Source organism: Rathayibacter sp. VKM Ac-2835, assembly GCF_013266705.1.
In the GTDB taxonomy this organism is placed as follows: Bacteria; Actinomycetota; Actinomycetes; order Actinomycetales; family Microbacteriaceae; genus Rathayibacter.
The window spans coordinates 337,415-393,837 of record NZ_JABSNQ010000004.1; the positions used below are offsets into that span (position 1 = coordinate 337,415).

Consider the following 56,423-nt stretch of genomic DNA (forward strand, 5'->3'; position numbering starts at 1 on the left):
GCTGGTTGAAGTCGAGCTGGATCGTCGACATCTGCCAGGTGCGGCCGATGGCGTCGCGGGCCTGGACCGAGATCTTCGGACCGTAGAACGCCGCTCCGCCCGGGTCGGGGACCAGCTCGAGGCCGGACTCGACGGCGACGGCGCGCAGCGACTCGATCGCCGACTCCCACTGCTCGGGGTCGCCGACGAACTTCGGGTTGCCCTCCTCGTTGGTGGAGAGCTCGAGGTAGAAGTCGTCGAGGCCGTAGTCGCGCAGCACCTGGAGCACGAACTCGAGGTTGCGGGTCAGCTCCGCCGACACGTCCTCCTGCGTCACGTAGATGTGCGCGTCGTCCTGGGTCAGTCCGCGGACGCGGGTGAGGCCCTGCAGGGTGCCGCTCTTCTCGTAGCGGTAGACCGTGCCGAACTCGGCCAGGCGCAGCGGCAGCTCGCGGTAGCTGCGCCCGCGCGAGCGGAAGATCAGGTTGTGGAAGGGGCAGTTCATGGGCTTGAGGTAGTAGTCCTGGCCCTGGCGGGTGACGGTGCCGTCCTCGTCCTGCAGCTCGTCGAGGTGCATCGGCGGGAACATGCCCTCCGCGTACCACTGCAGGTGGCCGCTGGTCATGAAGAGGTCGCCCTTGGTGATGTGCGGCGTGTAGACGAGCTCGTAGTCGTGCGCGAGCAGCTGCTCGCGCATGTACTGCTCGATCTCGTAGCGGATGATGCCGCCCTTGGGGTGGAAGACCGCGAGGCCGGAGCCGATCTCGTCCGGGAACGAGAAGAGGTCGAGCTCGTGGCCGAGCTTGCGGTGGTCGCGGCGGGCGGCCTCCTCGAGGCGGGCCTGGTGGGCGCGCAGCTCGTCCTTGGTCGGCCAGGCGGTGCCGTAGACGCGCTGCAGCTGCGGGTTCTTCTCCGAGCCGCGCCAGTAGGCCGCGGCGTTGCGGGTCAGCGCGTAGCCGTTGCCGATCATCCGGGTGTTGGGGAGGTGCGGACCGCGGCAGAGGTCCTTCCAGACCGTCTCGCCGGTGCGCGGGTCGACGTTGTCGTAGATGGTCAGCTCCGGGCCGCCGACCTCGACCGACTCGCCGTCGGCGCCCGCGCCCTTGAGGCCGATCAGCTCGAGCTTGTACGGCTCGGCCGCGAGCTCGGCGCGCGCCTCGTCCTCGGTGACGACGCGGCGGACGAAGCGCTGGCCCTGGCGGACGATGCGGTCCATCGCCTTCTCGAGCGCCTTCATCGCCTCCGGGGTGAAGGGCTCGGTCACGTCGAAGTCGTAGTAGAAGCCGTCGGTGACGGGCGGGCCGATGCCGAGCTTCGCGTCGGGGTTGCTCTGCTGGACGGCCTGCGCGAGCACGTGCGCCGCCGAGTGGCGGAGGATGCTCAGGCCGTCGGGCGAGGAGATCAGGACCGGCTCGATGCTGTCGCCGGGGACGACGTCGGCGGCCAGGTCCTTGAGCTCGCCGTTGACGCGGATCGCCACGACCGCTCGATCGCTGAAGTGCGTGAAGCCCGTGCCGGCCTCGGCGACGACGGTGGCGCCGGCGGCGGGACCGGACGATTCGGGGACGTTCGACGATTCGTTCGACACGCGCGGGTGCTCCTCTGGGGCTGGGACGACCCCTCGACTTTAGCCGTCGGCGCGACCGTCTCGGCGCGGCGACGCGGCCCGGGAGGTGACCTCCCGGACCGCGCGGGGACCCCGGCGCTCCGTCTCGATTCCTGGCGATCGGGGGCGCCGGTGCTCCCGTGACGCCGAGGCGCGACCCGATCGCGCACTCGACACCGCAACGATTCTAGGAGGGCCTTCGAGGGAGCTGAGCAGCGGGTCGAGGATCTCACCGGTGCAGCGACACCCTTACTGGGGCCACGCACCGGGTTGCTTCTCCCGCTATGTTCGGCTGAGAACCACCCGACCACCGGGACCGGCGACCGCACGAACCCTGTCGTGCACCGCCGCCCCGACGCGAAGCGCAGCCTCGATCGCCCTGCTCATCCTGGGAGCACGACGATCACAGCGGTGCCGACGTGGCGACGATGCAGTGCGGCCCCGAAACCGCGCTCGCCTCCGAGCCCGCCCTGCAGTACCCCCTTCCCCTGTAAACCCGAAATGCAGGTTGATCCCTTTGTATGCACCACTGGTGCGCGCTCTTTCCGGCGCGCCCTCACGGCTCCATCCCTCCTCGATCCGCTGTCGCCGCCCCCCGGCGACCCGGCATACGAGCGGTGGTGAGAGCAGGAGACGCTGGTGACCGCCGTCTCCGCCGCGGCCCGGTCCCTCCAGCGTGATCCGCGCGCCCTCGTCCTCGTCCCGGCCCCGCCGGCCGAGGCCTCGAGCTGGCGACGCCGCTTCTCGCGCAGGGTCCTGGCCGCGGACGTCCTCGTCGTGCTCGGTGCCGTCGCGCTCGCCGCAGGCCTGCGCTCGGCCACCGAGTCGCGACCCGCCGACCTCGTCGTCGCCGCCGTGCTGGCCGCGCTCTGGGTCTGCTCCGTCCTGCTCGCCCAGCGGCGCCTCGCGCACCGCATCGGAGCGGGAGCGGACGAGTTCCGCCGCCTGCTGTCGGCGACGGTCGCGACCTTCGGGCTCGCCTCGGTCGCCTCCGTCCTCACCCACGTCGATCTGCCCAGGGTGCTGGTGCTGATCGCCCTCCCCGTCGGACTCGGCGGGATGCTGGCGGCGCACGCCCTCAGCCGCGGGCACCTCGCCCGGGAGCGCCGCGCCGGTCGCGCCCTCTCGCGGGTGATCGTCGTCGGCGGCGTCCCCGACGTGACGCACATCGTCACGCAGATCGACCGCCGGCGCGGACGCGTCGAGTACGACGTCGTGGGCGTCGCGCTCTCGACCGACGGCTCCGAGCGGGGCAGCGCCGATCCGCGGCGCTCGATCACCGTCCGCGGACGCTCGATCCCGGTCGTCGGGGCGATCGACGCGATCGCCCAGGCGGTCGTCGAGCAGCGCGCCGACGCGGTCGTCGTCGCCGGGCAAGTGGACGGCGGCGACGCCTACCTCCGCCGGCTCTGCTGGGCACTCGAGCCCTTCGCGGTCGAGCTGGTGCTCGCACCGGGGCTCAGCAGCGTCGCCGGCCCGCGGATCCACTGGCGACCGGTGGACGGGCTCCCGCTGATGCGGGTCGAGCCGCCGCGCTACTCCGGACCGCGCCACGCGCTCAAGCGGGTGCTCGACGTGACGGTCTCCGCTCTCGCGCTCGTGGCGCTCTCGCCGCTCCTCGCCGTGCTCGCGGTGATGATCCGGCGCGACAGCACCGGGCCCGCGCTGTTCCGGCAGCAGCGGGTCGGCCGCGCCGGGCAGCTGTTCACCATGCTGAAGTTCCGCTCGATGAGCATCGATGCGGAATCGCGGCTGGCGGAGCTCAGCGCGGCGAACGAGGGCTCCGGACTGCTGTTCAAGCTGCGCGACGACCCGCGGGTGACACCGCTCGGCCGCGTGCTGCGGCGGTACTCGCTGGACGAGCTGCCGCAGTTCTGGAACGTGCTGCGCGGCAGCATGAGCCTGGTCGGGCCGCGCCCGCCGCTGCTGAGCGAGGTGGAGCGCTACGACGACGTCGTGAACCGCCGCCTCTACATCAAGCCCGGCATCACCGGGCTCTGGCAGACCGGCGGCCGCTCCGAGCTCGACTGGGAGGACGGGATCCGCCTCGACCTCTACTACGTCGAGAACTGGTCGCTGGCCGGCGACCTGCTCATCCTCTGGCGGACGCTGCGCGTGATGCTGCGCCCGGTCGGCGCGTACTGACGCACCGCCGCTCCCCTCCTCCCTCTCTCCCCCCTTCCGGCGCTCTCCACGCCGTCCCCTCCCCCGGCGCGCGCTGACGTGCCGTCCCCCTCCCTCGGCGCGCTCCGCTGCGCCGTCCCCCACCGTCCGTGCGCTCCTCCTCCCTGGTCGGAGAGCCCGGTCCCCCCGGCGTGCCCGCATGCCGCCCTCCTCACCCGAAGGAACCCGCCATGACCACCACCATCCCCTCCCGGAGGCTCCGCGTCGCGCTCGTCGGCGCCGGCTACTGGGGCCCGAACCTCGCCCGGAACTTCTCCGCCAGCGCCGACTGGGACCTGGTCGCGATCTGCGACCTCGACCCGGTCCGCGCGGAGGCCGTCGCCCGCGCCAACGGCTCCGTCCCGGTGCTGCGCTCGCTCTCGGACGTCCTCGACCTGCCCGGGCTCGACGCGATCGCCATCGCGACGCCGGCGCGGACCCACCACGCCATCGCCATGGCGGCGATCGCCGCGGGGCTGCACGTGCTCGTCGAGAAGCCGCTCGCCGACTCGAGCGTGCTCGGGATCGACATGGTGAACGCCGCCGAGCGCGCGGGCGTCGTGCTGATGGCCGACCACACCTACTGCTACACGCCGGCCGTGCTGAAGATGAAGGAGCTGATCGCCGCCGGCTCGCTCGGCGACGTGCTCTTCGTCGACGCGGTGCGGATCAACCTCGGGCTGATCCAGCCCGACGTCGACGTGTTCTGGGACCTCGCCCCGCACGACCTGTCGATCCTCGACTTCATCATCCCCGGGGGCCTGCGCCCCGGGAACGTCGCCGCCCAGGGCTCCGACCCGCTCGGCTCCGGCCGCGCCTGCGTCGGCTACCTGACCGTCCCGCTCGGCCAGGGCGCGATCGCCAACGTGCACGTGAACTGGCTCAGCCCGACCAAGATCCGCCGGATGGTGATCGGCGGCTCGCGGCGCACGCTGGTCTGGGACGACGTGAACCCGCAGCAGCGCCTCAGCGTCTTCGACCGCGGCGTCGACCTCGGCACCTCGCTCCGCGGCGGGACCTCCCGCCACGACGCGGCGATCTCCTACCGCCTCGGCGACACCTGGTCGCCCGCTCTGCCCGAGCGCGAGCCGCTCGCCGACATGGTCACGGAGTTCGCGACCTCGATCTCGGAGCGCCGCGCGCCCCGCACCGACGGCCGCGCCGCCCTGCGCGTCCTCAGCGTCCTGGAGCAGGTCAGCGACCGGCTGCTCGACGCCGGCCAGGTCAGCCGCACCACCGCTCCCGCGGTCCGCCTGGAGGAGGCGTCGTGGCTGAGCTGACCCCCTCCCCCGTCTCGCTCGAGGGCGCCGAGGTCCTGGTGACCGGCGGTGCCGGCACCATCGGCTCGACGATCGTCGACCGCCTCCTCGACACCGGCGTCGGCCGGGTCGACGTCCTCGACAACCTCGTCCGAGGGCGCCGGCAGAACCTCGAGCACGCGCTCCAGGACAGCCGTGTCCGGCTGATCGAGGGCGACATCCGCGACCGCTTGACGGTCGACTCGGTCGTCCGCGGCAAGGACGTCGTCTTCCACCAGGCGGCGATCCGCATCACGCAGTGCGCGGAGGACCCGCGCCTCGCTTTCGACGTCCTCGCGCAGGGCTCCTTTACCGTCTTCGAGGCGGCGGCGGCGCACGGCGTGGGCCGGGTGGTGGCCGCGTCCAGCGCCTCCGTCTATGGGCTCGCGACGCAGTTCCCCACCCCCGAGAGCAACAACCCCTACGCCAACGACACGATCTACGGCGCGGCCAAGGCCTTCTCGGAGGGCATGCTCACCAGCTTCGGCGCGATGAACGGGCTGCGCTCGACCGCGCTGCGCTACTTCAACGTCTACGGACCGCGGATGGACGTGCACGGCCTCTACACCGAGGTGCTCGTGCGCTGGATGGAGCGGATCGAGGCGGGCGTCCCGCCGCTGATCATGGGTGACGGTGCGCAGACGATGGACTTCGTGCACGTGGACGACGTCGCGCGCGCCAACGTGGTCGCGGCGACGGCGGGCCGCGACGGCGCGTTCAACATCGGCACCGGGGTCGAGACCAGCCTGCTGGAGCTCGCCAGGACGCTGCTGCACGTCATGGAGTCCGACCTCGACGTCGTCTTCGCGCCGGCGCGCTCGGTGAACGGCGTCACCCGGCGCCTGGCCGACACCCGGGCGGCACGCGACGAGCTGGGCTTCGTCACCGCGTACGACCTGGAGAGCGGTCTGCGCTCGCTGGTCGAGTGGTGGCGCGCCGAGCGGATGGACGCCCCCGTCCTGAGCGGAGCGACCCGATGAGCGCGGCGAGCACCGCGCCCGCGAGCACCGGCCGCATCGACGTGATGCGCCCCTGGCTGGGCACCGAGGAGAGCGACGCGCTCGCCGAGGTGATCGCCTCCGGCTGGATCGCGCAGGGCCCGCGGGTCGCGCGCTTCGAGGCCGCCTTCGCCGAGGCGATGGGCGTCGGCCACGCGGTCGCGCTGTCCAGCTGCACCACGGCCCTGCACCTCGGGCTCGTGGTCGGCGGCGTCGCGGCCGGGGACGACGTCGTGGTCCCCTCCTTCTCCTTCATCGCGACCGCCAACGCGGTCGTGCACGCCGGCGGCCGGCCCGTCTTCGCCGACGTCGACCCGGTCACGGGCAACGTCACCGCGGAGACGATCGCCGCGGCGCTGACCCCGGCCACCCGCGCGGTGATCGCGGTCGATCAGGGCGGCGTGCCCGTCGACCTCGAGCCGATCCGCGCGCTCTGCGACCCGCTCGGCGTCCTCGTGCTCGAGGACGCGGCCTGCGGCGCCGGCTCGCGGTACCACGGTCGCTCCGTCGGGGCCGGCGCGGCGCTGACGGCCTGGTCGTTCCACCCGCGGAAGCTCCTCACGACCGGTGAGGGCGGGATGCTCACGACGGACGACGCGGACCTCGCGGCCCGCGCCCGCCGCCTGCGCGAGCACTCGATGTCCGTCTCCGCGGCGGACCGGCACGGCAGCGTGCTCGCGGCGCCGGAGCACTACGACGAGGTCGGCTTCAACTTCCGGATGACCGATCTGCAGGCGGCCCTCGGCCTCGTGCAGCTCGGCCGGCTGCCGGCCCTGATCGAGCGCCGCCGGGCGCTCGCGGCCCGCTACGCGGCGGCTTTCGCCGACGTCCCGGGCCTGCGCACGGTGACGGACCCGGAGCACGGCACGAGCAACTTCCAGTCTTTCTGGATCGAGGTCGGCGACGACTACCCGCTCGAGCGCGACGGCCTGATGGCCGAGCTCGCCTCGCGCGACGTCTCGGCCCGCCGCGGCATCATGGCGGCCCACCGCCAGCCGCCGTACCGCGACCACCCGAACGCGGACCGACTGCCCGTCACCGAGCGCCTGACCGACCGGACGCTGATCCTGCCGCTCTTCCACGCCCTCACCGAGCAGGACCAGGACCGGGTGATCGAGGCCGTTCTGGCCCCGTCGCGCCTGGCCCGCGAGCACGAGACGGCGGTCCTCCGTGCGTGAGCTGATCCTGGTGGGCGCGAGCGGACTGGCGCGGGAGACCCTCGCCCTCCTCTCCGTGAGCGGCAGCCATCGCGTCATCGGCGTCGTCGACGACGGCGCCGCGCGCTGGGGCACCGAGATCTCGGGAGTCCCCGTGATCGGCGGCCTCGACGCGATCGCCGAGCACCCCCGCGCCGAGATCGCCGTCTGCGTCGGCCACGGCAGCGGCCGGGCGCGGATCGTCGACCGCCTCCGCGCGCTCGGCGTGCACGACCACCGCTACGCGCGGCTCGTGCACCCCGCCATCCACGTGCCCGACGACTGCCGGATCGGCGCGGGGAGCATCCTGCTCGCCGGCGTCGTGCTGACCGCCGATGTCGCGATCGGCCGGCACGTGGTGGCGATGCCCAACGTCACCCTCACCCACGGCGACCGCATCGGCTCGTTCGCCACCCTCTGCGCCGGGGTCACCCTCGGCGGCGGAGTGCGGGTGGGCGAGGAGGCGTACCTGGGCATGGGCGCCTCCGTCCGCGAGCGCTCGCGGATCGGCCGCCGGGCGACGCTCGGCATGGGCGCGGTGCTGCTGCGCGATCAGCCGGCCGGCGAGACCTGGCTCGGCGTCCCCGCCGGTCCGCGGATCGAGCCGGTCGCCGTCCGCCGCGCGGACAGCACCCTCGAGGGGGCGTCCGCATGAGCGCCGTCCGCGGGCACCGCTCGCCGGCGCTCCCTCTCGCGGGGCCCGCGCCCCTCGTCTCCGTCGTGATCGCCGCCGTCGACGGCGCCTCGCCGACGGCGGCGCTGGCGAGCGTGCTGGCGCAGCGCGGCGTCCGGCTGGACGTGGTCGTCGTGACGGACGCGGCGGTCGGCATCGCGGACGAGCGGGTGCGCGTGCTCGTCCCTCGTCCCGGGACCGGGACCCTCGCCGCGCGGAACGCGGGCCTCGCCGTCGTGCGCGGCGAGTCCGTGCTGGTGCTGCCGAGCACCGACGCGCTCACCGCCGGGGCCCTCGAGCGGGCAGCGGCGCTGCTGGCCGCGCACCCGTGGGTGGGCGCCGTGCACGGCGACGCCGAGATCTCGGTGCGGCCCGCCGCCGCGCCGTCCGGACGCCTCGACTGGACGCTCTGGAGCGGCGCCGACTGGATCGAGCGCATCAGCCGGAACGGCTCCGACCAGCTGGTCGACCACGCCGCCCTGGTCCGCCGCTCGATCGCCGACGCGCTGGGCGGCTACGCGGAGGACCTCCCCCGCACCGCCGACCTCGACTACGGGCTGCGGCTCGCGGCGCTCGGCGGGATCGGGCGCGTCAACGGGGCCGTCCAGACGCGCTGCCACCCGCAGCCGAGCACCGATCCGCTGGCGGAGCTGCGCGAGCGCCGCGGGACGATCGAGCACTTCTTCACCAGTGCCGGGCACGACTCCTCCGGCCGGCGGGCGCAGGGCGGCGATCGCCGCGCGAACGCCGGGCGCGCTCTCGCCCAGGAGGCGATGGGCTGGGCGCTGCGCAGTCGCGCCTCCGCCCGCCCGGAGGACCAGGCGGAGGGTGCCCGCTTCGCCTCGATCGCCGCCGAGTGCTGGCCGGCGGTCGTCGACACGGCCGAGTGGCGGCGCTTCGTCCGCGCCGGCGAGCGCGCGCGGAGGCCGCTCTCGTGACCGCCGTGCAGACCCCGCCCGTCGCGGCGGGCTCGAGTCGGATCGCCTCGGCGCTGGGCTGGAGCGCGCTCAGCACGATCGCGCTCCGGCTCGGCAGCCTGGCCCTGGGCGTCGTGCTGGCCCGGCTGCTCGCTCCCGAGGCGTTCGGCGTCTACGCGCTCGCGCTCACCGTGCAGTCGGTGCTGATGGCGCTGTCCGACTTCGGTCTCAGCACCGATCTGATCCGCTCGAGCGAGCCCGAGCGGCGCGCGCCGACCGTGGCCGTGCTCGGCCTGGTGCTCGGCGGGACTCTCGGCGCGGCGATGGCGGCCTCGGCGCCGATGATCGCCGCGGCGACGGGCTCGCCCGAGACGGCCGGCGTGCTCGCGGTCCTCGCGATCACCCTGCCGCTGGCCGGGGCCGGAGTGGTCCCCTACGCCGCGCTGCAGCGCCGCTTCGCCCAGCGGCCGCTCTTCGTGATCGCCGCCGTCGACTTCGTCGTCTCGACCGCGATCACCCTCGCGCTGCTCGCCGCCGGGACCGGGGTGCTGGCGCTCGCCGTCGGCCGCGTCGTCGCGCAGACCTGCACGATGGTGCTGCTCTTCGTCGCGGCCCGCGAGCGGCCCCGCCTCGGCTGGGACCGCTCGATCGCCCCCTCCGCGCTGCGCTTCGGCCTGCCGGTGGCGATCGCGAACCTGATCTCGTGGGGCGTGCTCGGCACCGACAAGGTGGTGATCGCCGGGCTGATCGACCCGGTCGCGCTGGGCTACTACGTCCTCGCCTTCAACATCTCGACCTGGCCGATGACCGCGGTGGGACAGGTCGTCCGCTCGGTCGCGCTGCCCGCGTTCTCCCGAGCGCACGAGGACGGCCGCCCGCTGCCCGTCGCCGCGGCGACCGGGCTGACCTGGGCGCTCGCCGCTCCGCTCGGCGCACTGCTCGCCGCCCTGGCCGCGCCGCTGGTGCACGTCGTCTACGGCGAGCGCTGGGCTCCCGCCGCGGCGGCACTGGGGCTGCTCGGCGTCGTCGGCGCGCTGCGGGTGGTGGCCGATCTCTTCAGCTCGGCGGCGCTCGCGAAGGGCGGCTCCGGTCGCGTCGCGATCGTGCAGGGCGTCTGGTTCGCGGCGCTGACGCTCGCGCTCGTGCCCGCGGTGCTCGGCGGCGGCTTCGTCGGCGCGGCCTGGGCGCAGATCGGGGTGGCCGCGCTCGTGGTCGGTCCCGTCTTCGCCTGGCTGCTGCGCTCGATCGACGTCGACCTGCGCGCCGTCGGCCGCTCCCTGCTGCCGCCGGCGCTCGCCGCGGCGGCCGCCGCCGGTGCCGCGCTGCTCGTCCCGCTCGGCCTCGCGGCCGTCGGCCTGGATGCCGACTGGCTCGCCCTGCTCCTGGGCGGCGCGACCGGCGGCCTGCTCTACCTCCTCCTCCTGCGGACCTGGCTGCTGCGCCGGGTCCGCGAGCTCACCTCCGACCGAAGGAACGCCTCATGACCACCGAGCCGATCGTCCCGCTCGCCGATCTGCACCTCCAGCACCTCGTCGTCGCCGACGTGATCCGGGAGGGCTTCGACCGCGTGCTCGCGGACTCGTCGTTCGTCCGCGGGCCGGACGTGTCCCGCTTCGAGGAGGAGTTCGCGGCCTACTGCGACGTGCGCCACACGATCGGCGTGGGCAACGGGACGGACGCGCTCGAGCTCGCCCTCCTGGCTCTCGACCTCGCGCCCGGCGACGAGGTGCTCGTGCCCGCGAACACCTTCGTGGCGACCGCCGAGGCCGTCGTCCGCGCCGGTGCGCGGCCGGTGTTCGTCGACTGCGACGACGACTACCTGATCGACGTCGACTCCGCGGCCCAGGCGCTCACCCCGCGCACCCGCGCCGTGATGGCCGTGCACCTCTACGGGCAGTGCGCTCCCGTCGAGCAGCTCGCGGCGGCGCTCGGAGACGGCGTGCGGATCGTCGAGGACGCCGCCCAGGCGCAGGGCGCCCGGCGCTTCGGCGCCCGCGCGGGCTCGCTCGGCGCCATCGCCGGCACCAGCTTCTACCCGGGCAAGAACCTCGGCGCCTACGGCGACGCGGGCGGAGTGATGACCGACGACGACGAGCTCGCCGCGGCCGTCCGCCGGCTGGGCAACCACGGCGGTCTCAGCGCCTACCGGCACGACGTCGTCGGCACCAACTCGCGGCTCGACTCGCTGCAGGCGGTCGTGCTGAGCGCGAAGCTCGCGCACCTGGACGAGTGGAACCAGCAGCGCCGCGACGCCGCCGCGCGCTACGGCGAGCTGCTCGACGGCGTGGACGGGCTCGTCCTCCCCCGCACCGCACCGGGCAACGAGCACGTGCACCACCTCTACGTCGTGCGCACGCCGGAGCGGGAGCGGCTGCGCATCGCGCTCGCTGAGGCGGGCGTCGCGACGGGCGTGCACTACCCGACGCCGGTGCACCTGCTGGCTCCGTTCCTCCCCGCCTCCGGCCGCCCGCGCTCGCTGCCGCGCGCCGAGGCGTTCGCCGGTCAGCTGCTGACCCTGCCGCTGTTCCCGGGGATCACCGCGGCTCAGCAGGAGTACGTGGCGGAGTCGCTGATCGCCGTGCTGCGGAGCACGACCTCCGCCGCCCCGAGCCCGGCGGGGGTGCTGTCGTGACGACCGCCGTCGCCGCGGAGACTCGACGCGGTCGCACGGTGCCGGTCGAGGACGTCGACACCTCCGACGCCACCGTCTCGGTCCTCATTCCGCTGCACGACTACGCGCAGTTCCTGCCCGCGGCCGCGGCGAGCGCCCTCGGCCAGACGGGCGTCCGCGTGCAGCTGGTGATCGTCGACGACCGCTCCACCGACGACTCGCTCGCGGTCGCGCGCGCCATCGCCGCCGGCGACGACCGCGTGCTGGTGCTGGCGAACCCGCGGAACCTCGGGCCCGTCGGCAGCGTGCTCGCCGCGCTCGCCGTCGCGACCGGCGAGTTCTCCTGGTACCTCGACGCCGACGACGTGATCGCGCCGGGCGCTCTGGCTCGCGCGGTCGCCGTCGCGCGCGCGCACCCCTCGGTGGGACTGGTCTACGGCCACCCCGTGCACTTCCCCGACGGCAGCGTGCTGCCCGTGGCCCGGACCACGCCGACCTCCTGGCTGCTCTGGTCCGGCGGTGACTGGCTGCACGAGCGCTGCCGCACCGGGCTCAACGTGATCACCTCGCCCGAGGTGCTCGTGCGCCGCTCCGTCCTCGACCGGGTCGGCTGGCCCCGGCCGCTGCCGCACACCTACGACATGGAGCTCTGGCTGCGCCTCTCCGCCGCGTCCGACGTCGCCTACATCCAGGGCGTCGACCAGGCGTGGCACCGCGAGCACGCCGGCAGCCGCTCGGACACCGTGACCCCGCTGCACGACCTCCGCGAGCGCCTGCTCGCCTTCGAGACCTTCTTCGCCGATCCCGGCGGACCGCTCGAGCGGCGCGCCGAGCTCGAGCACCTCGCCCGCCGCGCTCTCGCCCGCGACGCCCTCGTGAAGGGTGCCCAGCGCTTCGACAGCGGCGGCTCCGAGACGACCGAGCTCGAGGCGCACCTCGGCTTCGCGCACGCGGTCTACCGCGACGCGGCCCGGCTGCCCGAGTGGGAGCGCCTGCAGTCCCGCCTGCTGAGCGCGCCGAGCGACCGGTTCGCCCCGCGCTTCCTCGCGGAGCGCGTGCTGCGGCGCCTGCGCACCGACCGGTCCTGGCGCCGCTGGCACCGCGAGGGGAGCTTCTGATGCGCCCCTCCCGCGTCCCCGGCGAACTCGTCCGGCGCCTGCGCACCACCGGCGGCCGCGATCTGCTGCAGCGCGCCGTCCGCTCGCTCGGCGACCGCGTCGGCGTCCGCGAGCTCGACATGCCGCTGCTCCCCGGCGACATCGCCGACTCCGGCCTGCTCCACCTGCCCGCCGCCCCTGCCCGCGCCGAGGGCCCCGCAGCGATCGGCTGGATCTGCACGCCGCCGGACCGCGGCTCCGGCGGCCACACCACCCTGTTCCGGATGGTGCAGGGCCTGGTCGAGCGCGGCCACCGCTGCACCCTGTTCCTCTACGACCGGCACGGCGCCGACTTCGAGACGCGCGCCGCGATCATCCGCGCCGGCTGGCCATGGCTCGACGTCGACATCCGCAGCGTCGACGACGGCGTCACCGGCGTCGACGCCGCGGTCGCGACCTCCTGGGAGACGGCGCACGTGCTCGCCACCCGCGGCACGGCGCCGATGGCGCGGCTGTACTTCGTGCAGGACTACGAGCCGTTCTTCCACCCTCGCGGCACCCTCGCCGCCCTGGCGGAGGACAGCTACCGGTTCGGCTTCCGCACCATCGCCCTCGGCGAGATGGTGCGCTCGCACCTCGACGCGCTCGGCGTCGAGAGCGAGACCGCCCCGTTCGGCTGCGACACCGCGACCTACACGCTCGAGAACCCCGAGGGCGAGCGCTCGGGCGTCGTCTTCTACGCCAAGCCCGCGGCCGACCGCCGCGGCTACCTCCTCGGCCGGAAGGCGCTCGCGCTCTTCCACGCCGAGCATCCGGAGGTGCCGATCCACGTCTACGGCACGGCACCCGGAGCGTGGGACGTGCCGGTGATCGAGCACGGCACCCTCGCGCCGCGCGAGCTCGCCGCGCTCTACAACCGCTGCTCGGCCGGCATCGCGCTCTCCTTCACCAACATCTCGCTGGTGGCGGAGGAGCTGCTCGCCTGCGGCGCCGTCGCCGTGGTCAACGACGCCGTCGACGCCCGTGCCGACCTGCCGCACCCCGGCGCCAGCTGGGCCCGGCCGACCCCGGCGGGCATCGCGGAGGCGCTCGGCCACGCGGTCGCGGTCGGCCGCCCCGGCCGCGAGGTCGCCGCCGGCGTCCGGCACGGCTGGGGCGTCGCCCAGGAGGTCGTCGAGCGCGTCGTGCTCGACGAGCTCGCCCGGACCACCCTCGCCGCCCCCGCACTCGTCCCCACCCTCGCCCCCGCTCGATCGGAGAGCTGACTCATGACCCTCGACACCCACCGCCGGGTCGTCCTCGGCGGCAGCCCCGTCGATCTCGCCCGGCACGAGGAGGCGGTCCGCACCATCGCGGACCGCGCCGCCGCCGCGCACGACGCACCGCTCGGCGTCCTCTCCGTCAACGTCGACCACGTGAACCACTTCGGCCACGGCGGCCGCTGGCAGCACGTGCTCGAGCGCCGCGCCCTGCCGGTCGCCGAGGCGCCGACCCTCGTCCTCGTCCCGGTGGCCGAGGGCGAGACGGAGTGGACCGCCGCGCCCGCGGACGCTCCGGCCCGCCCCGTCGAGTGGCTCTCCCTGATCGACGGCAGCCCGATCGCCAAGCAGGCCGAGCGCCTGACCGGCGAGTCGTGGCCGCGCCTGGCCGGCAGCGACCTGATCGGCCCGCTGCTGGACCGCGCCGCGACCGACGGCGTCCGCGTCGGCGTCCTCGGCGGCTCCGCGGCCGCGCAGTCCCGGCTGCGCGCGCGCCTGGCCGAGGAGCGCCCCGACCTGGTGATGGCCGGTCTCTGGTCGCCCTCCCGCGAGGAGCTCGCCGACCCCGCCGCCAACGCGGCGCTCGTCGAGTCGATCCGCGGCGCGCGGGTCGATCTGCTCATCGTCGGACTCGGCAAGCCCCGCCAGGAGCTCTGGATCGACGAGCACGGCCCCCGCACCGGCGCGCACGTGCTGCTGGCCTTCGGCGCGGCCGTCGACTTCCTCGGCGGCTCCGTCCGACGGGCGCCGCAGTGGGTCGCCGACCGCGGGGTGGAGTGGCTGTGGCGCCTCGCGCTCGAGCCGCGCCGCCTCGCCCGCCGCTACCTCGTCGAGGGTCCGCTCGCCTACGGTCGCCTCCGCCTGCACAGCTCGACCGCCCCGCAGCGCGGCCCCGGCCTCCGGAGCACCCCGCACCTCACCGTGCTGCCCACGATCGAGCCCGGCGCGCGCGGTGGCTTCGCCGGCCCCGGCGAGCACGCCGACGTGGCCGCCCTCGTCGTCAGCTACCGCTCGGCCGCGACGCTGGAGCGACTGCTGACCAGCTTGCGCGCGGAGGCCGCCGCCGGTGTCCGGCTGCGCGTGGTCGTGGTCGACAACGCCTCCGACGACGGCTCGCTCGCCCTCGCCGCCGCGCACCCCGACGTCGTCGCCGTCGACGCGGGCGCCAACGTCGGCTACGCCGCCGCCGTCAACATCGCCCGGCGGCACGCGGGCGACGCCGGCGCGCTGCTCGTGCTCAACCCCGACCTGGTCGTGCTGCCCGGCGCCGTCTCGGCGCTACTCGAGCGGAGGGACTCCTCCTCGGCCGGCATCGTCGTGCCGCTCCTGCGCGACGCCGAGGGTGCCCCGTCGCGCTCGCTGCGCCGCGAGCCGACCCGGCTGCGCGCCCTGGGCGACGCGCTGCTGGGCGACCGGATGCTCGACCGCCCCGCCTTCTCCAGCGAGACCGACAGCTATCCGGAGAGCTACCGGCACGCCCACCGGATCGACTGGGCGACGGGCGCTGCGATGCTGATCGACGCCCTGGTCGCGGCGCGCCTGGGCGACTGGGACGAGCGGTTCTTCCTCTACTCCGAGGAGACGGACTACTTCCGCCGGGCCCGCGAGCTCGGCGTCGAGGTGTGGTTCGAGCCGGCCGCGCAGGTCGTGCACGACGGCGGCGGCTCCGGCTCGTCCAGCGCGCTCGCGGCGCTGCTCGCCGTCAACCGGGTGCGCTACGTGCAGAAGTTCCACGGCACGCTCTACTCGAGCACCTTCCGCCTCGTCGTGCTGGCGGCGGAGTCGGCCCGCAGCCTCCTCCCCGGCGACCGCGGCCGCGCGCACCGGCACGCGGCCCTCGCGCTCGCCGTCGGCGCCCGGCTGGCCTCGCTCCCCTCCGGCGCGCCGGCCCAGCCGCTCACCCCGACGCATCCCAGCGGCTCGGTCGTCGTCCCCGCGCACGACGAGGAGTCGGTGATCGCCCGCACCCTGGCGCCGCTCGCCGCCGCCGCCGCGAGCGGCGCCCTCGAGGTGATCGTGGTCTGCAACGCCTGCAGCGACCGCACCGCCGAGATCGCGCGGAGCTTCGCCGGCGTCACCGTGGTCGAGATCGCCGAGGCGTCCAAGACCGCGGCCCTCAACGCGGGCGACGCCGCGGCCGCCACTTGGCCGCGCCTCTACCTCGACGCCGACGTCGGCGTCACCGCGGACGCGGTCTGGAACGTCTTCGACGCCGTCACCCGCGGCGGGCTGCTCGCCGCCCGGCCGACCGCGGTCTACGACGCCACCGGCGCGGACCCGCTGGTGCGCGCCTACTACCGCGCCCGGTCGCGCACCCCCTCGCTCCACACCGCGCTCTGGGGCGCCGGCGGCTACGCGGTCAGCGGCTCGGGCCACGACCGGATCGGGACCTTCCCCGCGCTGATCGCCGACGACGAGTTCGTCGACGGCCGCTTCTCCGTCACCGAGCGCGCCGTCGTCGCCACCGCCCCCGCGGTGGTGCAGGTGCCCCGGAGCGCCGCGAGCCTGCTCGGCGTCCTCCGCCGCACCCAGCGCGGCAGCGCGCAGCTGGCAGCGTCCACCCCCGACGGCGAGCGCCGCTCGAGCCGCACGGCCGTGCAGGTGCTGCGCGCCGTCCAGGGCCCGCTCGAGCTCGCCGACGCGGCCGTCTACCTCTGCTTCGCCCTCGCCAGCCGGCTGCCCCGCAGCGGATCGGCGGCCTGGACCCGCGACGAGACCACGCGCCGGCCGGCCTCCGCCCCGCGGTCGGGGGTCTGAGCCGTGGCCCTCCCCCTCGAGCGGACCGGACCCCCGGCGCTGCTGCGCCTGGTCGCCTACGCGCTGTTCCTCTTCCCGGCGGATCAGGTCCTGGCTCCCCTGGGTGCGTCCGGCTCCGTCGCGATGGTGCTCGCGCTGCTGCTCACCGGCGCGTGGGCGGCGTCGGCGCTGCTGGGGCTGCACGACCCGATCCCGCTGCGCCACCCGGGGCGGGCCGCGCTCACGCTGCTGCTGCTGGTGAGCATCGCGTCCTACGTCCGCTACACCGTCAACGACACCGTCCCGCGCACCGGCGAGGGCCAGCTCAGCGCCGACCGCTGGCTGCTGCTGCTGCTCGCCTCCGCCGGGATCGCCCTGGTCACCACGCAGAGCGTGCGGACCCTCGAGGACGCACGGGTACTGCTCGGCTCGCTGGTCAACGCGGCGTCGCTCTGCGCGATCGTGGCGATCGTCCAGTTCACCACCCACGTGGACCCGGTCGAGTGGATCCGGAGCGTCATGGTCGGCTTCGTCGACAACGGCGGCAGCACACCGTTCCAGGACCGCGACGGGCTCACCCGGGTGGCGGGCACCACCTTCCACCCGATCGAGCTCGCGGTCGTCTCCGCGATGCTGCTCCCCCTCGCGATCTGGCGGCTGCTGTACGACCGGACGAGCCCGCGGTTCCTCCGCGCCGCCTCCTGCGTGCTGCTGGTGGTCGCCCTGGCGCTGACGGTCTCGCGCTCGGGAGTGCTCTCGCTGGTGGTGGGCCTCGCGGTCTGCGCGGTCTTCCTGCCCGCGTACGCGCGGAGGTGGGGCTACGTCGTCGCTCCCGTCGCCGTCGCGGCGTTCTTCGTGACCACCCCGGGCCTGCTCGGCACCCTCACCGGCTCGATCGGCGCGGGCACGAGCGACTCCTCGATCACCAATCGCCTCGACAACTACCCCCGTGTGGCGGCCCTCGTCGCGCACCAGCCGCTCCTCGGCACCGGCCCGGGCACCTACCTCCCGGACAGCGCCCTGCTCATCCTCGACAACCAGTACCTCGGCGCCGCCATCACGCTCGGCCTCCTCGGCGCCGCCGCGGTGCTCGCCTACTTCGGCGTCCCGGCCCTCTTCGGGCTGATCGCCGCCCAGGTCGCCCGCGATCCGCGCCTGCGCGCGCTGACCGGGAGCGTCGCCGCCTCCGCGACCGTCGCGGCGGTCGCCTCCGCCACCTTCGACTCACTGGGCTTCCCGGTGTTCGCCCTGCTGTTCCCGTTCGTGCTCGGCCTGTCCGGGAGCTGCTGGCTCCTGGTCCGCGCCGAGCTCGGACTCCCCTCCGCCGTGAGCACGGACGCCTCCGTCCCCGCCCGCGGCGCGATCGACCACGTCCCAGAAAGGCTGTCCTGATGGACCCCGTCTCCGTTCTCCGCACCCTCTGGCGCCACCGGCTCCTCGCCGGCGTCGTCCTCGCGCTCACCGTCGCCGCGATGGCCTACGTCCTCGTGCTCTCCCCGCGCACCTACGCCTCGACCGCGACCTACGCGCTCGTCAACCCGAAGCTGCCCAGCACGGCGGAGCTCGAGGCCGACCCGGCGCTCGCCGCGCTGAACTCCGACAACCCGTACCTGCGCTCCTCGGACAACTCGCTCGCCGCGCAGGTGCTGGTCACCGTCCTCAACGGGGACGAGACGGCCGAGGCGCTCGCCGCCCAGAGGCTGAGCACCCAGTTCGCGGTCGAGCGCTCGGCCTGGTCCGGCCAGGGGCTGCTGCTGAGCGTGACCGCGGACGCGCCGACGGCCGACGGCTCGCTCGCCACGACGACCGCGCTCGGCGACCGGCTCGTCGACACGCTGCGCAGCATGCAGACCATCAACGGCGCCGACGACCGCTACCTCTTCACCGCACTCGAGGTGCAGACGCCCGGCAAGGCGGTCGAGCAGGTCTCCGACCGGCTCCGCGCGATGATCATGGTCGCCGTCGGCGGCGTCGTGCTGCTGTTCGGAGCGATCTCGATCGCCCGTGCGATCGAGGGCCGGCGCGAGCGGAAGGGAGCGGCATCGAGCGGCGCGGCACCGGCCCGGACGGTCCCCGCGGCCCGTCTCCCGATCGCGGCCGGCAGCACGGCCGCGAGCGCGACGACCGATGCGCGGGACGCGCCGCCGGCCTTCCACGCCTCGGCACCCGCCGTCCACGGCGCTCCGCCCGCCCTGGTCCGCCACCGCACGCCCGTCCCCGAGCGGAGCGGGCTCACGACGCACCGGAGCTGAGCCCGGCGCGGCACCGGGGGCGACGCCGCGGGGCCGGCGATCAGATCCGGCTGAGCACCCCGTCGCGCTCGACGTACTCCTCCGCGGTCTCCGGGCAGCGCCACAGCGCGCCGCCCGCGCCGTCGCCGGCCGCCTCGAGCCGCGCCCCGGCCCGGCCGACCCAGCCGACCCGCCGGGCGGGCACGCCGACCACGAGGGCGAAAGCCGGAACGTCGGCCGCGACCACGGCCCCGGCGGCGACCATCGCCCAGGCGCCGATCCGCACCGGAGCGACGCAGACGGCGCGGGCGCCGATCGCGGCGCCGTCCTCGACCACGACGCCGACGGCGTGCCAGTCGTTCGCCGATTTCAGCGCACCGTCCGGAGTCACGGCGCGCGGCCGCAGATCGTTCGTGAAGACGACGGCCGGGCCGACGAAGACGCCGTCGCCGAGCACGGCCGGCTCGTAGACGAGCGCGTGGTTCTGGATCTTGCAGCGGTCGCCGACCACGACGCCCGGGCCGAGGTAGGCGCCCCGGCCGATCACGCAGTCGCGGCCCACCCGCGCCTGCTCGCGCACCTGCGCGAGGTGCCAGACGAGCGTGCCGTCGCCGATCCGGGCCCGCGGATCGACGTCCGCGGAGGCCTCGATCCGCGGCGGCCGCAGCGAGCGCCCGAAGCAGACCGAGTGCTCCGAGCCGAGGTACGAGCCGAACAGCGGGATCGGCGCGTAGCCCTGCCGCGTGTAGAACCGGATCGCGTCCGGCTGCAGCGTGCCCGTCTCCAGCACCAGGCGGACCGCCCCCCGCTCGCGGGCCTTGCCCTCCAGCGCGGCGAGCACGGCCGCGGCGACTCCGGAGCCGCGAGCGGACCGATCGACGAACATCCGCTTCACCTCGACGACGTCCGGCCCGAGCACCGATTCGGGCAGCGGCCGCAGCCCGCCGCAGGCCAGCGCGGCGCCGCCCTCGTCGACGGCGACGAGGAACACGGGCACGTCGTCGGCGGACGGCGGCGTCCCCGGCTCGTGGTCGTCCGAGCCGTAGCGCTCGTCCAGCTCGACCCGCTGCGCCGACCGCAGGCTCTCGGCCCGGGGGTCCGCCCACTCGACCTCGACGATGCTCCAGCCCATGGCTCCTCCTCCGGCGACCGCGCGGCGAGCCCGCTCGACGGGTCCATCCTGCCCTGCGCCGCGGTCCAGCACGCCGCGGCGACCCACGGGACCGCGCCCCCGGTCTCGCCGCCCCGCCGCACTGCTCCTTCCCGCCGCCCTAGAATCGGCCCATGCCCGACGACTCCGCCTCTCTTCCCGCGCCCGGCTGGTACCCGCACCCCGCCGACCTCGGCGCCGAGCTCTACTGGGACGGAGCGGCCTGGACGGATCGCTCGCGCCCCGCCGCGCCGCCCGCTCCCGCCTACGGCACGCCCGAGCAGCCGGGAGCGCCCGGCTCCGGCGCCCCCGGGTACGGCGCCGCCCCTCAGTACCCGGTCACCCCGGCCTCCGGCCCCGCACCCGGCTACGGCCCGGCCGCCGGCTACGGAGCGGCTCCCGGCTACGGCGCCGCCCCCTCGCGCCGCAACTCCCTGGCCATCGCGAGCCTCGTCCTCGGCATCGCCAGCATCCTGATCAACCCGTTGCTCGTCCCGTCGATCCTCGCGATCGTCTTCGGCATCCGCGGCCGGGCCGCCTCCGCGCAGCTCGGCGGCCGCGGCTTCGCCACCGCGGGCCTGATCACCGGTGTCATCGGCATCGTCTTCGGAGTGCTGTCCTTCCTGGCACGCGCCGCCGGGCTCTCCAGCTGACCGGCGTGACGAGGCGGAGCGCCCCCTGGCTCTTCGTCGTCGCCGTCGCCCTGGTCGCGCTGGTGCTGCGCGGCCCGATCGTCGCCGTCGCTCCGGTGATCGACGCGATCCGCGGCGATCTCGCGCTCTCCTCCGGCCAGGCCGGCGTGCTGACCAGCATCCCGGTGCTCTGCTTCGCCCTGGCGACACCGCTGGCCCTGCTCGTGATCCGCCGGGTCGGGCCGGACGCCGCGGTGACCGTCACCGTGCTCGGCGTCGCCCTCGGCACGATCCTGCGCTCGGCCGGCGACGTCGTCTCCGTCGTCGCCGGCACGATCCTCATCGGCGTCTTCATCACCATCGGCAACGTCGTCGTCCCCGTCGTCATCCGCCGCGACGTCGTGCCCGAGCGCGTCGACCTCACGACCGGCGTCTACACCGCGGCGCTCAACATCGGCTCGACCATCACCTCGCTCGGCACCGCGCCGCTCGCCCTCGTGCTCGGCTGGCGCGGCGCACTGCTCGCCTGGCTGGTGCTCAACGTCCTGGGTGTCGCGGGCTGGCTGCTCGCCCGCGGACCCGCGCGGGCTCTCCGCCCCGCCCCTCGCCCGCCGGCCGCGCGCGGACCGCAGGAGCCGGCACCGCGGATCTGGCGCAGCGCCACCGTGCTCGCGCTCGCGGTCTGCTTCGCCAGCCAGGCCTTCTCCTACTACGGCGTCACCGCCTGGCTCCCCTCGCTGCTCGTCGACCGCAACGGCTTCTCGATCGAGGCGGCCGGAGCGAGCTCCTCCGTCTTCCAGATCGCCGCGATCATCGGCGCGATCGGGGTCCCGCTGGTGGTGCGCCGGCTCCGGCCGCTCGGCAGCATCGTCCTCATCGGCGTGCTCTGGTGCACCGTCCCGCTCGGCCTGCTGCTCGCCCCGCAGCTCTGGGCGCTGTGGTGCCTGCTCGGCGGCGCGGCGCAGGGCGGCGGCATCACCGTCGTCTTCGTCCTGCTCGTGCGCCTCTCCCGCTCCGACCGGCACGCCTCGCGGCTCTCCGCCACCGTGCAGGGCCTCGGCTACGCCGTCGCGGCCACCGCCCCGACCGTGGTCGGTCTCGCGCACGACGTCAGCGGCGGCTGGGACGCCCCGCTGCTGATCGTGCTCACCGCCACCTGCTCCTTCCTCGCCTTCGGGATCCTCGCCGCGAGCCGTCAGGGCCGCACGGTCTGAGAGACGCGCGGAGCGGTCCGCCTGAGAGCGCTCCCCACCCGGATCGGGCGACGCGGCGTCAAGGGGCCACCGTCAGCCCGCCGGGGGCAATAGCGTGGCGGCATGGCCGAGAAGAGCACGACCCGTGAGAAGACCGCGCCCGAGCCCGACGACGCGCGCAAGCCCGACGACGTCACCGACATCAGCAAGCGCTCCTGGCTCTACGTCCTGAGGAAGACCGGGCGCGAGTTCGGCGCCGACCAGTGCACCGACCTCGCCGCGGCCCTGACCTACTACGCCGTGCTGGCGCTGTTCCCGGCGCTGCTGGCGATCGTCTCCGTCCTCGGCCTCTTCGGCCAGGCGCAGGCGACCACGCAGACCGTGCTCGACCTGGTCGGCAACCTCGCCTCCGCCGAGGTCGTCGACCTGCTGCGCGACCCGATCCAGTCGCTGGTGAACTCCCCGGCCGCCGGCGTCGCCTTCGTCACCGGTCTGCTCGGCGCGCTCTGGTCGGCCTCCGGCTACGTCGGCGCCTTCGGCCGCGCGATGAACCGCGTCTACGAGATCGACGAGGGCCGCCCGTTCTGGAAGCTGCGCCCGACCATGCTCGGCGTCACCGTCGTCACCGTGATTCTCATCGTGGTCGCCGCGCTCATCCTGGTGCTGAGCGGCCCGGTCGCCTCCGCCGTCGGCGACGTCGTCGGTCTCGGCCCCGCCGCGCTGTCGGTCTGGAACATCGTCAAGTGGCCGGTGCTCGTGATCATCGCGGTGCTGACCATCGCGATCCTCTACTACTGGGCGCCGAACATCCGCCAGCCGAAGTTCCGCTGGATCAGCGTCGGCTCGATCCTCGCGCTCGCGATCTGGCTGCTCGCCTCGGTCGGTTTCGCGTTCTACGTCGCCAACTTCTCCAACTACAACAAGACCTACGGCTCGCTCGGTGGCGTCATCGTCTTCCTGCTCTGGATCTGGATCACCAACATCGCCCTGCTCTTCGGCGCCGAGTTCGACGCCGAGCTCGAGCGCGGCCGCGAGCTCCAGGCCGGCATCGAGGCGGAGGAGACCATCCAGCTGCCCCCGCGCGACACGGCCGCGAGCGAGAAGAAGGCCGCGGTGCACGAGAAGGACGTCCGCGACGGCCGCTGGCTGCGCCTCTCCAGCGAGAACCGCGGCCAGAAGGGCCCGTCGCAGGACGACGAGGCCGCGAAGGACACCGAGAAGGCGTCCGCGAAGGACTGACGCGGGATGAGGACGCGCGGCGCCCCATCACTCGGGTCGAGTAGCCCCGCACGGGCGTCTCAAGCTCATGCCGGTCGCGTAGCCCCGCAGGGGCGTATCGAGACCCGACGTCCTCAGCAGGGCGGGCTTGCAGCCTCCTCCTCCGACGCTGGTGGATCTCGATACGCCCCCTCGGCGGGCTCCGCGATCAGCACGGGTGCCCGCCGAGGTCCTGAGCAGCCGGCGCAGTCCGACCCCGTGCGGCACACGGGTCAGGACTCGAGACCCCAGAGCTCCCGGTAGTACAGCGCCCGCTCCTCGTCGGGCTCGACCCCGTACTCCCGCAGCAGGAGCGGCGCCCAGCCGTCGCCGCAGTTCCAGCCGAGGCTGACCGCCGCGACCGCGAGGTCCGCCCAGCGGTCGCCCACGCCGAGGTCGCCCACGTCGACGGAGGCGCACCAGCGTCCGTCGGCGCCGATCAGCGTGTTCGGCGCGCAGGCGTCCCCGTGCACGACGACGGGCTCGTCCAGCGCCGGCGCCGCGCCGAGCGCCGCGGGACGCCGGTCGAACCAGGAGTCGCCACGCAGCGCCGCGGGCACCTCGGCGACAGGCAGCGCGTGCACCGCCCGCAGTCCCGCCGCGATCGCCCGCACCGCGGCCTCCGGCCGCACGGTCCACTCGGGAGCGACGGCGCTCGCACCGTCGAGCGGTGCCGTCAGCAGCCACTGGGCCTCGGCGTCCTCACCGCGCTCGAGGATCCGCGGCGCCGGGTGCCGCCCGGCCAGCCACTCCAGCCGCACCGCCTCCCGCCCGAGGTCGACACCGCTCGCTCGCGGATTCCACTTCAGATACCCGTCCCGCACCCGGAACGTCAGCCCGTCCAGCTGGTTCCGCCACACCAGCTCCGGCGCGACTCCCCCGTTGAGCGCCACCGCCACCTCGGGGACCCGCACCCCGACCATCGACGTCTGCCTGCTCAGATCCAGCCCACTCACCCCTCCACCCTCCCGCGAGACGCCACTTGTGCACGCTCTCCTCGGCGTGTCGCGTGCACAGGTGGCATCTCGCGGACCGTCAGCGCAGGTAGCGGAGGAGGAGGGTGTCGCCGGCGACGAGCACGTGAGCGAGGCGCATGTCGCGCGGCGTCGCAGCGCCGCGGGCGATGCGGCCGGCGTCACCCGACTCGAGCGACGGGCTGATCGTCAGGCACAGCTCGTCGACGGCGTCCGCCGCCAGCAGCGTGCCGAGGAGGCCCGGACCGCCCTCGCAGTGGATCCGGCCGAGCCCGCGCTCGACGAGCCGCGCGCGCATCGGGCCCGCATCCAGCGCGTCCTCGCCGCAGACCAGCACGTCGGCCACGTCGGCCAGCTCCGCGCGCCGCCGCTCCGGCGAGGCGGCCGTCGTCACGACGATCGGCCGCACCGGCGCCTCGGTGAAGATCCGCGACGCGGGATCGAGGTCCAGCGACCCCGACACGATCGCGAACACCGGGTGCGGAGGCAGCCCCGCCGCCGTCCGCGCCGCCACGGCCTCGTCGCCGAGCACCATCGGCCCGTAGCCCTCGGTCCGCACCGTCCCGGCCGCGACCAGCACCACGTCGGCCAGGCGCCGCAGCAGGTCGAAGACCCGCAGGTCCGCCTCGCCGCCCAGCGCCCCCGAGACGCCCTCGCGCGTCACCGCGCCGTCGATGCTCGAGACGAAGTTCACCCGCAGCCAGCGGTCACCCGCGCCCTCCGCATAGGCCGCGAGCAGCTGCCCGTCGTCCAGGTCCGCAGCCGGCGCGGGCCGGAGCCGATCGATCCGCGCGCTCACGCGCCGGCCGCCGTCTCGTCGGCCGCGACGTTGTGCCGCAGATACGCCGGAGCGCGCCAGCCGAGCACCGCCTCCGTCAGCCGCACCGCGTCCACCGCCTGCCGCACGTCGTGCATCCGGACGATCCGCGCCCCGTTCAGGATGCAGATCACCGCCGCCGCCAGCGAGCCCTCGAGCCGCTCGCCCTGCGGCCGGTCCAGGGTCTCGCCGATGAAGTCCTTGTTCGAGACCGCCGCGAGCACGGGGAGCCCGAGCACCGCGAGCTCCCCCAGCCGTCGGGTCAGCTCGAGCGTGTGCAGCGTGTTCTTGTTGAGATCGTGGCCGGGATCGGCGATCAGCCGGTCGTCGGGGATCCCCGCCGCCCGCGCCCGGTCGACCCGGACGCGCAGGTGCTCGATCACCTCCGCCACGACGTCGTCGTACTGCGGCGCCGCCGGTTCGCTCCGCGGCGCGCCGAGGCTGTGCGTGACGACGAGCTGCGCGGAGGAGCCCGCCAGCACCGCGAGCATCCCGGGATCGTGCAGCCCGCTGGTGTCGTTGACGACGGAGGCGCCCTCGGCGATGCTCGCCCGGGCCACCTCGGCGCGGGTCGTGTCGACGGAGATCACCACGTCGCTGCGCTCGTGGATGCCCGCGACCACCGGCACCACCCGGTCCAGCTCCTCCTGGAGCGAGACGGCGGGCCCGCGGCCGAACGGCACCCCGCCGATGTCGACCCAGTCGGCGCCCTGCTCGGCGGCCCGCACGGCCGCCTCGACGGCACGGTCGAGCGCGAAGGTGGAGCCCTTGTCGTAGAAGGAGTCCGGCGTGCGGTTCACGACCGCCATCACCGCGACCTCCCGCTCGAAGTCGAACCCGCGTCCGCCGATCGTGCGCCTCATCGTCCGCCGTCCCTCCGCCTCGCCGCACCGAGCGAGCGTCGGCGCCGCTCACCCTAGACGAGCCGGATCGGCGGGGCCTGCGGCGGCAGGAGGGGAGTCGCTGCCGTGTCCTCCAGCAGCACCTGGAAGAGCAGGTGGTCCTGCCACTCCCCCGCGATCCGCAGGTAGCGGCGGGCCGTGCCGATGCGCTCGAAGCCGTTGCGCTCGAGCACCGTCTGCGAGCCGACGTTGTGCAGCAGCGTGCCCGCCTGCACCCGGTGCAGCCGCAGCTCGTCGCGGGCGAGGCCGAGCGTCGCGCCGACCGCCCGGGTCATCACCCCGCGGCCCTCGAGCTCGCCGTCGACCCAGTAGCCGAGGTCCGCGCTGTCGAAGGCGCCGTGCACCACGTTCGAGAGCGTCACCCGCCCGACGAGCTCGTCGCCGCGCTCGAGCACCAGCGGGAGGAGCGCTCCGGACCGGTGCCCGTGCAGGGCGTCGGCGATCGCGTCGGTCTGCCCGCCGGCCTCGAAGAACCGGGCCGAGCGCGTCGGCTCCCACGGCGCGAGCCGGAGCCGGTTGCGGCGGTACGCGCTCGCGAGTGCGGGGCCGTCCTCGCGGGCGATCAGGCGGAGGACGGTGCCGTGGCCGACGGCGATCGAGGCTGACACCCTGCGAGGCTAGACCGCGCAGCCGGGGACGTCGAGCCGGCCGTCAACGCACGACACCCCCGGCCGGGGCCGGGGGTGTCGTCGTGGTGGGCGATACTGGGATCGAACCAGTGACCTCTTCCGTGTCAGGGAAGCGCGCTACCGCTGCGCCAATCGCCCGCTGCTCTGCGAAGGAGCGCCTCGTTCGGTGAACGATCGAGGTGGATACGGGATTCGAACCCGTGTATACGGCTTTGCAGGCCGCTGCCTCGCCTCTCGGCCAATCCACCGTGTACGGGATTCGGTGTCGGCGGCCCCTCGGAGAGTGATCTCTCGGGGCCGACCAGGTGAAACACCGGCCCGGGGGCCGGTCTTCGAGCGGATGACGAGATTCGAACTCGCGACCCTCACCTTGGCAAGGTGATGCGCTACCACTGCGCCACATCCGCATGATGTGTTGGTCTTGCTGTACTGCCGTGTTGCTACTGCCGTGTTGCTCGTGCCTGTCTCCCCGGCGCTTTCGCTGCCCGGCTCGTCCTAGAAGACTGTATCCGAACGCCGCGCGAACTTCCAAATCGAGGGCGCCCCGTTTCGCGTGCCGAGACGCCGGACCCGCGTCTTTCCGCGCGAAACCGGCCCGCAATCCGCTGTTCACCCGGGCGTGGCGCGCCGTTCGCGGTGCATCGGAGCACCGCGGATCCGCTACGATCGTTTCTCGGGTCGTCCACGAGACGGCCGTCAGGGCGATTGGCGCAGTTGGTAGCGCGCTTCCTTCACACGGAAGAGGTCATCGGTTCGAGTCCGGTATCGCCCACCACCTCCCTCCCCTCCACCTTCCGCATCTCCACCCCGCGGAGGCACTCTCGTGATGGGTCGCTCCCACGCCGTCTCCGGTGCGCTCGCCTGGTCCGTCGTCACGACCGTGCCGGCCCTCGCCGCGCCGCTCGGACTCGCCGGCCTCCCGCTCGACCTCCGGCTGGTGGGCGTCGGCGTCGCCGCCGGCTGGGCGCTCGTCCCCGACGCCGACCACGCCCGGGCGACGATCTCGCGCTCGGCCCCCGGCGCGTCCCTCCTCACCGCGACCGCCGGCCGCATCAGCGGCGGCCACCGGCACGGGATGCACTCGCTCCTGGCCGTCGCCGTCGTCTGGTACCTGGTCCCGCTGCTGGTCGCCCTGCGCTTCCCGGTGCCGCTCGTCGGCCCCGTCTCGCTGGCCGCCGTGCTCACCCTGCCGGCCCTCGCCTTCGCCGCGAAGGCGGTGAAGGCCGCGCCGTCCTGGCCGATCGCCTGGGCCGGCGCGCTCGTCGTGACCGTGCTCCTGGTCGCCCTCGCCGACGGCACCTGGGCCTGGCTGCAGGTCGCCGCGACGCTCGGCTACCTCGTGCACATCGCCGGCGACGCCCTCACCACCGAGGGGATCAACGGGCTCTGGCCGCTCCGGATCCGCTCGCCCCGCTGGGTGCGCCGCACCCCCGTGCTGCGCCGGCTCTGGACCTCGGGCGGCTACGCCGCGATCCCCGTCCTCGGCTCGGCCGGCTCCTGGCGCGAGACGATCCTCTACTGGTCGATGTCGGCCGCCACGATCGTGCTGACGGCCTGGCTCCTCGCCGAGGAGCTCCTCTGACCCCGGGCGGAAGCCCTCAGTACACCGCCCCCGGGTTCATGATCCCGAGCGGATCGAACACCGCCTTGATCCCGCGCTGCAGCGCCATCGAGTCCTCGCCGAGCTCCTCCGCGAGCCAGCGCCGCTTCAGCAGCCCCACGCCGTGCTCGCCGGTGAGGGTGCCGCCGAGCGCCAGCGCGGTGTGGAACAGCTCCCCCGCCGCCGCCCAGACCTCCTCGCCGACCGCGTCGGACCCTGCTGGCACGACGAAGTTCGGGTGCAGATTGCCGTCGCCCGCGTGCGCCACGGTCGGGATGCTCAGGCCGGTGCGCTCCTCGATCCCGCGGATGGCGGCGAACATCGCGGGCAGCGCCGAGCGCGGCACGCAGACGTCCTCGATCAGCACCTCGCCCTCGGCCTCGAGCGCGGGATGGAAGGCCCGCCGCACCGCGAGCAGCGCCTCGCCCGCCACCGGGTCGTCCGTCGACTCGGCGTCCCCGCCGGCCTCGGCCACGATCGCGAGGATCCGGCGCGCCTCGTCCTCCGCTCCCCCGCCGTCGGTCTGCACGAGCAGGTAGGCGGCGCCGCGGTCGAGGGCCGCGCCGGTGTACCGGCCGATCGCGGCGAGCGCCGCCTCGTCCATCAGCTCCATCACGGCCGGCCGCAGCCGCGCCGCCGTGATCGCCGCCGAGGCGGCCGCCGCAGCCACGACACTCGGGAAGTACGCGCCGATCGTGACCACCCGGCCCGTGGGGATCGGCCGGAGCTTCACCGTCGCCTCGACGATCACCCCGAGTGTCCCCTCCGAGCCGGTCAGCAGCGCGGTGAGGTCGTAGCCGGCGACGCCCTTGACGCTGCGCCGCCCGGTCCGCACGAGGCGCCCGTCGGCCAGCACGACGGCGAGCCCGAGCACCGCCTCGCGGGTGACCCCGTACTTCGCGCAGAGCAGACCGCCCGCGTTGGTGGCGATGTTGCCGCCGATGCTCGAGATCGCCTTGCTCGCCGGGTCGGGCGAGAAGATGAGCCCGTCGGCCGCGACCGCGTCGGACAGCGCCTGGTTGAGCACGCCCGGCTCGACGACCGCCAGCTCGTCCTCGAGCGAGATCTCGAGGATCCGGTCCATGGCCGCCGTCGAGAGCACGATCGCGCCGGCCCGGCCGACGGCGCCCGCGGCGAGCCCCGTCCCCGCGCCGCGCGGGACGACCGGCACCCGGTGCTCGGTGGCGAGCCGGAGCGTCGCCTGCACGTCGGCGACCGAGCGCGCGCGGACCAGCGCGAGCGCACGGCCGCCGGCGGTCCAGCCCGACTTGTCGGTGTGCGCGGCCTCGAAGTCCGGGCCCTCGGCCGTCACCGCTGCGCCGAGCTCCTCGCGCAGCCGTCGCAGGACGAGCGCCTCGCCGACGCGCGCAGTGCCGATCGCACTGCCGGTCGCAGCGCGGGTCTCGGTGCTGCTGGTCTCGATGCTGCTCATGGGGGTCACTCCGGGCGGATCGCGGGTCGGCCCCTCGATCCTTCCACGGCGACGCGGCAGGATGGCGGGATGAGCGGATCGCGGCGATGACCGGCCCCACCAGCGCGGGACTCCTCCTGCACCGGCTGCGGAACGGCGAGCGCGAGGTGTTCCTCGGCCGGATGGGCGGCCCGCTGTGGACCCGCCGGCCACGCGCCTGGTCGATCCCGAAGGGGCTGCACACGCCCGAGGAGGCACCGCTCGACGCCGCCCGGCGCGAGTTCGAGGAGGAGATCGGCGTCCCGGCCCCGGCGCTCGACTACGCCCTGCTCGGCTCGTACCGCCAGCGCTCCGGGAAGACCGTGACCGTCTTCGCCGCAGAGTGCCCCGACGAGATCGCGTTCGTCGCCAGCAACACCTTCGAGCTCGAGTGGCCGCGCGGCTCCGGAGTCGTCCGCGCCTACCCCGAGATCGAGAGGGCGGAGTGGCTCCCGATCGACCGGGCGCGCGAGGAGGTCACGGCCGGTCAGGTCGCCGCGCTCGACGACCTCGAGCGCTCCGTCTCGGCGGAGCAGCGGCCCGCTCAGTAGTCGAGCACGTCCAACGGCATCGCCAGGTCGTCGTCCGTCGCCATCGGCACCGGGCGGCTGAGCCGGCGGGCCCGGTCGAGCAGGTCCGCGACCAGCGCCTCGTCGACGACCTCGACCGCGTCCTCGGGCTCGTCCTCGACGAGCATCTGGCTCGACGGGCCGAGCAGCAGCCGGGCCGCGAGCACGTCCCCTCCGCGGCGGACGGGGATCTCGACGGTGGCGGCGGTCGCCGTCGAGGCGAGCATCCGGGCGTACTCGAGCACCGCCGCGGCGATGTCGTCCCCGGTGAGGACGCTCCCCTCGGCGTAGTGGATGCGTCGCACGGCGGACTCCTTCTGCAGAGGAGCGGCCGGCTGCAGGAGAGCCCGGCCGGCTCCCTCCCCAGGGTGGCATGCGCTCCCCGGCGCGGCGCCGTCCGGGTGGAGATCCGCCGGGGGCTTTACTTCCGAGGTCCGCTCTCGTCCCGCTCGCGCTCGTCCCGCTCGCGCTCGTCCGCCGCGGAGTAGACCCGCAGCCCCAGCGGCACGACCCGCACGCTCGCCTCGTGGAAGCCCGACGGCTCGCCGTCGAACACCTCGCTCTCGCCGTCGTGCGCCCACTCCGGGTCGACACCGGCCGGCCGCCGCGCACCGACCACGACCTCGGGCGTGCTGGTCGACTCGACCACCGGAGCCCGCCAGCCGGGCACGCGCCCGACGAGCGGAGTCGCCCCCCGCCCGAGCGCGAGCGACACCGCCCCGCGCGTCCGCGGCGTCCGGCCCGAGTGCAGGACGCGGATGTCGAGGTGCCCGTCGTCCAGGCGGCGCCGGGCGAGCGGAGTCGCGGTGCGCGGGTGCTCCCGGTTCACCCCGACGAAGTACGACCAGACCAGCTCGGTGCGCCCGTCGCGCCGCAGCTCGAACGGATCGGTCGAGCGCACCACCTCGAAGGCGGCCAGGACGGCAGCGAGCGGCTTGCCGATCACCTTCTCGCGCTTCTCCCGCGCGGCGACGAACTCCGGGTACAGCCCGATCGACACCGTGTTCAGCACCGACACCGGCTCGGCGTCCCCGGCCGTCACCTCGGCCACGTCGACGTCCCGGCGCTCGCCGTGCGCCGCCGCCGCCAGCGCGTCCTCGATCGTGACCAGGCCCAGTGCCTTGGCGAAGTGGTTCATCGTCCCGCCGGGCAGCACCAGCAGCGTCATCCCCTCGGCCCGCGCGAGCCCGGCGCCGACCGCCATCGTGCCGTCGCCGCCGTAGACGCCCAGCACCTCGGGCGGAGCGTCGCCGGCGCGCGCCGCTCGCACGACCTCGCCCAGGTCCTCGCCGTCGGCGAGCCGGTGCACCCGCGCCGCCGGGAAGCGCTGCAGGATGAGCGGCTCCGGATCCGGCCGGTGGGAGTCGCGCCCGGCACTCGGGTTCAGCACCACCAGCAGCTGCGCCCCGTCGCCGAGCGGCCGCACGTCGACCGGCGGCCGGCTCGCCCGCTCCGAGACGGGGACGTGCCGCGGACGCGCCGGGACCAGCGCCTTCCCGAGGCCCGCGACGGCCGCTCCGAGCGTGGCTCCGCCGACCACGTCCGAGAGCCAGTGCACCCCGACGTGCAGGCGCGAGAAGGCGACGGCCGCGGCGAACGGCGCGACGGCCAGCCCGACGCGCGGGTTCTCCAGCGCGACCCCGGCGGCGAAGGCGGCGGCGCTCGCCGCGTGGCCGGAGGGGAAGCTGGGCGAGGTGGGCACGCGGGCGAGCCGGCGCCCCACCGGCACGTCGACGACGAGCGGTCGCACCCCGCCGAAGAGCTGCTTGCCGACGAGGTTCGCCGCGGCGCTCGCGACGGCCAGCGAGGCCGCTCCGCGCGCCGCCTCCCGGGGCCGCCCGGCGATCAGCAGCAGCGCACCCAGCCCGAACCAGAGCACGCCGTGATCGGCGGCCCGGGAGAGCCCGACGAGCGCGCCGTCCACGAGCGGCACCGGGCGGCGAGCGTTCAGCGTCCGGGCGGCGCGGGCGTCGGCCCGGCGGATCACCCGCGGCACCCCGAGGACGCGCCGGAGCAGGACGGACGGGGGTCGGGTTCCGCGCAGAGGCATGCCCTCAGGGTAGGAGGCGCCTCCGGGCGCCCCCTGAGCCCGCGTCGCTAGACCTCGCCGAAGCCCGACTCGACCAGCTCCGCGAGCCGGCCCACGGCCTCCTCCGCCTCGGGCCCGGTCGCCGAGATCGCGACCTCGTCGCCGCGGTCCAGCCCCAGCGACATCACGCCGAGCAGACTCGTCGCGTCCTTGCCGTTCACGTCGATCCGCGCGTCGAAGCGGGTCGCGAGCGTGACGAAGTCGGCCGCCGGGCGGGCGTGCAGCCCGTTCGGATTGACCAGCCGCACGGTCCGCCGGGTGCTCGGACTCCCGGCCGCCGCCGCGGTCGGCTGCTCGGCGAGGAGCGCGCCCCTCGCGGACTCGGCCGCCGCGAGCACGTCGGCCAGGGCGGCCCCGGTCCCGGCCGCGACCGCCGCCGCGATCGCGCCCTCCACGAGCGGAGCGTCCGCGATCCGCACCCGCTCCCGCGCCTCGTCGTCCAGGAACTCCACTGCGGTCTCGGCCGTCATGATCGCCGAGCCGAGGTCGCAGAGCACCACGGCGCCGTCCCCGGAGTCGGCCTCGGCCAGCGCCGCGGTGATCCGCTCGAAGCTCGTCCCGATGCCGCCGTCGTCCGTGCCGCCCGCGGCGATGAGGGCGACGTCCGGCGCCATCTGCGCCGCCAGCTCCGCCAGCCCCTCCGCCAGCCGCGCGCTGTGCGAGACGAGGACGAGCCCGACGCTCACGCCGCCGCCTCGGCCGCCGCGCGCAGCAGCAGGACGCTCGAGACGCTGCCCGGGTCGCGGTGCCCGACGGCCCGCTCGCCCAGATAGCTCGCCCGGCCCTTCCGCGCCACGAGCGGGTCGGTCGACTCCGCGCCGATCTGCGCCGCGTCCGCGGCTGCCGCGAGCACCGCCGACGGCGAGGCTCCGCCCTCAGCGGCACCCGCCGCCGCCTCGACCGCCGGGGTCCAGGCGTCGACCATCGTCTTGTCGCCGACCTCGGCCTTGCCGCGCAGCACGACGCCGTCGCGGGCCGCCGCCAGCAGAGCCGCGACCGTCGCACCGTCGAGCGACTCCTGCCCGGCGACCGCGCCGGACGCCTTGAGGAACGCGGTGCCGAAGAGCGGGCCGGAGGCGCCGCCCACCGTCGAGATCAGCGTGGTCGCCACCAGCTTGAGCACCTCGGCGGGCGTCGTCGGCTCGGGAGCCGCATCGAGCTTCGCCACCACGGCCTGGAAGCCGCGGTCCATGTTCTCGCCGTGGTCGCCGTCGCCGATCGCCCGGTCGAGCGTGATCAGCTCCACCCGGTGCTCCGAGACCGCCTGCGCCGCCCCGCGGACCCAGGCCACGGCCCATGCCGCGTCGAGCCCCTGCGGCCCCCGTCCGTCCTGCCCCGGTGCGTCCTGCACTGATCCGTCCTGCATCGGTCCGTCCTCTTCCCTGTGCCGCCTCTGCGGCCGTCGTGTCCTCGTCCTCGCGCGTCCCCGTCCGGGCCGCACGCCCGCCCCGTGCTCGGGCGGGCTCAGCGCCCCCAGCGCAGCGCCGCGGTCTGCACCGGCGCGTCCCAGAGCTCGGTCAGCGCCGCGTCGAGCTTCAGCAGCGTGATCGAGACGCCCTGCATCTCGAGCGAGGTGACGTAGCTGCCGACCAGGCTCCGCTGCACGGTGACGCCCTTCTCGGCGAGCACCTCCGCCGCGCGGCGGTAGACCAGGTAGAGCTCGATCTGCGGGGTGCCGCCGAGTCCGTTGACGAAGAGCAGCACCTCGTCGCCGGAGGAGAGGGGCAGGTCCTCGAGGATCGGAGCGAGCAGGCGGTCGACGATCCGGTCGGCCGGCTCGAGCGGGATCCGCTCTCGGCCGGGCTCCCCGTGGATGCCGATGCCGATCTCGATCTCGTCCTCGGCCAGCTCGAAGCTCGGCTCCCCCGCGTGCGGCACCGTGCACGGCCGCAGCGCGACGCCCATCGAGCGGACGTTCGCGACGACCGTCTCGGCGATCGCCGCCACCTCGTCCAGCGAGTCGCCGCGCTCGGCGGCAGCGCCGGCGATCTTCTCCACCATCACGGTCCCGGCCACGCCGCGCCGTCCGGCCGTGTAGAGGGAGTCCTTCACCGCCACGTCGTCATCGACGATCACCGAGCGGACCTCCACGCCCTCGGCGAGGGCCAGGTCGGCCGCGGTCTCGAAGTTCAGCACGTCGCCGGTGTAGTTCTTCACGATGTGCAGGACGCCCGCACCGCCGTCCACCGCCTGGGTCGCCGCCACGATCGGATCGGGGGTCGGCGAGGTGAAGACCGGCCCGGGCACCGCCGCATCCAGCATCCCGAACCCGACGAACCCCGCGTGCAGCGGCTCGTGCCCGCTGCCGCCGCCGCTGACGATGCCGACCTTCCCCTGCCGCGGCGCGTCGACGCGCACCACGAACAGCGGGTCCGGCTCGACCCGCACCAGATCGGCGTGCGCGAGGCCGAATCCGGCCACGGACTCCGCGACGACGTTCTTCGGGTCGTTGATGAGCTTCTTCATCGAGGTCTCCTCCAGGGCGCGCCGCACCGTCGCGGACAGCGGCTCCACGTTACGCCCGAGCACCGTCCCGGCACAGACTCCGTTCCGGGCGCGGGCGCCGGTCTCCGAGCGGGCTCAGCTCGAGCGCTGCGTCTCGTCGACCCACTGGTCGAGCTTCGCCGTCGCGGCACCGGAGTCGACCGCGTCCGCGGCGCGCTCGAGCGCCGAGCGGAAGCGGTCCAGGATCGCCGTGCGGATCAGCCCGGGGTCGCGCGCCAGATCGAAGGCGATCAGGCCCGCCGCCGCGTTCAGCAGCACGATGTCGCGCACCGGCCCCTCCTCGCCGGCCAGGACCGAGCGGACGACCTGCGCGTTGTACGCGGCGTCGCGCCCGCGGAGCTGGTCGATGCTGGCGCGGCGGATGCCGAGGTCGCGCGGGTCGAGGTCGTGCTCGACGACCGAGCCGCGCGAGACCTCCCAGATGTGGCTGTGCCCGGTGGTCGACAGCTCGTCGAGTCCGTCGTCCCCGCGGAAGACCAGCGCGGTCGCGCCCCGGGTCTGGAACACCCCGACGAAGAGCGGCACCCGGTCGAGGTGCGCCACGCCGACGGCGGAGGCCTCGGGGCGCGCCGGGTTGCAGAGCGGCCCGAGGAAGTTGAAGACGGTGGGCACGCCGAGCTCGGCCCGCACCGGGCCGGCGTGGCGGAAACCGGGGTGGAACATCGCCGCGAAGACGAAGGCGATGTTCGTCCGGCGGAACACCTCGGCCACCCGCTCGGCCGGCAGCGTCAGATCGACGCCCAGCGCCGCGAGCACGTCGGAGGACCCCGACGACGAGGACGCCGCGCGGTTGCCGTGCTTGATCAACGGAGTGCCGGCCGCCGCCGCGATGATCGACGCGGTGGAGGAGATGTTGACCGTGCCGAAGCGGTCCCCGCCGGTCCCGACGATGTCGAGGGCCATCGGATCCACGTCCAGCGGCACCGCGTGCTCGAGGATCGCGTCGCGGAAGCCGACGATCTCGTCGACCGTCTCGCCCTTGGCGCGCAGCGCGATCAGGAGGCCGGCGAGCTGCGCCGGCGTCGCCTCGCCCTGCATCACCCGCTCCATGGCCCAGGTCGCCTCCGACACCGAGAGATCGGAGGAGTCGAGGAGGGAGCCGAGAATGCGCGGCCAGGACAGGGTTTCCGACATGGCTCTCAGATTATGCGACGACGAAGGCCCTACGGGAAGTGCGAGTTCCCCCCCTTGCGATCGTCCATAATGGTCTGTGTGACGAGCACCTCTCTCTCCCCCACGGCCACCGTGCCCGCAGTGAACCGACCCAACCCGGTCGCGGTCGGAACGATCGTCTGGCTGGGCAGCGAGGTCATGTTCTTCGCGGGCCTGTTCGCGATCTACTTCACCCTCCGCAGCACCTCCCCGGAGCTGTGGTCGGCCGAGACCAGCATCCTGAACGTCCCCTACGCGAGCGTGAACACGGTGATCCTGGTCGCCTCGTCGTTCACCTGCCAGTTCGGCGTCTTCGCCGCTGAGCGCCTGCAGCCCCGCTCCACCGGGCTGAGCCCGTTCAAGTGGGGCATGGTCGAGTGGTTCTTCCTCACCTACGCCCTCGGCGCGGTCTTCGTCTGCGGTCAGGTCCTCGAGTACGCGACCCTCGTCTCCGAGGGCGTCACGCTCTCGAGCAACGCCTACGGCTCGGCCTTCTACCTCACGACCGGCTTCCACGCCCTGCACGTGACCGGCGGCCTCATCGCCTTCCTCCTCGTCATCGGCCGCGCCTTCGCCGTCAAGAACTTCGGCCACAAGGAGGCGACCAGCGCGATCGTCGTGTCCTACTACTGGCACTTCGTCGACGTCGTCTGGGTCGGCCTGTTCGTCGTCATCTACTTCCTGAAGTGAGGCCAGCCGCCTCCATGCCCCACCACACTCCCGAACCCCGCAGGAAGGTTGCCTCGATGGCCTCCCCGAAGACGAAGAGCCGCGCCAAGAAGGGTCGCCGTCACCCCCTGGCCACGCTGGCCCTGATCGCGATCGGCCTCGGCCTCACCGGCGGCACCTACGCGGCCGTCGGCGTCGCGACCTCCGCCTCCGCCGAGACGTCGGCCACCAGCCAGCAGACGATCGACGAGGGCTCGAAGCTCTTCGCCGCCAACTGCGCCACCTGCCACGGCCTCGACGCCGCGGGCACCGACAACGCCCCGTCGCTGATCGGCGTCGGCGCCGCCTCTGTCGACTTCCAGGTCGGCACCGGCCGCATGCCGATGCAGATGCACGGTCCGCAGGCCCTCGAGAAGCCGGTGCAGTTCACCGACGACCAGGTCGCCGAGCTGGCGGCGTACGTCGCCTCGCTGGCGCCCGGCCCCGCCATCCCCACCGGCGAGGTCCTCGACGCCCAGGGCGACTCGGCCAACGGCGCCGAGCTCTTCCGGATCAACTGCGCCATGTGCCACAACGTCGCCGGCGCCGGCGGCGCCCTCACGGAGGGCAAGTTCGCTCCCCCTCTGGGCGGCGTGACCGAGGCGCACATCTACGAGGCGATGGTCACCGGCCCGCAGAACATGCCGGTCTTCAACGACCTCAACATCTCGCCGGAAGACAAGCGCGACATCATCTCCTACCTCAAGTACATCGAGGCCAACCCTTCCCCGGGCGGATTCGCCCTGGGCTCCCTCGGCCCCGTCGCCGAAGGCCTCTTCCTCTGGATCTTCGGACTCGGTTCCATCGTCGCCCTGACGGTGTGGATCACCGCACGATCCAACTAGCAGACACCGGCGCCCTGGCGGGCGCTCGACCCCCCACGACGCCGAGCGGCGTCGACACGGCGTGAAAAGGAGAACCATGGCAGAGCACGATGAGGGTGGCACCGACCTCGCCACCTCGTCGGCCACCGGGCACGGGAGTGCTCCGGCCGGCACCGCGGTCGTGACGCGGGACCGCGTCCAGGACCCGGGCCTCCCGCCGCACCGTCCCCGGATGACCGACGTCGACCCCAAGGTCGCGAAGCGGGCCGAGCGCACGGTCTACACGCTCTTCTACCTCTCCTTCGCGGGCTCGATCTTCGCGGTGGCCGCCTACATGGCGTTCCCGATCACGGAGAGCATCGAGTCGGTCCGGCTGAACACCCTGTTCATCGGTCTGGGCATGTCGCTCGCCCTCCTGGCCATCGGCATCGCCGCGGTCCACTGGGGCAAGCAGCTCATGTCCGACCACGAGGGCATCGACATCCGCCACCCCGTCCGCAGCGCGGAGGACACCCGCGCCCGCGCGCTCGAGATCTTCGACCAGTCGGACAAGGAGTCCGGCTTCGGCCGGCGCTCGCTGATCCGCAACAGCCTCATCGCCTCGCTGGTCGTCTTCCCCCTGCCCGCCGTGATCCTGTTCCGTGGCCTCGGACCGCAGGACCAGAACCCCGTCGCCCTCCTCAAGACCACGATGTGGCGCGAGGGCACGCGGCTCACCCTGGACCCCTCCGGAGCGCCGATCCTCGCGTCGGACGTCACGCTGGGCTCCGCCTTCCACGTCATCCCCGAGGGACTCGACGAGGTCGAGGGCAAGCTGGAGGAGAAGGCCAAGGCCGCCGTCCTCCTGATGCGCCTGAAGCCCGAGGACCTCACCGTCAGCGAGGGTCGCGAGACCTGGAACTACGACGGCATCGTCGCCTACTCCAAGATCTGCACGCACGTCGGCTGCCCCGTGGCGCTGTACGAGCAGCAGACCCACCACCTCCTGTGCCCGTGCCACCAGTCGCAGTTCGACATCAAGCGCGAGGCCGAGGTCATCTTCGGTCCTGCGAAGCGCCCGCTTCCGCAGCTCCCCATCACCATCGACGCCGACGGATACCTGGTCGCCCGCAGCGACTTCACGGAGCCGGTCGGACCATCCTTCTGGGAGCGATGACACACATGTCCACCACCACACCCTCCCGCCCCGCGGCCTCGCCCGCGGAGCCCGGCGACGGCGTCATCCTCGGCAGCGGCAAGCTGCAGAAGGGATACGTCGGCAAGGCCTCCAACTACATCGACGAGCGCACGAGCATCTCGGCGGTCGTCAAGGAGTTCGGCCGCAAGATCTTCCCGGACCACTGGTCGTTCCTCCTCGGCGAGGTCGCGCTCTACAGCTTCGTGATCATCCTGCTCTCGGGCACCTTCCTCACGTTCTTCTACCAGGCCTCGATGGTCGAGACGCACTACGAGGGCAGCTACCTGCCGCTCAAGGGCATCGAGATGTCCGCGGCGATGGCCTCGTCGCTCGACATCTCGTTCGACATCCGCGGCGGCCTGCTGATGCGCCAGATCCACCACTGGGCGGCTCTGCTGTTCGTGGCCTCGATCGGCCTGCACATGCTGCGCATCTTCTTCACCGGTGCGTTCCGCAAGCCGCGCGAGATCAACTGGGTCATCGGCTTCGTCCTCTTCATCCTCGCGATGGCCGAGGGCTTCACCGGCTACTCCCTCCCCGACGACCTGCTCTCGGGCAACGGTCTCCGCATCATCGACGGCATGGTCAAGGGCATCCCGATCGTCGGCACCTGGGTCTCGTTCCTCCTCTTCGGCGGCGAGTTCCCGGGCACCGACATCGTCGGCCGCCTCTACACCCTGCACATCCTGCTGCTGCCGGCGCTGGTGCTCGCCTTCATCGCCCTGCACCTCGTCTTCGTGGTCGTGCACAAGCACACCCAGTTCCCCGGTGCGGGCAAGACCGAGCAGAACGTCGTCGGCTACCCGGTGCTGCCGGTCTACGCCGCCAAGGCCGGTGGATTCTTCTTCATCGTCTTCGGCGTCGTCGTCCTCATCGCCTCGCTGTTCACGATCAACCCGATCTGGAACTACGGCCCGTACGACCCGTCGCCCGTCTCCGCCGGCACCCAGCCGGACTGGTACATCGGCTTCGCGGACGGCGCGCTGCGTCTGGTCCCGCCGGGACTCGAGTGGGCCATCCCGGGCCTCGGCACGATCTCGTTCAACATCCTCCTGCCGCTCTCGGTGGTCGGTCTGTTCATCGTCGTGGTGCTGCTGTACCCGTTCCTCGAGGCCTGGATCACCGGTGACAAGCGCGAGCACCACCTGCTCGACCGCCCGCGCAACGCCGCGACCCGCACCGCGATCGGTGCCGCCGGAGTCACGTTCTACGCCGTCCTCTGGGCCGCGGCGTCCTCCGACATCATCGCGACGCACTTCCACCTCACGATGGAGGGCGTGATCCACGCCCTGCAGTTCCTCCTCTTCGCAGGCCCGGTCATCGCGTACTTCGTCACGAAGCGCATCTGCCTCGCCCTGCAGAAGAAGGACCGCGAGATCGCTCTGCACGGCTTCGAGTCCGGCCGCATCGTCCGCCTCCCCGGCGGCGAGTTCATCGAGGTGCACCAGCAGATCGACGCCTACGAGCGCTGGAAGCTGGTCGGCCAGGAGGAGTACGAGCCCCTCATGATCCGTCCGGACTCCCGCGGCCGCATCACCGCCCCGCAGCGCGTCCGCGCCGGCCTCTCCCGCTGGTTCTTCGAGGACCGGATCACCCCCGTCACCCAGAAGGAGCTCGAGAGCTCGCACAGCGAGCACTGACCCGCTCCCCCGAAGGGCCCGGACGCACAGCGTCCGGGCCCTTCGTCGTCCCCGCGCCGCCCGACCAGCCCGTGCAGGGCACGGAGCCCCACTGACGACGGCGCCCGCCGGCAGCGGAGCCGTGCTGATCGAACGACGCCAGCGCGCGCGATCGTGCTGATCGGATGACGCCAGCCCGAGGGACCATGCTGATCGAGTCACGCGAACGCGCACATTCATGCTGATCGAGCAGCCCGCGAAGCGGGCGTATCGAGATCCACCAGCGTCGGAACGAGAGTCTGCAGACCCGCCCTGCTGAGGACCCCTGGTCTCGATGCGCCCCTGCGGGGCTGCTCGACCAGCAGCGAGTGGCGCGGCTCCTCCCCCACTCACCATGGGGAGGCGACGCGGGACCGCCGCTCGGCGGCTCGGACGGCGTCCGCCCGGCGGGACCCGTGCTGATCGACTAGCGCCCTCAGGGCGCGTATCGAGATCCACCCACGTCAGAAGACGCCGTGCGCAGACCTGCACTGCCGAGTGGCCCGAGTCTCGATACGCCCCTGCGGAGCGACTCGACCACCATGTCAGCGTGCCTCTGTCGAACGCCCTTGTCGGTGTGGAGTCGATGATGCTGATCGAGTAGCCCGCGAAGCGGGCGTCTCGAGATCCACCACTCTCCGGACAGGAGCCTGCAGACCCGCCCTGCTGAGGACGCCTGGTGTCGATACGCCCCTGCGGGACTGCTCGACCAGCAGGAAGGGAGCTCTGCCCTTCCGGATCCCCCGGAACGGACGCACGCCGCCGGCTGACGCCCGTCACGGCTCCGCTCGCACCCCAGCGGCGGCGTGAGTGGACTCGGAGCGGCCTCAGGGGGGCTCGTCAGAGTCCGTTTCGCGTCCGTTCGACAGCCCGACGCTCCGAGGAAGGCCGCAGACGCCCGCGCCCGCCCTGCGGGCTCCTTCGCCCCACGAGAAAGGGCCGGGTGCCGGAGGTGGAGACCTCCTGCACCCGGCCCTCACGGCCGTGCTGCTCGCCTAGCGGGCGAAGTAGCCGCGGTAGTACTCGTACACCCAGCCGGCGATCGCGACCAGGAAGAGGCCGACCGCGATGTAGGTGATCCAGAAGCCGACCGCGAGGCCGAGGAAGGCCAGCGCGGCGGAGCCGCCGAGGATCAGCGGCCACCAGCTCCACGGGCTGAAGAAGCCCAGCTCGGGGTCGCCGTCGTCGATGTCGGCGTCGAGGCGGTCCTCGGGCAGCTCGGCGCCCTGGGCCTTGTGCACCCGGCCGACGTAGAAGGCGATGAACCCGCCCAGCACCGACGAGAGCGCGATGCCCACGGTGCCGACCCACTCGATCTGACCGGTGTCGATCAGGGACCAGAGGATGTAGGTGACGTCCGCGAGGAGGAAGAACCCGGCGAGGAGCCAGAACAGATTGACGTTGGCGCGCATGGCCCTACTTCACCGTGCCTTCGGACTTGTCGTACGTGGGAGCGTCCGGAGCGTCCTTCGCCGGGCCGATGCCGACGGGGATGCCTGCCTCGGGGTGGTTGAGGTCGAAGGCCGGAGCCTCGCTGCGGATGCGCGGGATGGAGGTGAAGTTGTGCCGGGGCGGCGGGCAGGAGGTCGCCCACTCGAGCGACCGCGAGAAGCCCCACGGGTCGTTGACGGTGACCTTCGGCGCCTTGCGGGCCGTGATGTACACGTTCAGGAAGAACGGGATCAGCGAGACCGCGAGGATCATCGCACCGACGGTCGACAGCTGGTTCATCCAGGTGAAGCCGTCCTCGGGCAGGTAGCTCGCGTAGCGGCGGGGCATGCCCACGACGCCGAGCCAGTGCTGGATGAGGAAGGTGGTGTGGAAGCCGATGAACAGCAGCCAGAAGTGCCACTTGCCCAGCGTCTCGTTCAGCATCTTGCCGGTCCACTTGGGCCACCAGAAGTAGAAGCCCGAGAACATCGCGAACACGACGGTGCCGAACACGACGTAGTGGAAGTGCGCCACGACGAAGTACGAGTCGGACACGTGGAAGTCGAGCGGCGGCGACGCGAGGATGACGCCGGTGAGTCCACCGAAGGTGAAGGTGATCAGGAAGCCGATCGCCCAGATCATCGGGGTCTCGAACGTCACGGATCCGCGCCACATGGTGCCGATCCAGTTGAAGATCTTCACGCCGGTCGGGACCGCGATGAGCATCGTCATCAGCGAGAAGAACGGCAGCAGCACCGAGCCGGTGACGTACATGTGGTGCGCCCACACCGTGACCGAGAGGGCCGCGATGGCGATGGTCGCGTAGATCAGCGTCTTGTAGCCGAAGATCGGCTTGCGGCTGAACACCGGGAAGACCTCGGAGACGATGCCGAAGAACGGCAGCGCGATGATGTACACCTCGGGGTGGCCGAAGAACCAGAAGAGGTGCTGCCAGAGCAGCACGCCGCCGTTGGCCGCGTCGTAGATGTGGGCATCGAACACGCGGTCGGCACCGAGGGCGAACATCGCCGCCGCGAGGACCGGGAAGGCCAGCAGCACGAGGATCGACGTCACCAGGATGTTCCAGGTGAAGATCGGCATGCGGAACATCGTCATGCCGGGGGCGCGCATCGTGATGATCGTCGTGATGAAGTTCACCGCGCCGAGGATCGTGCCGAAGCCCGAGAGCGCGAGGCCGAACACCCAGAGATTCCCGCCGAGCCCTGGCGAGAACGTGGTGCTCGAGAGTGGCGCGTAGGCGAACCAGCCGAACGACGCGGCGCCCTGCGGGGTGATGAAGCCGGCGACCGCGATCAGCGAGCCGAAGCTGTAGAGCCAGTAGGCGAACGCGTTGAGCCGCGGGAACGCGACGTCGGGGGCGCCGATCTGCAGCGGCATCAGGACGTTGGCGAAGCCCGCGAAGAGCGGCGTCGCGAACATCAGCAGCATGATCGTGCCGTGCATCGTGAAGAGCTGGTTGTACTGCTCGCGGGTCTCGACCACGGCGAGGCCGGGCTCGAAGAGCTGGGCGCGGATGACCAGGGCCATCACGCCCGCGATGCAGAAGTAGATGAACGAGGTGATCAGGTACATGTACCCGATGACCTTGTGGTCGGTGGACGTCATCCAGCGAACGAGGACGTTCGCCTTGCGCTCGACCGGCGGTGTGCCGAATGCGCGGGACGGGGCGGGTGCGGTGGCGGTGCTCATGCTCCCTCTACTCCTCGTTCTCGGTGCGGGCCGGCGCGCCGGTGCCGGGCAGGTTGCTGTTGCGGTCGTACTCGGCGCCGAGCTGGCCGGTCTGGCCCGCGTCGCGCAGCGACTGGATGTAGTCGTCGTACTCGCCCTGCGAGACGACCTTCACGTTGAAGAGCATCGCGGAGTGGTACTCGCCGCAGAGCTCGGCGCACTTGCCGGCGTAGGTCCCCTCCTTGAGCGGCGTGACGTACATGTAGTTCGTCTTGCCGGGGATCATGTCCTTCTTGTAGAGGAAGTCGACGACCCAGAAGGAGTGGATGACGTCGCGCGCGTCGAGCTGGATCTTGATCTTCTGGTTCACCGGCAGGTAGAGCGTCGGGACCTCGGACTCGACCAGCGAGCCGGCGCCGTCGGCGCTGTCCTCGTACTGGCCCTGGATGCCTGCCGAGTAGACGTCCTCGTCGACGTAGTTGAAGTCCCACGCCCACTGCTTGCCGTACACCTGGATGGTCTCGTCCGGGTCGTCGTAGGCCTGCTCGATGGCGGCCTGGTCGCGCGCGGTGAAGGCGAAGAAGCCGATCACGAGGATCAGCGGCACGATCGTGTAGAAGATCTCGATCGGCATGTTGTAGCGCAGCTGCACCGGCAGGCCGGTCTGGCCCTTCCGGCGGCGGTAGACGACGACCGCCCAGATCGTCAGGCCCCAGGTGATGACACCCACGGCGAGGAGGACGATCCAGGAGGTGACCCAGAGTCCGATGACCCGGTCGACGTGGTTCGTCGTGCCGGGTTCGGTGGGGAGCCAGCCCTGCAGCTGCTCCTGCGTGCAGCCCGCGAGGACGAGGGCGAGAGCTCCTGCGACGGGTACTGCGACCCATCGGCGGAGACGGCGATTGAAGCGCACCGGTGACCTTTCGGAAGACTGGGGACCAGTTCACACGAAACTGTATTAGACCGGCCCTAGCCTACCCGCCGTCGTCGGCAGGGAGTGCACCGGCACCCGCTCTTGACCTCGCGCCGAAGTGGTGCTGCGACGACGAACGGCGCCCGACCGCCCGCCGGAGCGGGGTGTCGGGCGCCGTTCGAGCGGGCCGTGCGGCGTGTCGCCGCGGACGATCAGTGGAAGCTGTCGCCGCAGGCGCAGCTGCCGCCGGCGTTGGGGTTGTCGATGGTGAAGCCCTGCTTCTGGATGGTGTCCTCGAAGTCGATGGAGGCGCCGTCGAGGTAGGGGACGCTCATCTTGTCGACGACGAGGCCGACGCCCTCGAACTCGACCGCGGCGTCGCCGTCCAGCGTGCGCTCGTCGAAGTAGAGCTGGTAGATCAGGCCGGAGCAGCCGCCGGGCTGTACGGCGACGCGCAGGCGCAGGTCGTCGCGGCCCTCCTGCTCGAGGAGGCTCTTCACCTTGGCGGCGGCGACGGGGGTCATCGAGACGCCGTGCGCCGCGGTGGTCGTGCTGGCGGTCAGTGTCGTGTCGGACATGTCACTCCTCGGTGGGATGGGCGATAACGCGCAGGACGGGATCGGTCGGCGTGCGTCCGACGATTCTACGGTGGCAACCCGGATGCGGGCCGGGCTATTCCGAATCGCTCAGGCGCGGTGCCCGGCCGCGCGCAGCAGGAACAGCGCCTCCGTCTGCGCCGCGCGCTTGAAGACCCCCAGGTGCAGCGACTCGTTCGGGCTGTGGGCGCGCGAGTCGGGGTCCTCGACACCGGTGACCAGGATCTGCGCCGCCGGGAACTCGCGGACGAGATCGGCGATGAAGGGGATGCTGCCGCCGACACCGGTCTCCAGCGGCGCGCGGCCCCACGCGTCCGCCATCGCCTGCTCGACCAGGCCGACGGCCCAGCCCGAGGTGTCGACGAGGAAGGGCTCCCCCGTGTCGACGTCGGCGATCTCGAGGTGGGCGCCGAACGGGGCGTGTGCCCGCAGGTGCCGCTCGAGCGCGGCGAAGCCCTCGGGCGCCTCCTGCCCGGGCGCGATCCGCGCGCTGATCTTGACCCGCACGGAGGCGCTCAGGGTGTTGGAGGCGTCCACGACGCTCGGCGCATCGATGCCGGTGACGGTGATCGACGGCTTCGACCAGATGCGGGAGAGGAACGGCCCGGAGCCGATCGGCGAGACGCCGTCGAGGAGGCCCGCGTCGCGGCGCAGGTCGTCCTCGGTGGTCTCGGGGACCGCCCCGTCGTGCTCCGTGAGCCCCGCGACGGCGACCGAGCCGTCCTCGTTCCAGAGCGTGTCGAGCAGGCGGATCGTCGCGAGCATCGCGTCGGGGACCGCGCCGCCGAGCATGCCCGAGTGCGACGCGTGGTCGAGGGTGCGCACGGTGAGGGTCAGGGTGACGTTGCCGCGCAGCCCGACGGTGAGCGACGGGGTGTCGACGTCCCAGTTGTCGCTGTCGGCGACGACGATCACGTCGGCCCGCAGCGCGTCGTGGTGCTCGCGGAGGAAGGTGGGGAACGAGCGGGAGCCGAACTCCTCCTCGCCCTCGATGAAGAGCACGAGGCCGAGGTCGTGGTCGTCGCCCGCCACGCGGCGCAGGGCGCGCACGGCCGCGAGGTGCGAGACCACGCCGGCCTTGTCGTCGGCGGCACCGCGGCCGTACAGGCGGTCGCCGCGCACGGTCGGCTCGAACGGCGGCGTCTCCCACGCCTCCTCGGCGCCCTGCGGCTGCACGTCGTGGTGGGCGTAGAGCAGCACGGTGGGCGCTCCGTTGCGGGCGGCCCGCGTCGCGAGGACGGCGGGCTGGCCGAGCCGGTCCGAGTCTCCGATCGTGGAGCTGCGGATCGAGACGTCGTCGAAGACGCCGGTCTCGCGGGCGAGCTCGGCGATCGCCTCGGCGCTGGCGGCGACGCGGGTGGCGTCGAAGCCGTCCCAGGAGACGGAGGGGATCCGGACGAGGCGCCCCAGCTCGGCGAGCGAGCGGGGCAGGTCGTCGAGCACGGCGGCGAGGACCGCCTCCTCGTCGGCGGGCAGGGTGGAGGACGGAGTCGGAGCGTCGTGAGCCATGGAGGTAATCTTAAGAGACCCTCGATTCCAAGGACGTTCCCCTGTGGCCAAGCACCCGATCGCACCCGACACCCCCGACGACGCCGACGTGACGGCCGTCGGGAAGGGCCGGCCGACCCCGACGCGCCGCGAGCAGGAGCTCGCCCGCAAGCGTCCGCTGGTCGTCACCGACCGCAAGCAGGCCGCGCGCGACGCCCGCGTGAAGACCGCGGAGCTGCGCGAGCAGGCCCGTGTGGGCATGTCCGCCGGCGACCAGCGCTACCTGCCGGTGCGCGACAAGGGCCCGCAGCGCAAGTACGTCCGCGACTACGTGGACGCGCGCTTCAGCTTCGGCGAGTTCCTCATCCCGGTGATGGTCGTCGTCCTGCTGATCAGCTTCTTCCCGCAGCCCGAGCTCGCCTCGCTCACGCTGATCGTGCTGTGGGCGTTCTTCCTGCTCGCCGTCCTCGACTGCGTCCTGCTCGGCCGTCGCCTGAAGAAGAAGCTCGCCGAGCGCTTCGGCGGCGCCGACAAGGTCGAGAAGGGCATCCCGTGGTACGCCGCGATGCGCGCCCTCCAGCTGCGCGTGATGCGCCTCCCGAAGCCGCAGGTCAAGCGCGGGGCGTTCCCGGCCTGACCCCGTCGTCCCGGGCCTGAGCCGATCGGCGCGGGCCGCGTCGGGCGCGGAACCGCACCCGCTACGGACCCGGCCGCTACGCCGAGCGCAGCCGCGCGAGGCCGCGGTTGATCTGCCGGCCCCAGAGGGGACCGCGGAAGACGAACGCCGAGTAGCCCTGCACCAGGGTGGCGCCGGCGTCGAGGCGCTCCTGCACGTCCTCGGCGGTGTCCACTCCCCCGACCGAGATCACGCAGAACTCCGCGGGCACGACGCCGCGGATGACCCGCAGCACCTCGAGCGCGCGCACGGCGAGCGGAGCGCCGGACAGGCCGCCGGCTCCCGCGCGCTCGACGACGGCCCGCTCGGTGCGCAGGCCCTCGCGGGAGAGCGTCGTGTTCGTCGCGATGACGCCCGCGAGGCCCAGGCGCACGGCGAGCTCCGCGACGCGGACCACCTCGTCGTCCGAGAGGTCCGGCGCGATCTTGACGAGCAGCGGAGTCGTGTCCGCCGCCTCCGCGACCGCGGCGAGCAGCGGCTCTAGCTTGTCGATCTCCTGCAGGCCGCGCAGGCCCGGGGTGTTCGGCGAGCTGACGTTGACGACGAGGTAGTCGGCGAGCGGCGCGAGCATCCGCGCGCTGATGAGGTAGTCCTCGACGGCGTCGTCGACGTCGACCACCCGGCTCTTGCCGATGTTGACGCCGATGACGGGGCGTCCGCGTGCGCCGCGGAGGCGGGCGAGACGCCCGGCCGCCGCGCGGGCGCCGCGGTTGTTGAAGCCCATCCGGTTGATCAGCGCGCGGTCGGCGATCAGCCGGAAGAGCCGCGGGCGGTCGTTGCCGGGCTGGGCGCGAGCGGTGAGCGTGCCGACCTCGACGTGGCCGAAGCCGAGCGCGCCGAGGCCGAGCACGGCGGTCGCGTCCTTGTCGAAGCCGGCGGCGACGCCGAACGGGGTGGCGAAGCGCAGGCCGAGCGCCTCGACCGAGAGGTCGGCGCGCGGCACGGTCAGCCGGCGGACCAGCGGGGCCACGGGCCCGAGCGCCTGGATGACCGGGAAGGCGAGGTGGTGGGCGCGCTCGGGATCGAGGCGCTTGAGCACGGTGGAGAACAGCAGCGGGTACACGGCGGCGCTCACAGCTCGTCGGCGGTGTGCAGGGCGGCGGGGCGCTCGGCGCGCAGCAGCGCGATCGCCGACTCGAAGTCGTCGAGCGAGTCGAACGCCTGGTAGACGCTCGCGAAGCGCAGGTAGGCGACCTCGTCCAGCTCGCGCAGCGGCAGGAGGATCGCGAGTCCGATGTCGTTCGCGTCGATCTGCGAGGCGCCGGTGGAGCGGAGGTTCTCCTCCACCCGCTGGGCGAGCACGGCGAGATCGGTGTCGGTGACCGGGCGGCCCTGGCAGGCCTTCCGGACACCGCTGACGATCTTCTCGCGGCTGAAGGGCTCGACCACTCCGCTGCGCTTGATCACGACGAGGCTCGCGGTCTCGGTGGTGGAGAAGCGGCGGCCGCACGACGGGCACTGGCGGCGGCGGCGGATGGAGAGGCCGTCGTCGCTGGTGCGCGAGTCGATGACGCGGGAGTCGGGGTGACGGCAGAAGGGGCAGAACATCTCGGGTGCCTCTCGAGGTCAGGCGAAGCGGGCGTCGACGGCGTCGCCGTGCGCGGGCAGCGCCTCGGCGTCGCTCAGCGCGCGGATGTGCGGGGCGACCCGCTGCAGGGCGGCGCGGTCGTAGGAGACGAGCTGCTGCGGGCGGAGGAAGGTGTGCGCGCCGAGCCCGGAGGAGAAGCGCGCCTGCCCGAGGGTCGGCAGCACGTGGTTCGAGCCGGCGAGGTAGTCGCCGAGGCTGACCGGCGTCGTCGGGCCGAGGAAGACGGCGCCGGCGTCGTGGATCCGCTCGGCGGTCGCCTCGGGGTCGACGGTGTGCAGCTCGAGGTGCTCGGGACCGTAGGCGTCGCTGAAGGCGCAGGCGATCTCGAGGTCGTCGACGATCACGAGCGCCGACTGCGGGCCGGCGAGGGCGATGCCCACCCGCTCGGAGTGGTGGGTGCGCGCGGCCTGCTCGGCGATCTCGCGCTCGACGGCCTCGGCGAGGGCCGGGTCGTCGGTGACGAGGACGGCGGAGGCGGCCTCGTCGTGCTCGGCCTGGCTGACCAGGTCGGCGGCGATCAGGCGGGGGTCGGCGCTGGAGTCCGCGATGACGAGGATCTCGGTCGGTCCGGCCTCGGAGTCGATGCCGACCTGGCCGAGCACCTGGCGCTTGGCGGTGGTGACCCAGACGTTGCCGGGGCCGGTGATGATGCTGACGGGATCGAGGCCGAGGGAGTCGACGCCGTAGGCGAGGGCGGCGACCGCACCGGCCCCGCCCATCGCGTACACCTCGTCGACGCCGAGGAGTCCGGCGGCGGCGAGGATCGTCGGGTGCACGGAGCCGCCGAACGCCTTCTGCGGCGGCGAGGCGATCGCGACGGAGCCGACGCCGGCGGCCTGGGCGGGCACGGCGTTCATGATCACGCTCGAGGGGTAGACGGCCTTGCCGCCGGGGACGTAGAGGCCCGCGCGGCCGACGGGCTGCCAGCGCTGGGTCACGGTGGCGCCGTCGTCGAGAACGGTCGTGCGGGCCGGCGGGATCTGCGCGGCGCTGGCCTTGCGGACGCGGACGATCGCCTCCTCGAGGGCCGCGCGGATCGCGGGGTCGAGGTCGCGGACCGCGGCGGCGATGTCCTCGGCGGGGACGCGCAGGTGCGGCGGGCGGACGCCGTCGAGGCGCTCGGCCTGGTCGAGCAGCGCCTCGGCGCCGCGCGCGCGGACGTCGGCGATCAGCTCGGCGACGACGGGTCCGACGGAGGCGGAGGTGCCGGGGTTGCGCGGAACGAGGGCGAGGAGCTCGGCGGCGGACGGGCGCCGCCCCCGCAGATCGAGAGTCTGAATCATGGCCGCCCCAGCCTACCGGCCGCACTCGCGCGCTCCCCCGCGGGCGCCTCCCGCGCCGCCGACCGCGGGACTCGATCCGTCGCCGGGTCTCGATGCGCCGATGCGCGGCTACTCGACCAGCATGCACTGCCCGCGGCCCGAGGCGAACCGGCGATCCGCGTGCCGGCGGATCGCCGCGGCCGAACGCAGGACGCTCTGCAGAACGCGACCACCCGCACGAGCCGACCGCGGCGAGCCGGGCAGGGACCGGCTCGCACGAAGGCTCAGTAGAGGCAGTTGGGGCCGAGCAGGCTCTTCAGCTCGCCGAACAGGTCCGGGGTGATCCGGACCGGGAACGGCACCTCGAAGACGCGGGCCGTGTCGCCCTTGATCAGCTTGAGGCGGACCTCGGTGCGGCCGGAGTGGCGGATGAGCACGTCGCTGAGCTGCGAGACCGTGTCGGTGGTCGCGCGCGACTCCGGCATCGAGACCGTGAGCGGCCCGGAGTCGCCGTCCTGGCTCATCTCGGGGGCGAAGAGGCTGAACGCGTGCAGGTTCATGCCGTCGTCGCGCATGCTGACGCGGCCGCGCACGACGACGATGGAGTCGTTCGTCAGCGCCGGGGCGAACTCCTGGTACGCCTTGCCCATGAACATGCAGGTGATCTCGCCGCCGAAGTCCTCGACCTGGATCATCCCGTACTGGTTGCCCGACGCCTTCGCCATCCGGTGCTGCACGCTCGTGACGAGTCCGGCGACGACCACCGTCTCGCCGTCGCCGATCGACTCCGAGACCAGCAGGTCGGCGATCGTCGTGCTGTAGTGCTTGGCCAGCTCCGTCTCGAGCCCGGCGAGCGGGTGGTCGGAGACGTAGAGGCCGAGCATGTCGCGCTCGAAGGCGAGCTTGTCCCGCTTGGCCCACTCCGGCCGGGTCGGCACCTGGATCGCGGCCTGCGGCTCGTCCCAGAGGCTGTCGAAGTCGAAGCCGACCTGGCCGTTGGCCTCGTTGCGCTTCTCGCCGACGGCGGCCTCGACCGCGTCCTCGTGCACCTCGACGAGCGCGCGCCGGGTCGAGCCGAGCGAGTCGAACGCGCCCGCCTTGATCAGCGACTCGATGGTGCGCTTGTTCGCCACCGGGAGCGGCACCTTGCGCAGGAAGTCGTGGAACGACTCGAAGCGCCCCTTCTCCTCCCGCGAGACGCGGATGCCCTCGACCACGTTGGTCCCGACGTTGCGCACGGCGCCGAGGCCGAAGCGGATGTCGGTGCCGACGGCGGTGAAGAAGCCGATCGACTCGTTCACGTCCGGCGGAAGCACCTTGATGCCCATCCGCCGGCACTCGTTGAGGTAGGCGGCCATCTTGTCCTTGGAATCGCCGACGCTGGTGAGCAGCGCGGCCATGTACTCGGCGGGGTAGTGCGCCTTGAGGTACGCGGTCCAGTAGGAGATGACGCCGTAGGCGGCCGAGTGCGCCTTGTTGAACGCGTAGTCGGAGAAGGGCAGCAGGATGTCCCAGAGGGTCTTCACCGCGGCCATCGAGTAGCCGTTCGCGTTCATGCCGCCGGAGAAGCCCTCGAACTGCTTGTCCAGCTCGGACTTCTTCTTCTTGCCCATCGCGCGGCGGAGCAGGTCGGCCTGCGCGAGCGTGAAGCCCGCGAGCTTCTGCGCGATCGACATCACCTGCTCCTGGTAGACGATCAGCCCGTAGGTGCCGCCGAGCACCTCGGCGAGCGGCTCCTCGAGCTCCGGGTGGATCGGGGTGATCTCCTGCACGCCGTTCTTGCGCAGCGCGTAGTTGGTGTGCGAGTCGGCGCCCATCGGGCCCGGCCGGTAGAGCGCGAGGACCGCCGAGATGTCCTCGAAGTTGTCGGGCTTCATCAGGCGCAGCAGCCCGCGCATCGGCCCGCCGTCGAGCTGGAAGACGCCGAGGGTGTCGCCGCGCGCCAGCAGCTCGTAGGCGGCGGGGTCGTCGAGCTCGAGGTCCTCGAGGACGAGGTCCTCGCCGCGGTTGGCGCGGATGTTGTCGAGGGCGTCGTCGATGATGGTGAGGTTCCGCAGCCCCAGGAAGTCCATCTTGATCAGGCCGAGCGACTCGCAGGCGGGGTAGTCGAACTGCGTGACGATCTGGCCGTCCTGCTCCCGCCTCATGATCGGGATGATGTCCTTGAGCGGATCGCTCGACATGATCACGCCCGCGGCGTGCACGCCCCACTGCCGCTTGAGGTTCTCGAGGCCGAGCGCCGTCTCGAAGACGAGCTTCGCCTGCGGGTCCTCGGCGATGACGTTCCGGACGTCGAGCGCCTCCTTGTAGCGCGGGTGCTCCGGGTCGTTGATCCCGGTCAGGGGGATGTCCTTGCCCATGATCGCGGGCGGCATCGCCTTGGTGAGTTTCTCGCCCATCCCGAACGGGAAGCCGAGCACGCGGGAGGCGTCCTTGAGCGCCTGCTTCGCCTTGATCGTGCCGTAGGTGACGATCTGCGCGACGCGCTCGTCGCCGTACTTGTCGGTGACGTAGCGGATGACCTCGCCGCGGCGACGATCGTCGAAGTCGACGTCGAAGTCGGGCATCGAGACGCGGTCCGGGTTGAGGAAGCGCTCGAAGATCAGGCCGTGGCGCAGCGGGTCGAGGTCGGTGATCTTCATCGCGTAGGCGGCCATCGAGCCGGCTCCGGAGCCGCGGCCCGGGCCGACGCGGATGCCGTTGCGCTTGGACCAGTTGATGAAGTCGGCGACGACGAGGAAGTAGCCCGGGAAGCCCATCTGCAGGATGACGCGGGTCTCGTAGTCGGCGCGGTCGCGCACCTCCTGCGAGACGCCGTCCGGGTAGCGCTCGTTCAGCCCGGCCTCGACCTCCTTGACGAACCAGCTGTCCTCGGTCTCGCCCTCGGGGACGGGGAAGCGCGGCATGTAGTTCGCGGACGTGTCGAACTGCACGTCGCAGCGCTCGGCGATCAGCAGCGTGTTGTCGCAGGCCTCGGGGTGGTCGCGGAAGACCTGGCGCATCTCGCGCGGCGACTTGAGGTAGAACTCGTCCGCGTCGAACTTGAAGCGCTTGGGGTCGTCGAGCGTGGTGCCGGACTGCACGCAGAGCAGCGCCGCGTGCGAGGTGGCGTCGTGCGCGTGGGTGTAGTGCAGATCGTTCGTGGCCACCAGCGGCAGGTCGAGGTCCTTCGCCAGCCGGATCACGTCGCCGATGACGCGGCGCTCGATCTCGAGGCCGTGGTCCATGATCTCGGCGAAGTAGTTCTCCTTGCCGAAGATGTCGCGGTAGTCGGCCGCCGCCTGCCGCGCCTCCTTGTACTGCCCGAGGCGCAGGCGCGTCTGCACCTCGCCGCTCGGGCAGCCGGTGGTCGCGATGAGCCCCTCGGAGTGCTCGGCGAGGATCTCGCGGTCCATCCGGGGCTTGAAGTAGTAGCCCTCGATCGAGGCGCGCGAGGAGAGCCGGAAGAGGTTGTGCATGCCGGTCGTCGTCGAGCTCAGCAGCGTCATGTGCGTGTAGGCGCCGGAGCCGGACACGTCGTCGCCGCCGCCGTCGCCCCAGCGGATGCGGGTCTTGTCCGAGCGGTGCGTGCCGGGGGTGATGTAGGCCTCGGTGCCGATGATCGGCTTGATCCCGGCCGCGGTCGCGGTGCGCCAGAAGTCGAAGGCGCCGAACACGTTCCCGTGGTCGGTGACGGCGATCGCCGGCATGCGCTCCTCCACCGCCGCGTCGATCAGCGGCTTGACCCGGGCGGCACCGTCGAGCATCGAGTACTCGCTGTGCACGTGCAGGTGGACGAAGGAATCGTTACTCGGCAAAGGATGCGCCTCCGACGGACTGCGGGCAGGGAGACCGAAAGTCTACCCGCGTCACTCCCCGCGGAGGACGTCCAGCGCGTGCGCGAGGTCGTCGGGATAGGTCGCCTCGAACTGCACCCACTCCCCCGTCCCCGGGTGCGCGAAGGCCAGCCGGACGGCGTCGAGCCACTGCCGGGTGAGGCCGAGGCGCTTGGAGAGCGTGGGGTCGGCTCCGTACATCGCGTCGCCCACGCAGGGGTGGCGCTGCGCGGCCATGTGCACGCGGATCTGGTGGGTGCGGCCCGTCTCCAGACGGATCTCGAGGAGCGAGGCGAACGGGAACGCCTCGATCGTCTCGTAGTGCGTGACCGACGGCTTGCCGTCGGCGCGGATCGCGAACTTCCAGTCCGAGGACGGGTGGCGTCCGAGCGGCGCGTCGATCGTGCCGGTCAGCGGATCCGGGTGCCCCTGGACCACGGCGTGGTAGATCTTCTCGACCTGGCGGTCGTGGAAGGCGCGCTTGAGGTGGGTGTAGGCGCGCTCGGACTTCGCGACGACCATCAGTCCGCTCGTCCCGGCATCGAGGCGGTGCACGATGCCCGCGCGCTCAGCGGCGCCGGATGTCGAGATCGTGAAGCCGGCGGCGGCGAGCGCGCCGAGGACGGTGGGGCCCTCCCAGCCGACGGCCGGGTGCGCCGCGACGCCGACCGGCTTGTCGATCACCACGATGTCGTCGTCGTCGTGGACGATGCCGAGCTCGGAGACCGCGATCGGGACGATGCGCGGCTCCTCGCGCGGGCTCCACTCGACGCTCAGCCAGGCACCCGCGGCGACGCGGTCGCTCTTGTCGAGCACCCGGCCGTCCGCCGAGACGCCGCCGGCGTCGATGACCTCGGCGGCGAAGGTCCGTGAGAAGCCGAGGAGCTTGCCCACGGCGGCGTCGGCGCGGAGGCCGGCCAGGCCGTCGGGGACGGGCAGCGAGCGCGACTGCACCATCAGGCGCCGCCGCGCGGCTCGGACTCGACGGCCTCGGTGTCGTCCCTGTCCTCCGCGGCGGCCTGCTCGGCCTTCCGCGAGGTGCGCGTGCCGTCGAGGTTCACACCGCGCAGGCTGAGGATCACGAAGAGCCCCATCGCCGTGCAGATGGCGATGTCGGCGACGTTGTAGATCGCCGGCAGCAGCCACGGCGTGTAGAGGAAGTCGACGACGTGGCCCAGGCCGAACGACGGCTCGCGGAACAGGCGGTCGAACAGGTTGCCGAGCGTGCCGCCGAGCAGCAGGCCGAAGAACAGCGCCCACGCCGTCGAGCGGATGCGCCGGGAGAACCAGATCACGGCGACGACCACGCACGCGGCGATGATCGAGAAGATCCAGGTGGAGCCGCTCGCGAGCGAGAACGCGGCCCCGGGGTTCTTCACGTAGTGCAGGATCAGCACGTCGCCGAGGACGTGCACATCCTCACCGAGCGTGAGCCCGGTGCTCACGAGGTGCTTCGCGGTCTGGTCGATCGCGAACACCGCGAGCGCAACGAGGCCGAGGGTGACGAGCACCCTCGGCCTGACGTTCGCTGCGGTGGTGCTACGCCCCAAAGCCGGGGAACGAGGACGACTCGGCCGACACCGGCTGGGTGTCGAGGTCGCGGAGCTGGCCCTCGATGTAGCTCTTCAGCTTCTGGCGGTACTCGCGCTCGAAGGTGCGGAGCTCGTCGATGCGGTGCTCGACCGTCGCGCGCTCCTCCTCGAGCTTCGCGACCTGGGCACGCTGCTTGGCCTCGGCCTCGGCGACGATGCGCGCGGCGGTGGCACGGCCCTCGGCGACGAGCGCGTCGCGCTTCTCGGCGCCCTCGCGGACGTGCTCCTCGTGGAGACGGCGCGCGAGCTGCAGGAGTCCGCTGGAGCTCTCGGCCTCGTCGACCGGAGCCGACTGCGAGGCGGCGGGAGCGGCCTGTGCGGGAGCCGGGGTGGGCTCCGGCTCGGGCTCGGGCTCGGGCTCGGCCTCGGGCTCGGGGGCCTCGTCGACCACGGGAGCGGGAGCCGGAGTGGAGGCCACGGGGGCGTCCATCGGCCGCGAGTCGCCCGAGGAGAGGCGCTGGCGCAGCTCCTCGTTCTCCTGGTTCAGGCGGCGGAGCTCCACGACGACCTCGTCGAGGAAGTCGTCGACCTCGTCCTGGTCGTATCCCTCGCGGAACTTGGTCGGCTGGAACCGCTTGTTGACAACATCTTCGGGAGTGAGCGCCATGGCTTTCCACCTTCGATTTCAAGTAGGTACACGTTCAAGAACGTTCGGCTGGAGCTAGCAACGACTAAAGCTAGCAACTGGGAGCGCGCGGCGCAGTGCGGGCACAGCGGAGCACGTCCGATCGACGCCAACGATACAGGGGCCGCCGGGGGCCCGCGCACCGCCGGGGATCAGACCCGCTGGAGCCAGGTGGCGATGTACATGCCCACGATCACGCAGAGCATGGTGAGACTCCAGCCGAAGTCCAGCGCGATCGGGCCGATCGAGACCGGCTTGATCACCCGGCGGAAGAAGGAGATCGGCGGGTCCGTGACCGTGTACACCGTCTCGGCAGCGACGAGTCCGACGCCGCGGGGGCGCCATTCACGACGGATCACCCGGACGAGATCGAGCACGAAGCGCGCCCACATCGCGAAGAAGTACAGCAGGAGGACGAAGTAGAGGACGCTCGCGAAGAGCGAGATGACGGAGCTCACCGAACGACAGGGCTCCCGGGATCAGGACTTTGCGAAGAACGACGCATCGGCGTCGCTCTCGGCGGAGGCCGAATCGCCCGCGACCGTGATGTGCGACGGGGAGAGGAGGAAGACCTTGCTCGTGACGCGCTCGATGCGCCCGTAGAGGCCCTGCGAGAGGCCGCTCGCGAAGTCGATCAGGCGGCGCGCGTCGGCGTCGCTCATCTGCGAGAGGTTGATGATGACGGGGATGCCGTCGCG

Annotated in this window: 50 protein-coding genes, 4 tRNA genes and 1 pseudogene (2 of these 55 running past the window's edge); 24 read left to right on the forward strand and 31 right to left on the reverse strand. The window is 73.0% G+C overall.

Going from position 1 to position 56,423, the window contains the following annotated elements:
• Positions 1 to 1,459: the 5' portion of a threonine--tRNA ligase gene (gene thrS / locus HRK28_RS18060; protein WP_367948481.1), read on the reverse strand. The gene continues 449 nt to the left of window position 1, outside the view; 1,459 of the gene's 1,908 nt are visible here — the first part of the coding sequence; the start codon lies at positions 1,457 to 1,459; the stop codon falls past the left edge of the window.
• Between the two features lie 765 nt (positions 1,460 to 2,224).
• On the opposite strand from thrS, the gene HRK28_RS18065 reads away from it, so the two are divergent.
• The 13 genes from HRK28_RS18065 to HRK28_RS18125 all read left to right on the forward strand — a co-directional run bounded on the left by HRK28_RS18065 (position 2,225) and on the right by HRK28_RS18125 (position 18,785).
• Positions 2,225 to 3,730 (forward strand): sugar transferase, encoded by a 1,506-nt coding sequence (locus HRK28_RS18065; protein WP_160089910.1) that lies wholly within the window; start codon positions 2,225 to 2,227, stop codon positions 3,728 to 3,730.
• Positions 3,731 to 3,939: 209 nt separating this feature from the next.
• The gene (locus tag HRK28_RS18070) at positions 3,940 to 5,028 is read left to right on the forward strand and encodes a Gfo/Idh/MocA family protein (protein ID WP_160089912.1); all 1,089 of its coding nucleotides are present in this window, start codon (positions 3,940 to 3,942) and stop codon (positions 5,026 to 5,028) included.
• Positions 5,016 to 6,026, forward strand: a complete 1,011-nt coding sequence (locus HRK28_RS18075; RefSeq protein ID WP_367948470.1) for an NAD-dependent epimerase/dehydratase family protein — start codon at positions 5,016 to 5,018, stop codon at positions 6,024 to 6,026. The genes HRK28_RS18070 and HRK28_RS18075 overlap by 13 nt, the downstream gene beginning before the upstream one ends.
• A complete protein-coding gene (locus HRK28_RS18080) occupies positions 6,023 to 7,222 on the forward strand; it encodes a DegT/DnrJ/EryC1/StrS aminotransferase family protein (RefSeq protein WP_160089914.1) in 1,200 nt (399 codons plus the stop codon). Before HRK28_RS18075 ends, HRK28_RS18080 begins: the two co-directional genes overlap by 4 nt.
• Complete coding sequence (locus tag HRK28_RS18085) at positions 7,215 to 7,895, forward strand: NeuD/PglB/VioB family sugar acetyltransferase (protein WP_160089916.1); 681 nt, start codon at positions 7,215 to 7,217, stop codon at positions 7,893 to 7,895. The genes HRK28_RS18080 and HRK28_RS18085 overlap by 8 nt, the downstream gene beginning before the upstream one ends.
• On the forward strand, positions 7,892 to 8,851 hold the full coding sequence (locus HRK28_RS18090; RefSeq protein ID WP_160089918.1) for a glycosyltransferase family 2 protein: 960 nt from the start codon (positions 7,892 to 7,894) through the stop codon (positions 8,849 to 8,851). The genes HRK28_RS18085 and HRK28_RS18090 overlap by 4 nt, the downstream gene beginning before the upstream one ends.
• Positions 8,848 to 10,314, forward strand: coding sequence for an oligosaccharide flippase family protein (locus HRK28_RS18095; protein WP_160089920.1), 1,467 nt, complete (start codon positions 8,848 to 8,850; stop codon positions 10,312 to 10,314). The genes HRK28_RS18090 and HRK28_RS18095 overlap by 4 nt, the downstream gene beginning before the upstream one ends.
• The gene (locus HRK28_RS18100) at positions 10,311 to 11,462 is read left to right on the forward strand and encodes a DegT/DnrJ/EryC1/StrS aminotransferase family protein (RefSeq protein ID WP_173252593.1); all 1,152 of its coding nucleotides are present in this window, start codon (positions 10,311 to 10,313) and stop codon (positions 11,460 to 11,462) included. Before HRK28_RS18095 ends, HRK28_RS18100 begins: the two co-directional genes overlap by 4 nt.
• Complete coding sequence (locus HRK28_RS18105; RefSeq protein ID WP_160089924.1) at positions 11,459 to 12,559, forward strand: glycosyltransferase family 2 protein; 1,101 nt, start codon at positions 11,459 to 11,461, stop codon at positions 12,557 to 12,559. The genes HRK28_RS18100 and HRK28_RS18105 overlap by 4 nt, the downstream gene beginning before the upstream one ends.
• Positions 12,559 to 13,803 (forward strand): glycosyltransferase family 1 protein, encoded by a 1,245-nt coding sequence (locus HRK28_RS18110; protein WP_173252594.1) that lies wholly within the window; start codon positions 12,559 to 12,561, stop codon positions 13,801 to 13,803. The genes HRK28_RS18105 and HRK28_RS18110 overlap by 1 nt, the downstream gene beginning before the upstream one ends.
• A gap of 3 nt (positions 13,804 to 13,806) precedes the next feature.
• Complete coding sequence (locus tag HRK28_RS18115; RefSeq protein WP_173252595.1) at positions 13,807 to 16,554, forward strand: WecB/TagA/CpsF family glycosyltransferase; 2,748 nt, start codon at positions 13,807 to 13,809, stop codon at positions 16,552 to 16,554.
• Between the two features lie 3 nt (positions 16,555 to 16,557).
• Positions 16,558 to 17,925 (forward strand): O-antigen ligase family protein, encoded by a 1,368-nt coding sequence (locus HRK28_RS20915; protein WP_173252596.1) that lies wholly within the window; start codon positions 16,558 to 16,560, stop codon positions 17,923 to 17,925.
• Positions 17,925 to 18,785, forward strand: coding sequence for a chain-length determining protein (locus HRK28_RS18125; protein WP_173252597.1), 861 nt, complete (start codon positions 17,925 to 17,927; stop codon positions 18,783 to 18,785). Before HRK28_RS20915 ends, HRK28_RS18125 begins: the two co-directional genes overlap by 1 nt.
• A gap of 40 nt (positions 18,786 to 18,825) precedes the next feature.
• Here HRK28_RS18125 and HRK28_RS19825 read toward each other — a convergent pair whose 3' ends face one another.
• A complete protein-coding gene (locus tag HRK28_RS19825; RefSeq protein ID WP_217274923.1) occupies positions 18,826 to 19,431 on the reverse strand; it encodes an acyltransferase in 606 nt (201 codons plus the stop codon).
• Between the two features lie 72 nt (positions 19,432 to 19,503).
• A pseudogene (locus HRK28_RS19830) lies at positions 19,504 to 19,896 on the reverse strand (GNAT family N-acetyltransferase); the annotation flags it as partial.
• 152 nt (positions 19,897 to 20,048) lie between these two features.
• Between HRK28_RS19830 and HRK28_RS20315 the strand changes: the two are divergent.
• The 3 genes from HRK28_RS20315 (at position 20,049) to HRK28_RS18150 (ending at position 22,978) form a co-directional block, all read left to right on the forward strand.
• Positions 20,049 to 20,567, forward strand: a complete 519-nt coding sequence (locus HRK28_RS20315; RefSeq protein ID WP_254305034.1) for a DUF4190 domain-containing protein — start codon at positions 20,049 to 20,051, stop codon at positions 20,565 to 20,567.
• Positions 20,568 to 20,572: 5 nt separating this feature from the next.
• Positions 20,573 to 21,760, forward strand: a complete 1,188-nt coding sequence (locus HRK28_RS18145) for a CynX/NimT family MFS transporter (protein ID WP_367948471.1) — start codon at positions 20,573 to 20,575, stop codon at positions 21,758 to 21,760.
• 102 nt (positions 21,761 to 21,862) lie between these two features.
• Complete coding sequence (locus HRK28_RS18150) at positions 21,863 to 22,978, forward strand: YihY/virulence factor BrkB family protein (protein WP_217274883.1); 1,116 nt, start codon at positions 21,863 to 21,865, stop codon at positions 22,976 to 22,978.
• Between the two features lie 251 nt (positions 22,979 to 23,229).
• Here HRK28_RS18150 and HRK28_RS18155 read toward each other — a convergent pair whose 3' ends face one another.
• The 7 genes from HRK28_RS18155 to HRK28_RS18185 all read right to left on the reverse strand — a co-directional run bounded on the left by HRK28_RS18155 (position 23,230) and on the right by HRK28_RS18185 (position 26,725).
• The gene (locus HRK28_RS18155; RefSeq protein WP_217274884.1) at positions 23,230 to 23,952 is read right to left on the reverse strand and encodes a phosphotransferase; all 723 of its coding nucleotides are present in this window, start codon (positions 23,950 to 23,952) and stop codon (positions 23,230 to 23,232) included.
• A gap of 79 nt (positions 23,953 to 24,031) precedes the next feature.
• Complete coding sequence (locus HRK28_RS18160; protein WP_173252599.1) at positions 24,032 to 24,769, reverse strand: pyrimidine reductase family protein; 738 nt, start codon at positions 24,767 to 24,769, stop codon at positions 24,032 to 24,034.
• Complete coding sequence (folP, locus tag HRK28_RS18165; protein WP_160089940.1) at positions 24,766 to 25,650, reverse strand: dihydropteroate synthase; 885 nt, start codon at positions 25,648 to 25,650, stop codon at positions 24,766 to 24,768. The genes HRK28_RS18160 and folP overlap by 4 nt, the downstream gene beginning before the upstream one ends.
• Before the next feature lie 53 nt (positions 25,651 to 25,703).
• Complete coding sequence (locus HRK28_RS18170) at positions 25,704 to 26,297, reverse strand: GNAT family N-acetyltransferase (protein WP_160089942.1); 594 nt, start codon at positions 26,295 to 26,297, stop codon at positions 25,704 to 25,706.
• An 84-nt stretch (positions 26,298 to 26,381) separates the two neighbouring features.
• Positions 26,382 to 26,456: transfer RNA gene (locus HRK28_RS18175), tRNA-Val, on the reverse strand.
• A gap of 39 nt (positions 26,457 to 26,495) precedes the next feature.
• Positions 26,496 to 26,566: transfer RNA gene (locus HRK28_RS18180), tRNA-Cys, on the reverse strand.
• An 87-nt stretch (positions 26,567 to 26,653) separates the two neighbouring features.
• Positions 26,654 to 26,725, reverse strand: a tRNA-Gly gene (locus HRK28_RS18185).
• Positions 26,726 to 27,017: 292 nt separating this feature from the next.
• Between HRK28_RS18185 and HRK28_RS18190 the strand changes: the two genes are divergently transcribed.
• A tRNA-Val gene (locus HRK28_RS18190) sits at positions 27,018 to 27,093 on the forward strand.
• Positions 27,094 to 27,144: 51 nt separating this feature from the next.
• A complete protein-coding gene (locus HRK28_RS18195) occupies positions 27,145 to 27,900 on the forward strand; it encodes a metal-dependent hydrolase (RefSeq protein WP_160089944.1) in 756 nt (251 codons plus the stop codon).
• A gap of 16 nt (positions 27,901 to 27,916) precedes the next feature.
• On the opposite strand, the gene HRK28_RS18200 is transcribed toward HRK28_RS18195, so the two are convergent.
• Positions 27,917 to 29,350: an FAD-binding oxidoreductase gene (locus tag HRK28_RS18200; protein ID WP_173252600.1), complete on the reverse strand. Its 1,434-nt coding sequence runs from the start codon at positions 29,348 to 29,350 to the stop codon at positions 27,917 to 27,919.
• A gap of 86 nt (positions 29,351 to 29,436) precedes the next feature.
• On the opposite strand from HRK28_RS18200, the gene HRK28_RS18205 reads away from it, so the two are divergent.
• Positions 29,437 to 29,919: an NUDIX domain-containing protein gene (locus HRK28_RS18205; protein ID WP_160089948.1), complete on the forward strand. Its 483-nt coding sequence runs from the start codon at positions 29,437 to 29,439 to the stop codon at positions 29,917 to 29,919.
• Here HRK28_RS18205 and HRK28_RS18210 read toward each other — a convergent pair.
• The 6 genes from HRK28_RS18210 to trpD form a co-directional block, all read right to left on the reverse strand.
• Positions 29,913 to 30,242 (reverse strand): hypothetical protein, encoded by a 330-nt coding sequence (locus HRK28_RS18210; protein WP_160089950.1) that lies wholly within the window; start codon positions 30,240 to 30,242, stop codon positions 29,913 to 29,915. The genes HRK28_RS18205 and HRK28_RS18210 overlap by 7 nt on opposite strands.
• A 116-nt stretch (positions 30,243 to 30,358) precedes the next feature.
• A complete protein-coding gene (locus HRK28_RS18215) occupies positions 30,359 to 31,987 on the reverse strand; it encodes a bifunctional phosphatase PAP2/diacylglycerol kinase family protein (protein ID WP_173252601.1) in 1,629 nt (542 codons plus the stop codon).
• Positions 31,988 to 32,034: 47 nt separating this feature from the next.
• The gene (gene dhaM / locus HRK28_RS18220) at positions 32,035 to 32,712 is read right to left on the reverse strand and encodes a dihydroxyacetone kinase phosphoryl donor subunit DhaM (protein ID WP_160089954.1); all 678 of its coding nucleotides are present in this window, start codon (positions 32,710 to 32,712) and stop codon (positions 32,035 to 32,037) included.
• Positions 32,709 to 33,392, reverse strand: a complete 684-nt coding sequence (gene dhaL / locus HRK28_RS18225; RefSeq protein WP_173252602.1) for a dihydroxyacetone kinase subunit DhaL — start codon at positions 33,390 to 33,392, stop codon at positions 32,709 to 32,711. Before dhaL ends, dhaM begins: the two co-directional genes overlap by 4 nt.
• A 98-nt stretch (positions 33,393 to 33,490) precedes the next feature.
• Positions 33,491 to 34,492, reverse strand: a complete 1,002-nt coding sequence (dhaK, locus tag HRK28_RS18230; protein WP_173252603.1) for a dihydroxyacetone kinase subunit DhaK — start codon at positions 34,490 to 34,492, stop codon at positions 33,491 to 33,493.
• Between the two features lie 114 nt (positions 34,493 to 34,606).
• The gene (gene trpD, locus HRK28_RS18235) at positions 34,607 to 35,665 is read right to left on the reverse strand and encodes an anthranilate phosphoribosyltransferase (RefSeq protein ID WP_173252604.1); all 1,059 of its coding nucleotides are present in this window, start codon (positions 35,663 to 35,665) and stop codon (positions 34,607 to 34,609) included.
• 69 nt (positions 35,666 to 35,734) lie between these two features.
• Here trpD and HRK28_RS18240 point away from each other — a divergent pair, with 69 nt between their 5' ends.
• From HRK28_RS18240 to HRK28_RS18255, 4 genes are all read left to right on the forward strand, one after another.
• A complete protein-coding gene (locus tag HRK28_RS18240; RefSeq protein WP_123446158.1) occupies positions 35,735 to 36,373 on the forward strand; it encodes a heme-copper oxidase subunit III in 639 nt (212 codons plus the stop codon).
• Positions 36,374 to 36,429: 56 nt separating this feature from the next.
• A complete protein-coding gene (locus tag HRK28_RS18245) occupies positions 36,430 to 37,236 on the forward strand; it encodes a c-type cytochrome (RefSeq protein WP_123446157.1) in 807 nt (268 codons plus the stop codon).
• Between the two features lie 76 nt (positions 37,237 to 37,312).
• Positions 37,313 to 38,371, forward strand: a complete 1,059-nt coding sequence (locus HRK28_RS18250; RefSeq protein WP_160089961.1) for a ubiquinol-cytochrome c reductase iron-sulfur subunit — start codon at positions 37,313 to 37,315, stop codon at positions 38,369 to 38,371.
• 5 nt (positions 38,372 to 38,376) lie between these two features.
• The gene (locus tag HRK28_RS18255) at positions 38,377 to 40,032 is read left to right on the forward strand and encodes a cytochrome bc complex cytochrome b subunit (protein WP_160089963.1); all 1,656 of its coding nucleotides are present in this window, start codon (positions 38,377 to 38,379) and stop codon (positions 40,030 to 40,032) included.
• 1,013 nt (positions 40,033 to 41,045) lie between these two features.
• Here HRK28_RS18255 and HRK28_RS18260 read toward each other — a convergent pair.
• From HRK28_RS18260 to HRK28_RS18280, 5 genes are all read right to left on the reverse strand, one after another.
• A complete protein-coding gene (locus tag HRK28_RS18260; RefSeq protein ID WP_160089965.1) occupies positions 41,046 to 41,462 on the reverse strand; it encodes a cytochrome c oxidase subunit 4 in 417 nt (138 codons plus the stop codon).
• 4 nt (positions 41,463 to 41,466) lie between these two features.
• On the reverse strand, positions 41,467 to 43,191 hold the full coding sequence (gene ctaD / locus HRK28_RS18265) for a cytochrome c oxidase subunit I (protein WP_160089967.1): 1,725 nt from the start codon (positions 43,189 to 43,191) through the stop codon (positions 41,467 to 41,469).
• Between the two features lie 7 nt (positions 43,192 to 43,198).
• Positions 43,199 to 44,083: a cytochrome c oxidase subunit II gene (gene coxB, locus HRK28_RS18270; protein WP_123446152.1), complete on the reverse strand. Its 885-nt coding sequence runs from the start codon at positions 44,081 to 44,083 to the stop codon at positions 43,199 to 43,201.
• Positions 44,084 to 44,295: 212 nt separating this feature from the next.
• Positions 44,296 to 44,661 (reverse strand): iron-sulfur cluster insertion protein ErpA, encoded by a 366-nt coding sequence (gene erpA / locus HRK28_RS18275; protein WP_123446151.1) that lies wholly within the window; start codon positions 44,659 to 44,661, stop codon positions 44,296 to 44,298.
• 108 nt (positions 44,662 to 44,769) lie between these two features.
• Complete coding sequence (locus tag HRK28_RS18280) at positions 44,770 to 46,188, reverse strand: dipeptidase (protein WP_173252605.1); 1,419 nt, start codon at positions 46,186 to 46,188, stop codon at positions 44,770 to 44,772.
• A gap of 43 nt (positions 46,189 to 46,231) precedes the next feature.
• On the opposite strand from HRK28_RS18280, the gene HRK28_RS18285 reads away from it, so the two are divergent.
• A complete protein-coding gene (locus HRK28_RS18285; RefSeq protein ID WP_367948472.1) occupies positions 46,232 to 46,804 on the forward strand; it encodes a DUF3043 domain-containing protein in 573 nt (190 codons plus the stop codon).
• Positions 46,805 to 46,880: 76 nt separating this feature from the next.
• On the opposite strand, the gene HRK28_RS18290 is transcribed toward HRK28_RS18285, so the two are convergent.
• The 9 genes from HRK28_RS18290 to HRK28_RS18330 form a co-directional block, all read right to left on the reverse strand.
• Positions 46,881 to 47,906: a quinone-dependent dihydroorotate dehydrogenase gene (locus HRK28_RS18290; RefSeq protein WP_173252699.1), complete on the reverse strand. Its 1,026-nt coding sequence runs from the start codon at positions 47,904 to 47,906 to the stop codon at positions 46,881 to 46,883.
• 8 nt (positions 47,907 to 47,914) lie between these two features.
• Positions 47,915 to 48,391, reverse strand: a complete 477-nt coding sequence (gene nrdR, locus HRK28_RS18295; RefSeq protein ID WP_160089975.1) for a transcriptional regulator NrdR — start codon at positions 48,389 to 48,391, stop codon at positions 47,915 to 47,917.
• Positions 48,392 to 48,409: 18 nt separating this feature from the next.
• Positions 48,410 to 49,714: a histidinol dehydrogenase gene (gene hisD / locus HRK28_RS18300; RefSeq protein ID WP_173252607.1), complete on the reverse strand. Its 1,305-nt coding sequence runs from the start codon at positions 49,712 to 49,714 to the stop codon at positions 48,410 to 48,412.
• Positions 49,715 to 49,977: 263 nt separating this feature from the next.
• A complete protein-coding gene (gene dnaE / locus HRK28_RS18305; protein WP_173252608.1) occupies positions 49,978 to 53,490 on the reverse strand; it encodes a DNA polymerase III subunit alpha in 3,513 nt (1,170 codons plus the stop codon).
• Positions 53,491 to 53,541: 51 nt separating this feature from the next.
• Positions 53,542 to 54,462, reverse strand: coding sequence for an RluA family pseudouridine synthase (locus HRK28_RS18310; RefSeq protein ID WP_173252700.1), 921 nt, complete (start codon positions 54,460 to 54,462; stop codon positions 53,542 to 53,544).
• Positions 54,463 to 54,464: 2 nt separating this feature from the next.
• Complete coding sequence (lspA, locus tag HRK28_RS18315; protein ID WP_173252609.1) at positions 54,465 to 55,019, reverse strand: signal peptidase II; 555 nt, start codon at positions 55,017 to 55,019, stop codon at positions 54,465 to 54,467.
• Positions 55,020 to 55,047: 28 nt separating this feature from the next.
• Complete coding sequence (locus HRK28_RS18320) at positions 55,048 to 55,707, reverse strand: DivIVA domain-containing protein (RefSeq protein ID WP_173252610.1); 660 nt, start codon at positions 55,705 to 55,707, stop codon at positions 55,048 to 55,050.
• Between the two features lie 170 nt (positions 55,708 to 55,877).
• Complete coding sequence (locus tag HRK28_RS18325) at positions 55,878 to 56,183, reverse strand: YggT family protein (RefSeq protein WP_279630795.1); 306 nt, start codon at positions 56,181 to 56,183, stop codon at positions 55,878 to 55,880.
• Between the two features lie 21 nt (positions 56,184 to 56,204).
• Positions 56,205 to 56,423: the final stretch of a cell division protein SepF gene (locus HRK28_RS18330; RefSeq protein WP_160089985.1), read on the reverse strand. 297 nt of this gene lie beyond the right edge of the window; 219 of the gene's 516 nt are visible here — the last part of the coding sequence; the start codon falls outside the window, past its right edge; the stop codon is at positions 56,205 to 56,207.

Excerpts from the sequence above, each read along its gene's own strand:
- HRK28_RS18070 (WP_160089912.1), top strand. The coding sequence starts at position 3,940 with ATGACCACCACCATCCCCTCCCGGAGGCTCCGCGTCGCGCTCGTCGGC.
- HRK28_RS18080 (WP_160089914.1), top strand. The coding sequence starts at position 6,023 with ATGAGCGCGGCGAGCACCGCGCCCGCGAGCACCGGCCGCATCGACGTG.
- HRK28_RS18090 (WP_160089918.1), top strand. The coding sequence starts at position 7,892 with ATGAGCGCCGTCCGCGGGCACCGCTCGCCGGCGCTCCCTCTCGCGGGG.
- HRK28_RS18100 (WP_173252593.1), top strand. The coding sequence starts at position 10,311 with ATGACCACCGAGCCGATCGTCCCGCTCGCCGATCTGCACCTCCAGCAC.
- HRK28_RS18110 (WP_173252594.1), top strand. The coding sequence starts at position 12,559 with ATGCGCCCCTCCCGCGTCCCCGGCGAACTCGTCCGGCGCCTGCGCACC.
- HRK28_RS18115 (WP_173252595.1), top strand. The coding sequence starts at position 13,807 with ATGACCCTCGACACCCACCGCCGGGTCGTCCTCGGCGGCAGCCCCGTC.
- HRK28_RS18125 (WP_173252597.1), top strand. The coding sequence starts at position 17,925 with ATGGACCCCGTCTCCGTTCTCCGCACCCTCTGGCGCCACCGGCTCCTC.
- HRK28_RS20315 (WP_254305034.1), top strand. The coding sequence starts at position 20,049 with ATGCCCGACGACTCCGCCTCTCTTCCCGCGCCCGGCTGGTACCCGCAC.
- HRK28_RS18150 (WP_217274883.1), top strand. The coding sequence starts at position 21,863 with ATGGCCGAGAAGAGCACGACCCGTGAGAAGACCGCGCCCGAGCCCGAC.
- folP (WP_160089940.1), bottom strand. The coding sequence starts at position 25,650 with ATGAGGCGCACGATCGGCGGACGCGGGTTCGACTTCGAGCGGGAGGTC.
- HRK28_RS18195 (WP_160089944.1), top strand. The coding sequence starts at position 27,145 with ATGGGTCGCTCCCACGCCGTCTCCGGTGCGCTCGCCTGGTCCGTCGTC.
- HRK28_RS18200 (WP_173252600.1), bottom strand. The coding sequence starts at position 29,350 with ATGAGCAGCATCGAGACCAGCAGCACCGAGACCCGCGCTGCGACCGGC.
- HRK28_RS18205 (WP_160089948.1), top strand. The coding sequence starts at position 29,437 with ATGACCGGCCCCACCAGCGCGGGACTCCTCCTGCACCGGCTGCGGAAC.
- HRK28_RS18215 (WP_173252601.1), bottom strand. The coding sequence starts at position 31,987 with ATGCCTCTGCGCGGAACCCGACCCCCGTCCGTCCTGCTCCGGCGCGTC.
- dhaL (WP_173252602.1), bottom strand. The coding sequence starts at position 33,392 with ATGCAGGACGGATCAGTGCAGGACGCACCGGGGCAGGACGGACGGGGG.
- dhaK (WP_173252603.1), bottom strand. The coding sequence starts at position 34,492 with ATGAAGAAGCTCATCAACGACCCGAAGAACGTCGTCGCGGAGTCCGTG.
- trpD (WP_173252604.1), bottom strand. The coding sequence starts at position 35,665 with ATGTCGGAAACCCTGTCCTGGCCGCGCATTCTCGGCTCCCTCCTCGAC.
- HRK28_RS18240 (WP_123446158.1), top strand. The coding sequence starts at position 35,735 with ATGGTCTGTGTGACGAGCACCTCTCTCTCCCCCACGGCCACCGTGCCC.
- HRK28_RS18245 (WP_123446157.1), top strand. The coding sequence starts at position 36,430 with ATGGCCTCCCCGAAGACGAAGAGCCGCGCCAAGAAGGGTCGCCGTCAC.
- HRK28_RS18250 (WP_160089961.1), top strand. The coding sequence starts at position 37,313 with ATGGCAGAGCACGATGAGGGTGGCACCGACCTCGCCACCTCGTCGGCC.
- HRK28_RS18255 (WP_160089963.1), top strand. The coding sequence starts at position 38,377 with ATGTCCACCACCACACCCTCCCGCCCCGCGGCCTCGCCCGCGGAGCCC.
- HRK28_RS18260 (WP_160089965.1), bottom strand. The coding sequence starts at position 41,462 with ATGCGCGCCAACGTCAATCTGTTCTGGCTCCTCGCCGGGTTCTTCCTC.
- ctaD (WP_160089967.1), bottom strand. The coding sequence starts at position 43,191 with ATGAGCACCGCCACCGCACCCGCCCCGTCCCGCGCATTCGGCACACCG.
- erpA (WP_123446151.1), bottom strand. The coding sequence starts at position 44,661 with ATGTCCGACACGACACTGACCGCCAGCACGACCACCGCGGCGCACGGC.
- HRK28_RS18280 (WP_173252605.1), bottom strand. The coding sequence starts at position 46,188 with ATGGCTCACGACGCTCCGACTCCGTCCTCCACCCTGCCCGCCGACGAG.
- nrdR (WP_160089975.1), bottom strand. The coding sequence starts at position 48,391 with ATGTTCTGCCCCTTCTGCCGTCACCCCGACTCCCGCGTCATCGACTCG.
- hisD (WP_173252607.1), bottom strand. The coding sequence starts at position 49,714 with ATGATTCAGACTCTCGATCTGCGGGGGCGGCGCCCGTCCGCCGCCGAG.
- HRK28_RS18320 (WP_173252610.1), bottom strand. The coding sequence starts at position 55,707 with ATGGCGCTCACTCCCGAAGATGTTGTCAACAAGCGGTTCCAGCCGACC.